The sequence below is a fragment of the Parapedobacter composti genome (genome assembly GCF_900112315.1).
Lineage (GTDB): Bacteria > Bacteroidota > Bacteroidia > Sphingobacteriales > Sphingobacteriaceae > Parapedobacter > Parapedobacter composti.
Window position 1 is genome coordinate 1 of sequence record NZ_FOLL01000017.1, and the last position, 57,671, is coordinate 57,671.

The following is a 57,671-nucleotide window of genomic DNA, read 5'->3' on the forward strand; positions in this document are numbered from 1 at the left end:
AAAAATAAGCTTTTTTTAGGACAAACAAAAAAATCCCCGAAACTTTATCTGTATCGGGGATTCCTTTTCTTAATTGAGGCTTTTTAGACAGCCTCTTATATACTTCAATACGCGCTATCATCGCCGGCGGAATATTGTTCAGATTGAATGAAGAGCCATAAGTTGAGATTTCTAATCCATCGATGAACACGCCGACCGATCCGCCTGTCATGCCATTCAGGTTATAGGTAACGCTTGAGCCCAGGCCACCGTTCTGCCGGACCCGCACACCTACCGCGCGATCCAGCAGTTCATTGGTGGTCAAGTTCCGTAATGAAGCTTCTTTCGTTTCTACTACAGCAACCGCAAATCCCTGTGTTTCCAGCTCCCGCTTTACCGACTTCTGTTCAACGGCCACTTCATCAAGCTGCGTATCTCCTTTGGGCTCGGCAATGACGGTTGCCGTTTCCGCTGTGCGACGAATCCTTACCGTCAAGCGGGTCTTGTTGAGTTGGAGTGAGGATACGACCAGGTGGTATGTACCATAAGGGATGCCATGAATGGCGTAACGCCCGTTTTTATCGGTAATTGCGCCGGTGTTCAGCTCCTCAATCGTCACGGATGCAGCTTCTACAGGGATGCCGTCGGTAGTCTTGACAACCCCGGAGAGGGTACCGGTCTGCGCTGCGCAAAGTGACCAGCTAAAAATGCACGCGATAAAAATAGTGGAGCAATATTTCATCTGTAAATACAAACATTTAATATATTTGCCGCTCGGTTATTAAGATTTAATCTAAATACTTTTGTGTTGTGCGCCAAAATTAGAAATAATCTAAATAATAAAAAGGGAAAAGAAAAAAAACTTGATTATGCAACCGTCCAGCAATCGCAAACGCCGCCGGGAAGCGTGGCCGAAAATCCGTAAAATTTTCAATGACATCCATCTGTGGGGTGGACTCATCAGTGGTATCGTGGTTATCGTGGTGTGTTTCAGCGGTACCATCTATACATATAATACCGAGCTCCGGGAGTTGGCAGCACCGCACCTGCATAAGGTGGAGGTGCCGCAGGGAGGTGTGCGGCTCCCGGCGGGCTCGCTGGCGAAGACGGTAGCTGAACTGGCCGGTGGCCGTGTCACGGCCGTAGCCATTCCGGCGGATTCGCGCCGTAGCTTTGAATATACCGTACGTACGGAGGATGATCACAGCCGCTTCGGAACAACCTATTACGTGGACCCATATACGGGGCGACTTCTTGGAACCTCTAAGGAGGAGACAGCTGTGGGCAAGTTCATGGGCTATATGTTCAGCTTGCACCGCTGGTTGCTGCTGGATAAGATAGAAAAGCCCATCTTCGGTGAACTGCCCAACCGTACCTTGGGCAGCTATATTACGGGGGCTGCAACCATCCTGTTTACGTTAGGGGTCATTACCGGACTGGTCATCTGGTTTCCCCGCAAGCTGCGCACCTGGCGCCAAGGGTTGAAAATAAAATGGACCGGCGGCTGGAAGCGGCTCAACCACGACTTGCATAACACATTGGCATTTTATTCGCTGATTTTTCTGTTCCTGATGGGCATTACGGGGCCGCAATGGTCATTTCCCTGGTATCGCGAGGGTTTGCAGAAGACACTGGGCACTTACCGGGAAGCGCCGGCCGGAAACCGTGGCGGGCCGGCAGGCGGCGGACAGCGCGGTGGGGGCCAGGGTGGTCCGCGTGAAGGGCGTGGGAGCGACGGCGGACGCGCGGAGGAAAGGGCTTCAGCATCTTTGCTGCCTATCGCCCGGTACCTGGAGGCGGCTGATGAGGTGTTGCCTTACCGGGGCGACTATCGCGTTATGTTTCCCGCCGGGGGCGATTCGGTACTGAGCATTATGAAAAACCGGGTGGGCTTCTTTGCTCCGGCTGCGGGCGACCAACTGAAGGTTAACGTAGCCACGGCCTCGGTCAGTGAGGTGAATATTTTCCGGGAGAAACCGCTTAATGAGCGTATCGCCGGGTCTATCAAAGCCCTGCATATCGGTAATGTGTATGGGCAGTTCACCAAATTGCTCTATTTCTTCGCCTGTTTGATAGCTACATCATTGCCGGTAACGGGGACACTGATTTGGCTGAATAAGATGAAGAAGAAGCCGGCTAAAGGTGTCCGGCGTAAGCGAAAGCAGGCGCAGCCTGTATAGAAATGTTGGGATTGTGGTGCTTAGTGTATTCAAAGCGTATAAACCGTATTATCTAAGTACGTTGGCCCTTGCCGGTCCGGTAATTGTCTCCCAGATGGGGCATATGCTGGTCCAGACGGCCGATAGCATCGTGGTTGGGCATTTTGCCGGAACGGTACCGCTTGCGGCCGTCTCGCTGGTGCACAGTGTATTCATGATTGTGCTGGTTATCGGCTTGGGTATCGCTTATGGGCTTACGCCATTGATTGCTCAGGAAAATGGCCGGAAGAATTATGCAGAATGCGGCGTCTTGCTGGCTAACAGTCTATGGATAAATGCGTTTTCCGGCGTTTTGCTGTTCTGCACGGTGTATTTCGGATCGATGGCTGCCATCGATCACCTGGGGCAGGACCCGGCGGTGGTGGCAGAGGCTAAGCCGTATCTGTTCATACTCAGCCTGTCTATCTTACCGCTGATGGTCTTTAACGCGTTCAAGCAGTTTGCAGAAGGGCTTGGGTTCACCCGGCAGGCGATGAACATCACCATCTGGGGTAATGTGCTCAATATTATTTTGTCGGTTATTTTGGTCAAGGGAATGTTCGGTATTGCCCCGATGGGGATAAGCGGGGTAGGATACGCGACGTTGGTTGACCGTTGCCTCATGGCTGTGATTATGGGAGTATACGTCTTCCGGTCGGTCCACTTCAAGCGCTACCTGAAACGGTTCAGCCTGCGTCATATGGATAGGGTGAGGTGTTCAGGCATCCTGAAAATCGGGGCACCGGTAGCCATGCAGTATGTGTTTGAAGTGGGGGCGTTTGCTGCCGCGGCAGTTATTGCCGGAACCATCGGCGCCAATGAGCAGGCGGCACACCAAGTGGCAATTACCCTTGCGGCGACGACTTATATGATGGCCAGCGGAATCGCATCCGCGGCAACCATAAAAACAGGAAACAGTTACGGACGGCAGCATATCGCCCGCCTCAGGCGCTTCGCTGCCTCAAGCTACCATATTGTATTGGTATTCATGGGTATCTGCGCACTGCTGTTTATGTTGTTGAACCGGTATTTGCCATGGATTTTTACAGGCGATGCCGTGGTTATCGGTATTGCAGCCCAGTTGTTGGTCATTGCTGGATTATTTCAGCTTTTTGACGGAACACAGGTGGTCGGACTGGGTATACTGCGGGGGGTGGGCGATGTAAACATCCCCACGTTCATTACGTTCTTTTCCTATTGGGTTATCGGGCTGCCGGGGGCTTACTTCCTGGGTATTACCTTAGGCTTGGGTGTTTCAGGTGTCTGGTACGGACTTACGCTCGGGTTGCTAACCTCATCACTGCTGCTTTACCTGCGTTATCGCCGGGTTGTCAAATCGCTCGGTTCACATCCCAGTTTTCCAGGTAATCCGCCACACGTTTAACGAAGCGCCCACCTAATGCACCGTCTACCACGCGGTGATCATACGAAAGCGAAAGGTACATCTTGTGCCGGATGCCAATCATGTCGCCGAATTCCGTTTCGATGACTGCCGGCTTCTTGGTGATGGTACCCACGGCCAGAATGGCTACTTGGGGCTGGTTGATGATAGGGGTGCCCATAATGTTTCCGAACGCGCCGATGTTGGTCAACGTAAAGGTGCCACCCTGAGTATCATCGGGTTTCAATTGATTGGCCCGTGCCCGGTTTGCCAAGTCATTTACCGCTTTGCTCAGGCCCACGAGGCTCAGTTGGTCTGCATTTTTAATAACCGGTACAATAAGGTTGCCCGAGGGCAGCGCCGTTGCCATGCCGACATTGATGTTGCGTTTTTTGATAATCTGGGTTCCGCTCACCGAGATGTTAACCATCGGGAAGTCCTTGAGCGCCTTGCTCACGGCTTCTATGAAGATCGGAGTGAACGTAATCTTTTCGCCTTCTCGTTTTTCATAAGCAGTCTTTACCTTATTCCGCCAGTTCACGAGGTTGGTTACGTCGGCTTCTACAAACGAACATACATGGGGCGAGGTCTGTACGCTTTTAACCATGTGGTCTGCAATCAGACGTCGCATGCGATCCATCTCTATAATTTCGTCGCCAGACGACAATACCGTGGGGCCGGCTTGCGGCGTTACAGCCGCAGCTTCGGGGCGGGTCTGTTCGTCGCTTACGGTTTTAGGAGGTTCAACGGCTTGTTTCTGCTCGCCTTTCTTTGTTACGTAATCCAGAATGTCTTGCTTGGTAACCCGGCCGTCGCTGCCGGTTCCGGTGATGGCATCCAGTTCTTCTGCAGAGATGCCTTCTTGTGCGGCTATATTTCTGACCAGCGGAGAGTAAAAGCGTGATGAGGAACCATGGGCCAGCTGCGGTTCGGATGGCGGTAACTGGTTTATGCCGGGTATGGCCGTGTCTTGGGCTCCGTCATCGGGTGCCGCCGTTTCAGCCGCGATTGGGGCAACGTCGGTTTGGTCGTTTGCCGCGGTTTCCGCCGTTTCGCTGGATACCTCAATAATGGCAATGATCTCGCCCACCCGGGCTACCGTATTTTCGGCAAAGAGCTGCTCTTTCAGAACACCCGCCACCGGCGAAGGAACATCAGAATCCACCTTATCTGTGGCAATTTCCAGTACCGCTTCATCTTCTTCCACGTGATCGCCGGGCTGCTTAAGCCATTTTACCACGGTTGCTTCCGATACGCTTTCACCCATCCGGGGCAGTTGTAAGTTATACGTTGCCATAATCCGTTTTATATATTTGCCGCCAAGCTGCAATGCCGGTGTATCGCATGGCTTGCTGCTTGGAACCGGCCTAAGTTACATAAATAATTGATTAAAAATAAAAGCACGGAATTTTATTTTGATAAACAGGTTGTTTTCGTAATTTAAGAAGTTCAAACGGGCGATTTGCAGTTTATCGAATCACCCCTCTGCGTTCAGCAGCTGCCACAGCATGAACAGCGCCGCCGCTGACGCACGCTCGATATTAATTGCGCGGTCTTGGCCAAACAGGTGCTTGCGGGCAACCACCTGTTGCTTGCCTGCTACGGCTATCCATACCAGTCCCACCGGTTTTTCCGGGGTGCCGCCGTCCGGTCCGGCGATGCCGCTGACGGCTATGGCATAATCCACATGAAAACGGGCCTGTGCGCCCAGCGCCATCTCCCGTACGGTGGCCTCACTCACGGCGCCATGGCGCTGGAGGGTTTCTTCCTTGACGCCAAGCAACGCTTTCTTCGTGGCGTTGGAATATGTCACCGCAGCCCCTTCGAATACGGCGCTGCTTCCGGGCAGTGCAGTGATAAGCCGGGCGATGTTACCGCCCGTACAACTTTCTGCGGTGGCCAGGTTTACCCCTTGTTGCTGCATACGGTCCCGTATTAACGCTTCAAGGGAAGTGTCTTCATCGGCAATGAAATATTCGCCCAGCCGCTGTTGTATGGCCGCCGCGATGGCATGTGTTTCCGCTTTCAAAGCCGCGGTGTCTTTCCCGGCCGCCGTAAGGCGCAGGCGCACGAAACCCGGCTTAGGTAAGTAAGCGAGACGGATATGCGGGGGAAGCGCCGCTTCGATGTCGGCAATTTTTTCGGCAAGGAAAGACTCGCCGATGCCGGCCGTCAATACCGTATGGTGCCACAGGGGCCGCCTGCCTTCAACATGTATAAGCCGCGGAAGTACGCGCTCTTGCATGATATGCTTCATCTCAAATGGCACGCCGGGCATGACCACGTAAGGCTTACCCTTATGTACCATCCACATGCCGGGGGCCGTACCTTGTTCATTGAAAAGCACCTCGCATCCGTCCAATACATCGGCCTGTTGACGGTTCAGGTCAAGCATGGGGCGTCCGCTCCGTGCAAAAATCGCTTCCACGTGGCTCAGTACGGCAGGGTCACGGCGGAGGCCGCAATTAAAATATGCAGCCAATGCCTGTTTGGTGATATCGTCTTTGGTGGGGCCCAGTCCACCCGTCACCAACACCAGATCGGCGCGGCCAGATGCCAGCGTCAGCGCCACGATGATATCCGTTGAATCATCAGCCACGGAACTGACCTGCTTTACGGTGATGCCTATTGTGTTGAGCTGCTGGGCTATCCAAGCCGAATTGGTGTCTATGATTTGGCCGATGAGTATTTCATCGCCTATGGTAATGATTTCAGCTTGCATGCTTAGAATCCCCCGAAGTTGTCATTGCGTTTGGTCAATTTCAAATCCTGTAAGATGGAAGCCTTGGCCCGGATGGTCACGTTGTAACTTTGGAACCGCCCGAACGGCACCCAGCCGAACGACATATCCCAGCAATGCAGGTCGCGGTAGATGCTGAACCGTGTCAGGGATATTTCCTTCTGCCGGAAGTCATAGCCCGAATTGAATTGGACCTTCCATTTAGGTGTAAGACTGAAGTCGCCATGTATGTTGAGCGTAGCTGTTATGTTTGATCGGACACCCAGGTTGGAATACTGGAAGCTGAACGATCCGGCCAGGTTCCAGGGGATATTGAAATCGACAAAAGCATTCGGATCCCTGCTGATACGCGCCAGTGCCTGCTGCTGTTCAGGCGTCATGCTTGCCCGCTGGTTGTCCAGCGAATCGAGGCCCTGCTGTCGGTTTTGGTTGGCCTGCGGATTAAAGCTGTAGTCGAACGACAGGCCAAAATTGGTCAGTCGCGCCAGCTGCCCGTCCTGAAGGGCAAACCGGTTAACCCGGCGACCCAACTGCGTATCGAAACTATACGGATCGAACGTTCCGTTGAAGTTAATGTTGATTTTTTGATTGAACAGGGCAGTACGGCCCGAAAAGTTGATGTTCGACAGCTTAAACGAGTCTGCCACAAAGTTGTAATTACCGCTGAAGGTAAGCCCCTGGAGGATAGGAATCTTTTTAATGCCGCCGTCAGTCGTATCTTTCTTGCTTATTACTTTGGCCTCGATATTATTATCCACGGAAAAGCCGATGCCCATGGAACGGCCGCTTCCGGGCGACCCGAAGATGCCGCCCTCGAAGATGGAGTATATCGATTCCCTGCCCTGGGCGTTGACAAACGAACGGTAGAACCCATACAGCGGATCAGAAAAGTCCGGCCGGTAGTTAAAGTTTACGGATGGCGTAATCACATGGCGCATGGCCTGTATCTTGCCCATTTTGGGGTACATCCCGTAAATTTTCGTCGATAGGCCGGTAGACATGGAGTAGTCATAAGCCCTGTTGAATCCCGGCACCGTATCCCTCACTTCTTCAAACCCACCGGGTGTATTGTCCAGTCTGCGGCGGTAGCTTTGCAGGTACCAGCGTTCGGTATACGATACGCTCGTGTTGAACTGAAAATACTTCATTACATTCAACGATAGGTTTATCGGAATTTGGTGCTGGAAGCCGTTTTGGAACTTTTCGAGTGTTTCGCGGCTGAACAAGCCCGCTTCCTGTGCGGTCACCGAATTACGCCCCTGCAAGGAATATCCCATAGTGATGCGTTGATACCATTTCTGCTCGCCCACGCGGTCTTTCGAGTCAAATGGGTTGAATGACGAGACGTTCAGTGAAAAGGTGGGCAGTTCCAAAAACACTTCATTGCGCGTCATGTCCTGCCGGTGGCTGAGACTGGAGGTGAAATTTACCTTGCCGTCGGCGAAGGTCTTGCCATAGCTGATGCTGGATGACATATTGTTGCGTGTCAACTGCTCGTAGTTATACGTAGCCCCGGCGGCAGTATTCTGGAAATACGAGCTGGTACCGAAATTAACATTCGCGCTGAACGTCGTGCCCGGATTGGCCTCCTGCCGTTGGCTGTGGTTCCACGTCACGTTGAAGTCTTTGGTTGATCGGTATTGGCTTGTACCTTCCACGCCGTTTTTGGTATTGGCATAACGGATATTGAACCCCCCGTCAAACTTATAGTTTACACGGTAATTCGACAGGATGGATGCCTCATAAGAACCCTTTGAATACATGGTGCCCCGGATTTCACTGTCCCAGTAATCGTTGAAAGCAAGGTACCAGCCGATATCGCGCATGAAGAATCCCCGGGAAAATTCTTCGCCGAAGGTCGGGAAAAGGAATCCGGAGGCCCGTTTATCCGGCTTTGGGAAAAAGCCGAAAGGAATGGCAACAAACTGGAGCGGCACGTTCTCCATGACCAGGTACGCGGGCCCCGCGATGATCTGGTTTTCGGTGACGATGCCTTTGCTGATATGGATGCCGAAGTGCGTGTGGGGCTGTGGCAGGTTGCATGTGCTGTACATCCCGTGGAACAGTGACATCTCGTTGTACACGTTTTTGCGGATTTTGCTTGCCTGGATAAACCCACCGTCAACCTCGGTAAAGATACCGAATGCATTGCCGTTTTTTGTTTCAAAGTCGTACCGCAGAGAATCCACCACCTTGGGCGATTCGTTGGGGAAGATAACCACCGGCCGGCCGATATATCTGCCGTTATTGTCATACCTGCCCCGGGCAAACACTTCATTCGTGTTTTGGTCTATTTCGATATAATCAGCAGCGAGTTCAAAATCTTCATACTTGATTTTGGCTTCGCCATACAGGTAAACCATGTTGGTTTTCAGGAGTGTGACTTGGGAATCGGCAGCCACAATGCTGACAACGGCATTCAGCCCGTCGTCGGCTCGGCGAACGGTATCCTTATCGGCCGCCAGCGAATCGGTCACCAGCGAATCAGCCGTCAGCGAATCAGCCGTCAGCGAATCCATCACCAGCGAATCAGTCAGTGTACTGCGGGTGGTGTCAGCTCGGGGAATTTCCTGCCCATATACCGAAAAGGCCGGAAATGCCGTTATAATTAATAAAATATACGAAAAAAAAGCAGCAACTGACTTCAAATTTGACAACGAATATTATTTTTGCAATAAATCGGAATTGTGCACAAAATTAATTAAAATAGTTAGGATTTTTGTGTTTTCAAATCTATTCATACATGGTGGTATCCCTAATAAAAACGGGAAGTATATCCAATGTGTGACACCATGGTTGACGATGACAGCAGACCCTATTGTAACGACATGACATACAGATATTTTGCACCATATATTTTTTGTGTTTTATTCCTGTCCATTACTCTTCCAACGTCCGGTTTCGCAAATAAGTATGTAGATTCTACCTATGCAGTACGAACCATTGTGCTGGATGCGGGGCATGGGGGGCATATCCCGGGGGCACGTGGTGCCATATCGCTTGAAAAAAATATCGCCCTGCAGGTTGCGTTGAAATTAGGCAAGGCCCTTGAGGCCGAAATACCCGGTGTTAAGGTTTACTATACACGCACAACGGATGTAAACGTGGAGCTTTACAAACGTATCGAGTTTGCTAATCAAAAACGGGCCGATTTGTTTATTTCCATCCATTGCAATGCAGCGCCATCACGGCGGACACAGGTAAGGGGCACGGAGACTTTTGTGTCAGGTTTTCATCGGTTAGGCGAACAGGATGCGGCAATCCGGGAGAATGCGGATATCCTGCTGGAAGAAAACTACAAAGAAAACTACAGCGGTTTTGATCCGAATGATCCAGAAAGCTATATCCTGTTTTCGCTGATGAAGAACCAGTTCCGCGAGCAGAGCATCCACTTGGCCTCGTTCATCCAAGACCAATATGCCAAATCCGGAAGGGTAGACCGCGGTGTGCAGGAACTGGGTTTGCAGGTATTGGCGGGAGCGGGCATGCCGGCCGTGCTAACCGAGATTGGCTTTATCAGCCATCCTGAAGAAGAGCGGTATATGAATTCCGAAAAGGGGCAGGCCGAAATCGTGAAGAACCTGGTTGACGCAATTAAGGCATACAAGCGGCATGTGGAACGGTAATTGCCTGTAATAAAATATAGCTGCCAACAATACGGATTTAAAAACAAACAGGAGGCATTTTGAAAATAGCAAACGAAACCAAGGTAGGTATATTGGCTGTCGTGGCCATCGCCATACTCATTTTAGGGTACCGCTTCCTAAAAGGCAATGATGTGTTCAGCAATGAACACACGTTCTATGCAACCTATGAGCGGGTAGACGGCCTCACGGAATCGAAGCCCATTCTGGTAAACGGCTACCAGATAGGCCGTGTGTCTGACATGAAGTTACAGGCGGACGGGCGTATACGTACCGAATTCAAAGTAAAGGGGAGTTACGCCATTCCCGCCAACACCGTGGCGCGCCTGGCCAGTACGGATCTGCTGGGCGGCAAAGCCATAGTTTTTGAACTTGGAAATAGCACGCAGTATGCCAAAGACGGGGATGAACTGAAGGCCGGTTTACAGCCGAATATCATGGAGCAGGTGGAGCCCATACAGAAAAAGGCGCAGGATATTGCCGTTACGTTGGATTCCGTGCTGAGCGCCATCAACAACACCATCAATGCCGATTTTCAGCGCGATTTTAACCGGAGCATTAACAGCATTGCCAATTCCCTTCAAAACTTAGAAGGCATTACCAGGCAACTGGACGGCATGGTAGTGTCTGAGCGCAACCGTATCAGCCATATTATGGCTAATGTAGAATCCATTACCGGCAACCTGAAAGACAACAACGAACGCATCGCCCAGGTATTGGCTAACCTTGATAGTATTACCGATCAGGTAGCGAAAGCCAATTTCGCACATACGATTAACAGCGCCAATAAAGCGATGGCGGATTTCCAGTCCATTGCCGATCGGATAAACCGGGGGCAGGGTTCCATTGGCATGCTGTTAAACGACGAACAGCTGTATCAGCACCTGAACCAGGCTTCCCAGAACCTGGAGGAACTCATTGCTGATATGAAGGCGCGTCCGGGCAGGTACGTGCATTTTTCGGTTTTTGGTCGTCGGACCGATTAAAAAAATAAAAAGGTATTGTCAATTTAAAGAATAAGCCTTACTTTTGCAGTCCAAATAAAAAATCCTATGCGGAAGTGGCGTAATTGGTAGCCGCACCAGACTTAGGATCTGGCGCCGAAAGGCGTGGGGGTTCGAGTCCCTTCTTCCGCACTTGAGTCCTCCCGAAACATCGGGGGGATTTTTTATATGAATGCGATAAACGCTTAAAATTGAGTATGAACATTTCACACGAGAACATCGACGAAATCAATGCCGTCATTACAGTAGACCTCGCTCCGGAGGATTACAATCCGCAAATCGACAAATCCATCAAAGAGCAGGCAAAGAAGGCCAGGTTGCCCGGATTCCGGCCGGGAATGGTGCCCACTGCCCATATCCGCCGGGTTTATGGTAAAGCGATACTGTTTGATGAAATCAATAAGCTGGTAAGTGATAAGATCAATGCGTATATCGCAGACAATAAGCTGGAAATCCTCGGTCAGCCCCTGCCCGCGGAAGATGATAAAAATGATTACAACTGGGACTTCCAGGATACGTTTTCTTTCCGGTATGAAATCGGCCTGGCACCTCAGTTTGATGTTCCGTTTACGGAAAAAAGCAAGTTTACCGAATACGTTATCAAGGCTGATGCCGAAACGTTGGAGTCGCGTATCAAAAACCTGCGCCGCAGCTACGGTAAAATGACTAACCCGGAAATTTCCGAAGATGGCGATGTGCTGTATGCGGAGCTGAAGCAGGTCGATGCCGAAGGCAACGATATAGCTGGAGGTATCGTCAATACCGCTTCTGTGCGTACCGATCTGGTGGACGACAAGAAAATCAGGAAATCTCTGATTGGCCTTAAAAAAGATGACGAAGTAGTTATCGACATAAAAAAGGCATTTAAGGAAGATGCCCAGATAGCCCGTGTTTTGGCGATTAAGGACGAGGAGGTCGCCGGTTTGGAGCCCGCTACGTTTAAGCTGACGGTGAAAAATGTAAACCGGCTGGAAGAAGCAGAGCTGGATCAGGCGTTTTACGACAAGCTGTTCGGTGAAGGTATCGTGAAGACCGAAGAGGAATTCCGAGCGAAAGTAAGGGAAGAGGTGGAAAGTATGTTGGTGCAGAACGCTACCCAGAAGTTGCAGAATGATATTTACCTAAAAGGGTTGGATTCGGTGAAGGTGGATTTTCCTGAGGCATTTCTAAAAAGGTGGTTGAAAGCTACCAACCCAGAAATCAAAGAAGACGAGCTGGAAGAAGGTTTTGCTGATTTTCTGAAGAACCTGAAGTGGACACTTATAGAAAACCGCATCATCACGCAGAACGGATTGGAGGTGAAATACGAGGAGGTGCTGTCGCTGGCTAAAGAGCGCATTGCCGCACAGATAAAAATGTATAATCCTGGCCAGGAAGCTACCGACCAGCAATTGGCTCAATATGCCGTGCAGCTGTTGAGCGACAAAGAGCAGGCAAACCGCCTGTTTGATGAAGTAAAGGCTTTGAAGGTGTTTGACTTTGTGAAAGGGCTGGTAAAGCTCGAAAAGAAGGAAATCGAATACAACAAGTTTCTGGAACTGAAGTAAGTAAAGTTTAACATAAAAAGAGGCGCATTTGCGCCTCCTTTTTTTTGCCCTTTATTTTTGTGTGGCTACAAATTATTTTTGTGTGGCTACAAACTTGGCCAAGGGTGCCATCCGTGCGCGGAACAGTTGCAGGGTATCACCCTGCAAGTGATAGCTGTCCGCTGTTTCAAGCGCGCGCTTCAGCCCATCTTCCACCTCCATTTTCTCGCAGGCCATCATGGTACCGATAAGCTGGGAGAATTTTATCCGGTTGGGTTCCTTCAATTCATAAGTTCCCCCCAAACCGTTGCATCCACCATTGGCTTCAAGGCGCTTTTCTTCTTCATTGAGTCTGATGTAGGGTTCTTTTTGGGTCATTTCCGATGTTACCGCCTTCCCGTTTACTTCCACGAGCTTCCAATATTGTCCGGTAACGGTTTGCGTAACCTTGTGCAACACGTACTGATCGGCGAGATCGCCTGTAATCCGGTTGCCTTCCATATCCAGGTGTATGAGCCTGTTTTCGCCCACTTGAAATTTCTCTCCACGATCGGCCAACGTGATGCTGCTTCCCCTTTCATCCCACTTGAATTGGCCAGACTCGGTGAACACCGAGTCGCTTTTGTCGATATATTGTGTGCTGAGCCGGTACGTTTCATCGTCATTGAGCGTGATGCTGTACCGGATGCCGGGACAATCGGCGCAGGGCAATGTGCCATTGTAAGTGCCCGCCCAATCCACCGAATTGCGGCTGTTATGGATGGTATCCGCAACGGTTGTTGCTTGGTTAGACGTTGTTTTCTGGCTTTGGCACGCCGAGGCGGCTAACGCTATGGCTGCTATGCAGCCAATGGTCCGTGTTAAAGATGCGGCTTTCATTATGATCCATTGTTTCGGATATTAGCAGCATAAAACGTACCAATTTTTATGCTTATCAGTTGCGCATTGCAGCCGATATTCGTATGTTGCTAAATCCAAAACACAAGACATGGATAATTACGATACGCTAACCATCACAGAGGCTACGGCAATACAAAAAGATTTGCGCCAGCGGGTAGATACGGCCGACCGGCCGTTGGCCATCCGGCTCATCGGGGGCGCCGATATTTCGTTAAATTTATACAGCACCACCATTTACGCGGGCATCATCGTGCTGTCTTTTCCGGAGTTGCGGCCCGTCGGGTGGTCGCTTGTCCAAGCAGAAACCCGTTTCCCTTATGTGCCGGGGTATCTGGCATTCCGGGAAGTGCCGGCCCTGGTGGCGGCATGGAAACAATTGCCCGAAAAGCCAGATGTGTTGGTCATAGACGGCCATGGCATTGCTCATCCCCGCAGAATGGGCATCGCCGCCCACTTCGGCGTTGAAACGGGGCAGGCGAGCATGGGATGCGCCAAGAAATTGCTTACAGGGAGTTACCAAGAGCCCGGACTCGCCGTCGGCTCCTATAGCCCTATTCTGGCCGGTACGGAGCAGATAGGTTATGCCTTCCGGAGCAAAACCAAGGTGGCGCCGGTTTTCGTGTCGCCCGGCCATCGGGTGGGGATGGATAATAGTCTGGCGGTTATCCGCCAATGTGTGGGCCGCTACCGCATACCCGAACCCACGCGTCTCGCGCATGAGCTGGTTAACCGGTTTCGGAGGAGCGAACTGGCTGAAGGTTGGTCGGCTTGCTAAGGTATGCTAATCCCGCCGGTCTTCGGGGGGCAGCTCCATAAAATTCCGGCTGCGCACAAGTGCCGGTTTGCGCCATTTGGCCCACCACAGGTAACCGTAATAGCCCAGCAGCGCTGCGGGGATGCCCGTTACTATTCCGCCGGCAACCAATGAAACGAACACCAGTTTGCCGGCATTCCAGATGATAAGTGCAAAGTCCCAGCTGATGGTCTGGGGGAAATCAAAATCCAGTTGCAGGTTAAGCAGGCGCTTGCCCAGCCAGTAATTAAAGTAAAAGATAGGAAGTCCCGTAACGGCGTTGGTGTTGAACACAGCCATGCATGCAGCGGTTTTGTTTACCTTCATCCAAGACGCCATGAAATAGGCAATAAATACCTGGAATCCCGGTAGGGGCATCATCCCGATGAAAGATCCGAGTGCAAATCCCCTTGCAATATAGGTAGGGGAGCCGCTGAGGGAAAACAGTTTTCTCCTCAATAGCCGTACGCGGCGTTTGAACGCAGAACTGCTTTTGGTTGCCATAATGGGATGAGCTGGGCTTGCATGCCACAAATATAAGCTCTGCTTTGCTTTTATGGAAACACAATTGTCAGCGTTTCTCACCGGCTGTTAAGCCGGCTTACTGCGGCAGCCTCACTTTGTATACGCGGTAAGGGTATTCTACGTTATCTTGGCCGTTGTTCCACGCCGGGTCGCGTTGCAGTTGTGCGCATGAAACGTAGAGGTAGCCGTCGGATCCGATGCCGAATGAATCCGGCCAGATCAGCCGGGAGTCCCGTACCAACGTATGCAGCCTGCCGTCAGGCGACAAATACTTGATGCTGTAGTCCATGGACGAGGTGAGGTAGATATTTCCCTTATTGTCGGCAATAAGCCCATGGGTAACAGTGGTTTTTCCCATATCCTCCACATGCTGCGCCAATTCAGCATCGGTCAGCGACGCATCAGCCAAATAACGCGTTTCGATGCGGTAAAGATTAAGCTTATTGATGGGTTTGAAATAAAAATACCGGTTGTCTTTGGTGAGCGCTATCCCATTTACATTCGAGCGGAACGGGTTGCCGTTGCCATCGCGCATTTCCTTGCCGTCATAGCTGAGCACCACATCCGGATCGGCCGTGGTGGAGGGTTGATTGCTTAATACTGTCCTGGAGGTTCCCGACGCCAAATCCAGCACCACGATGGCCGCCCGGCCCGGATCCGAAAGGTAGGCCAGTTTTTTTTCGGTATCGATGCGCATATCGTTGAGTCCCGCGGTTTTCCTGTCGATGTCCTCAAACGTATACACCCGCTCCACACGGTCGTTGGCCAGGTTGATTTTCAGGAGCTTGAATGCCCCTTCGGCAGCCTCGCTGCCCTGACCGCCGAATATTGATCCTTTCGGTGCCGGCTTTGAGTCCAGCACCCAAAGGTAATCTTCGGTATCGACATACAGATCCTGTACATTTACGAAGCGTGTGGCCGAGTCGCCTGCATAGGTATTCCAAGCGACGTCCGGATAGGGTTGAGGCTTTCCGTCAATAATTTCGGTAAGGCTATACCGGTGGTCCTTCCCTTGGTATGGAAAAGAAACGAAGAGCCTGTTGGTTGACGACACGCTAACACCGATGGGCCGGTGTTTTCCAAATTCGGCTACCGGGATGAGCGCGTCGCTAGTGTGCCGCTGCTGTGCCATGCAATGCTCCGCGATGGCAAGCAGGCCGATTGAAAGGATGCTTATGGTTATGGTGCTCATTTTAACTGCTGGCTTTATCCAATATTTCCAGATCCTCGTTGTCCAGTTTAAGTTCCGGGGCGGCAAAAAGTGTTTCCAGTTGCTCTTTGCTCGTTGCACTTACGATGGGCGCGCCCACATGGGGCTGCGCAAGCAGCCAAGCCAACGCCACCGTGGCAGGGGAGGAGGCCCGGTGCTTAGCGGCTACCTGATCCAGTGCACTGAGCACGCCAAGCCCCTGTTCATTGAGGTACTTCTTAACCCCGCCGCCACGCACGCTTTTCCCTAAATCGGCCTCGCTGCGGTATTTACCCGAGAGGAACCCCGCTGCCAGCGCCCAATACGGGAATACGGTCAACTGATGCCGTTCCGCCAGCGGTGCATATTCCGTTTCGTATGCCCTACGCTCCACAAGGTTATAATGCGGCTGCAGCGCCACATAGCGGGGCAATCCCGTTTTTTCGGCCAGTGCGAGCGACTCTTCCAGCCGTGCGGGTGATACATTGGATGCCCCGATGTACCGTACCTTGCCGGCCTTGATGACTTCATCGTAGGCCGCAAGCGTTTCCTCCACCGGCGTATTGTTATCGTCGTAGTGGGTATAGTACAGATCGATGTGGTCCGTCTGCAGGCGGCGGAGCGATTCATCCACCGATTTCAGGATATGCTTCCGGCTGATATCAAACGGATGTTCGCGGGTCTCCGAACCCACTTTGGTGGCGATAACCACCTTATTGCGGAGGCCACGGCTTTTGAGCCAGTTGCCGATGATGGTTTCAGATTGGCCACCCGTACCGTTTACCCACCATGCATACGTGTCGGCTGTGTCAATGAAATCAAAGCCACCTTCTATAAACGCATCCAGTATTGAAAACGATTGCTTTTCATCGAGCGTCCAGCCAAATACATTGCCCCCGAAATTGATGCGTGCCACTTCCAGATCCGATGTGCCTATTTTAACTTTTTCCATATCATTAAATACGTTGCGTGAAGCCTTTTGTTTGCCGTAAAGGACGCACAAACCCGTCAAACAAACGCCATTATACTGTCAAAATGCGATATGGAGCGTTGCATTCGGCGGTTATAAAGGAATTTACCTAAGTTTGCCGTAAAAAAGCAAGAGCAATGATCTTAGCGAATGAATGGCTGGAGGCCGAGATTAATCCCAAAGGAGCCGAACTGAAGCACCTTCGCAGTAAAACGCACAACCATGAATACCTATGGCATGCCGATTCCAGGTATTGGGCGAAAACGAGTCCGGTGCTGTTTCCCATAGTTGGTGCGCTGAAAGGCGGCACCTATCAATACGGCGGCAACACCTACCAGTTACCCCGTCATGGGTTTGCACGGGATGAGGTATTTGAAGTACAGCAGCTTTCCGGTGCTGAAGCCGTGTTTACCTTGCGCGACACGGATGAAACGCACAATCGTTACCCGTTTGCTTTCCGGTTGGCCCTTCGTTACCAGCTTGATGGCCGCGCGTTGCGCTGCACCTACGAGGTGCATAATCCTGACGATGTGCCGTTGCTTTTTTCCATCGGCGGGCACCCCGCATTTGCAACCCCCGCAGGCGCAGGCGGGCTTTCTTATACTGATTACTACCTGGAATTCCCCGAAGACGAAGCGTTGCATTGCCATGCACTGGAGGACAACCTGATTTCGCCCGAAATACGCACCATAACCCTGAAAAACCACCGGCTGCCACTTCGGTACGACCTGTTTTATGGCGATGCGCTCGTGCTTAAAACATTGAAGAGCAGCGAAATCAGTTTACGGAATCATGTCAATGACCGAGCGGTCCGTTTTCGGTTTGCAGGCTTCCCTTATTTCGGTATATGGGCGGCCAAAGGAGCTGATTTTGTGTGTTTGGAACCCTGGTGCGGCATAGCCGATGCGGTGGGGCATAACCAGCGGCTGGAAGATAAGGAGGGGATACAGCGTTTGGATGGGGGCATAACATGGACCCGGAGCTGGGAGGTGCACGTCGAATGACCAAAGCCATGGAAACCGCAAACTGGAAAACGCTACGCAGTAATACCGTCTATGAGAACCGATGGATACAGGTGCAGCACAGCGATGTCATTACTCCCGCAGGCACGCCGGGGATATATGGCGTGGTGAAGTTTAAAAACAAAGCCATCGGTATTGTTCCGTTAGATGACGAGGGCTATATCTATCTGGTAGGGCAATACCGCTATGCGCTGGATGAGTTTTCCTGGGAAATTCCCGAAGGGGGAGGGCCGTTGCATGAAGACCCACTCCTTACAGCCCAGCGGGAACTAAAGGAGGAAACCGGGCTGACGGCAGAAAAATGGCAGCACATCGGCCGGATCCATACATCCAACTCGGTAACCGATGAAGAGGGGTTTATCTACCTGGCACAAGGGCTGAGCCAGGGGGAAGCCGAGCCGGAAGACACCGAAGAGCTGCATGTGCGGCGCCTGCACCTCAAGGATGCGGTGGAGCTGGTTATGCGTTCGGAAATCACCGACTCCATATCCATCTGCGCCATCTTGAAGGTTGCCCGTATGCTGGGGATATAACCTGATACCCCGGCATATGGGCTTAACGGCATAACAACAAATGCCCTATTGGTGTGAGACGTCCAGGTAATGCATATTCACCACATCAATTACGTCATAGATGTCAAAAGGCTTGCGGATGTACGAATCAGCGCCGCATTGTTCCGCTATCTTGTCGATACCCTGCATAGCCGAGATAAGTACCACGGGGATAGCGGCCGTCTTTTCATCAGATTTTAACTGACGGCACAGGTCACTTCCCCAGCCCCAGTTCAGGTTCTCGTCAAGCAATATCAGGCCTACCTGGTGTTGCTGTAGCTTCTTCTGGATCGATTTGCCGTTGTCGGTTATCACTTCGTAATCCTCGAATTGCATGAACTCGGATACTACCTCAAGCATATCGCCGTCGTCTTCGGCGTACAAGATTTTCTTTTTCATGTTTTCGGAATTACCACGTGTTATGTTATAGACAGATAAATAGCAACCACAAATGTACTACAAGTTTCCTATTAAAAGTAACAGTATTGTAAGAATTTTGTTGGTTGTCCGGTTCTTCATTACGATAAACGTAAGAATACCGACCTTTGTATGATGTCAAAACCAAAAGTACAAGCGGTCTTCTTCGATATTGACGGCACGCTGCTCGGGCTGAAGAGCAAAGTCATCCCTGATTCTACTATCGAGGCGCTGGCTATTTTGAAAGCCAAAGGAATAAAAATCATTGTTTCCACGGGCAGGTCATACGAGCACGCCCGTTTTCTGGCGTCTTACGGCTTTGATGGTTTTATTACCTTTAACGGAAGTTATTGCGTAGACGAACAGGGGCAGGCATTTTTCCGCCATACTATAGCTGGCGATGACATCCAGATATTGCATGATCACTTAAACACTGCCGATAGGTTTCCCGTGGGGGTGATGACCACCGAAGGGTCATTTATCAGCGACATCACAGATGACGTGGCAGCCATTTTCCACTTATTGAAACTGGAAATACCCCGGGCACAGCCTTTTGCACAAGCACTGCATACCGAGGTGCTTCAGCTCAATCTGTTTGTTGATGAACATACAGAGCTGCACCTTATCAATAACGTACTGAAGAACTGCGAATCGAGCCGCTGGTGCCCGCAGTTTATCGACGTCAACGCGCGGGGCATCAGCAAAAAGGTGGGCATGGAGCAATTTTTCGCCAGATACAGCTTGTCGGCCGCACACACCATGGCGTTCGGCGATGGCGGAAACGATATCCAGATGCTCCGCGCCGCCGGTGTCGGCGTAGCCATGGCCAATGCCGGGGCCAACGTGAAGGCCGTGGCCGATTATGTGACCGACACAACCGAGGAACACGGCATCTGGAATGCACTCAAACGGTACGAGATCATATAACGACAATGCCGTCGGTTATCAAAAATATCGCGGTCTTCTGCGGTTCCAGCATGGGAAACGAACGCGTGTACGCCGAGCAGGCATACCTGCTCGGCAAAACATTGGCATTGTCGGGCATTGGGTTGATATATGGCGGGGCCCAGGTAGGGCTTATGGGCACCGTGGCCAACGGAGCGCTTGAGCATGGTGGCCGGGTCGTTGGCGTGTTACCCTATTTCTTGCAAACCAAAGAAGTGGCACACAACAGGCTTACCGAACTGGTACTGGTAGATACCATGCATGAGCGGAAAACCGTAATGCACGAGCGTTGCGATGGCATCATCGCCTTGCCCGGCGGTTTTGGCACGATGGAAGAATTTTTCGAAGTACTTACATGGGGGCAGTTGGGATTGCACCGTAAACCCATGGGGCTGTTGAACAGCAACGGCTTCTACGATCCCTTGATTACCCTTGTACAAGGCATGGTAGACAACGGGTTTTTAAAAGAACTGAACCAGCGGATGCTCCTGCACCATCATGATATCCATGAATTGCTGAAACAGCTGCAGGGCTATGAGCCTCCGGCGGTAACTAAATGGATAACAAAAACGGCCACCTGATATCGCGCCAGGCGCATGGCGGGTGTCTCGGTTCGCACGCTTATTCGTGGCACATCGCAGGTGCGGTGCTGGGGCAAGCCTCCTCGGCTGCAATGGCCGCTACCTCCGTCAGCCAGGCACTTCGCTGGCCTTCATCAGACTCGATGACAGGTCCGATAAAAGTTGTCTTCACGGGTGCTACTCCACAGGTCTCCAAGGTACCCTTCTGCAGTTGGGTGAAGCTGGTATTGTCGTAGTCACTTGCGTACGAGGCCTCCGTCATGTCAGAGGTACAGATAATCCGCCCAGAGCGGCCCTGGAGCATGCCTGATAGTTCATTGCGCTCATTGACAGTATATGTGATGCCGGGCAAAAATACCCGATCGATAAAGCCTTTCATCACGGCAGGATAGCTCCACCACCACAGCGGGTGTATCCACACCATGTGGTCAGACCATTTGATTTTTTCAATAGCTTGCAATAGATCAGGCTCCAGCAAGCTGCGTTTCCGGTACCCGTAGCGGAGGTTCGGATCGAAGTCGAGATCGCCTAAAGCCAGGTACTCCGTGGCGGCACCCCGACGGGAGGCGACTTCCATATACGTTCGGGCGATGGCCCTGTTGAAGCTTTCGGGATCGGGATGCCCGTTGATGATCAATATTTTTCGCATCTTTGGTCTTGTTAAGTGAAAACTCTATATAGGTCATTTGACCTAATGCAAAGGTAGGTCAGATGACCTATTATTGCAGGACAAAGTGAAAATCGTTGATATCAAGCGTAATGGCAAAGCGAAGCGACCGTACGGCGGAGATTATTAAGGCGACAGTGCAGCTGTTGAAAGAGGAGGGGAGCGAAGGGCTGACACTGCGTAAGGTGGCCGGCAGATGCGGTATTGCGTTGAGTAACCTGCAGTATTACTACCCCGGCAAAACAGCCTTGCTGCAGGCCACGGCAGATCACTTTTTCCGAACCTGTGAAGAGCAGATCCTAGCTGAACGCGCCGAGGCGCTGAACGATGACCCTGCATCTTCGCACGCCTTCCTGAAAAGGCTCCTCACGTTGTTGCTTATTTGTGAGCTCGACGAGTTTTATAGCACTGTCTTCCGTGAGTTGTGGGCATTGGCTATCCGGGACGCGGCATTGGCCGCTGCGATGCATACCTACTACCGCCGGTATGCTGCCTGGATGACGGATATGATTGCGGAGTTGTTCCCTCGGGCGGATGCCATCGTGAGTCTGTTGATTCCGTATGCCGAAGGCTACGCGCTGGTAGGTGACTCCATGCCGCTTGATCGCCAAGAGGTGGTATCCTTATGGTACCGGCTGATCACGGCCTTGCCGGATAAACCGTAATAGCTCTTCACCCTTTTCGTAAAACCGAATGGGGGATGCCCAGATTGGGTCCGCCATCATCACGGTCACAACAGCACTTTAAGCCTTGCGGATAAGCATTGCCCGGCAACCAATCACGGGGAAAGTATTTTTGTTCAAAAAAACATTATCTTTGTTCGCTAAGATATTTGTTGTATTAAGATAATGGAAATAGAACATGTGAAAGCAGTAAGAAAGCTCAGCCAGTTGTATACCTATACGTCACTCATCATGCATGAGGCTGTGGCCAAGAACGCAGGCTTGTCTGGTACAGACCAGAAATACCTCGCGTTGCTGCTAAAAAACGGAAAAATGACAGCCGGCGCGCTTGCAGACTTAACCGGTTTGACCACAGGCGCGGTAACGGGGTTAGTTGATCGCTTCGAAAGGAAGCAACTGGTGAAGCGGGAATTCGATCAGGGAGACCGGCGCAAAGTCGTGATCGCACCGGATACGGAGAGGATTAGGGCGCTATTGACACCGCTTTACGAAGCGTTCCAGTCCAGAACCGAAGCATTGATCGCTTCGTTTTCCAAGGAAGCGCGTGACAATCTGGAGACTTATTTCAGGAAAGCGATTATATTAATGAACGAAATAACGGATAATTTAAATGAAAAATAAGCACAACAGCAACGAACCCACAGCAAATGAAGCTGTCCCCAGCCCATTTGCCCAAACCTTTTTTCACGGAACGAAAGCCGACCTGAAAATCGGCGATTTTGTCGCTGCGGGCTTTCAGTCGAATTTTGCAGATCGGAAGCTGAAGCATGCCTATGTGTCCGCCACGCTTAATGCTGCCATTTGGGGCGCCGAGCTGGCCGCAGGCAATGGCCGCGAACGCATCTACCTAGTGGAAGCCACCGGAGAAATCGAAGACGACCCAAACGTTACAGACAAGAGGTTTCCGGGCAACCCGACCATGTCGTACCGCTCTGTCCATCCCTTTAAAGTCATCGGCGAAGTAACTGTCTGGCAGGGGCACTCCGCTGAACAGATTAACGCCATGAAGGCAGGGTTAGAAAAACTAAGCAAACAAGGCGAGAATGTAATTATTGATTGAGTTTACTTCTGCTATAACGCTCAATGTCGGTGCCGGTCATTAAAGAACCAGCCAGCTAAAATCAGCTCCTATCAAATTAACAATGCTGGAATTTTTCCGATAAATTCCTATCTTTCCTCCGTATAAAATAAAGTCGATCTAAAACTTTCCGTTACCCCATGCGTATCCTTCGAAAAATTAACGCTGCAGCTCAGGTTTTCGCCATGCTGTTGTTTTTATGCCCCTTGTTGTTATCCGCACAGCAGCGCGTATACCGGTCGCCACATCCGGGCTGGATTGCGGAGCCGGCGCTCCAGGGTGGCCGGCCCGAGGCCCGTAAGATCACGGAGGGCTATTACATCAAGCTTTACGATTATCAGGTACATGTCGAGCAGCAGGTCGCCTACACCCGCATCGTCCGCGAGATCGTTGCTGAATCTGGCGTGCAAAGTGCAGCAGAGATTCGCGTCAGTTACCTGCCGGCCTACCAGCGGCTCACGTTTCATGAGGTCGTTATTATCCGTGGCGGCCAGCGCATCGACAAGTTTGTTGTCGGTAAATTTCAGGTCGCTGCCGTAGAGGGCGATGCCGCCTCATACATCTACAACGGTAACCATGTGGCTTACCTGCTGCTGGATGATGTCCGTGTGGGCGACATTATTTCCTACAGCTACAGCATTTCCGGTCGTAACCCGGTGTTTGAAGGTAAATTTTTCGACGATATCTATCTGCAGGGGGCGGCGCCTATTGCGCAGCTGTATGCCGCGGTACTGGCGTCGCCTAGCCGGCCACTTTATGTCAAGACGTTTAACGGAGCCAAGCAACCCGTCACTTCAACAGCGAACAACCTCAAACGCCTGGTATGGGAAGGCAAGCAGATTGATGCCGTGCGTTATGACGATTATGCACCCCAATGGTACAATCCCTTCCAGCATGCGCAGCTGTCTGAGTTCGCCAGTTGGGCAGAGGTAGGTGCATGGGGTGTCCGCGTTAATCCGTTAGCCAACAGCGCTGGCGGAGAGGTTGCGGCTCGGGCGAATGCGTTGCTGCAGGCTGCCAAAGGCAATCTCATGGATTTTGCGCAGGCGGCTATCCGTTTTGTACAGGACGAAATCCGGTATACCGGCGTAGCGATCGGTGAACATTCGCATCGTGCTAATCCCCCTGAAAAGGTGCTCCTTCAACGCTATGGCGACTGTAAAGATAAATCCCTCCTGCTGGCCGCCATGTTGCGCCATGCCGGCATTCAAGCCCATTTGGTGTTGGTAAACACCCACCTTGGTGCCCGTATAAAGGACCAACTGCCGTCGCCCTATGCGTTCAACCATGCCGTCACCGCTTTTGAAATTGACAACCGGCCCTATTGGATAGATGCTACCTTTAGCCACCAAGGGGGTACTTTAGCTACACTTTACCGGCCCGAATACGGCGCGGGGCTGGTCTTGAAACCAACTGAAAGCGATTTCTTGCCGTTGCATGCAGAAGGCGAGGGGGGCGTCTTCTGCCGCGAAACCTATGACATTTCCGCTGAAGAAGTGGCGTTGGCTACGTTGCGGGTCGAAACTGTATATACCGGCCATGAGGCAGATGCCACCCGAATACAATTCACCTATGGCAGCATCTGGGATATTGAGAAAAATTACCTCGACTACTATTCCCGTTTTTATCCACAGATCGAACGTATTGACTCCGTTGAAGTGATTGACGATCGCGGTGCCAATCGTCTCACCGTTATCGAGCAGTACCGCATTCCCGCATTTCTCGTAAAAAATGAAGCTACCAGTCAGCATGAAGTCGGGTTCTACGCTAATATGATTGGAGAAAGACTCCCCTCGCTGTCAGGAAGGCGCACCACACCCGTGGCGGTTAACTATCCGAGTGACATCAACTACACCATCGAGGTCAAATCGCCCCACGGTTGGAATATACCCAGGGAGAACTTTTTCCTTGACCGCGATGGTTATGTCATCGGCTGCACCACGTCTACCCATGGCGATACCCTCAAACGCAATTATCAGTTCAGGTACCATAAGCGCGAAATACCAGCCGCCCAAAGCGGCGAATTTGCTTCAGACATCAAAACGATTACAGACAATCAGCTCTCTTTCGGTTTCGGTGTCAACCTCGCCACAAGCGCAAGAATGAGCAGTAAAGGCATCAGTTGGTATGCGTTGATCTATACGTTACTGGTATTGGCGGGCATGGCCTATTTCGGATGGCGGCTATATCGCCGGGACATCCCTCCAAAGATTGACATGGAAGAACATTTCATCTATGAGCGGATTGGCGGCTGGCTGATTCTTCCTTTTATCGGTTTCTGCCTCACGCCGATTGCAATTCTCATCTTCATCTGGAATGACCGTTATTATCATCCCGGCGTTTGGAATGTCTTCCAGGGAACGCCGTACAACGCCGTGTTCAAAAGCATATTAGCGTTTGAATTCACCGGCAACCTCGTTATTCTGAGTCTTGCAGTGTTGTGTGTTGTTTTCTGTTTGCGTCGCAAAGTCGTCTTGCCGGCCTTGGCTGTGGGATTTTATCTTTTTAGTTTCGGTATAGCGTTTATCGATTTTGTCTTGATGCAGACCGTTGCTCTTCCCTCGCAGTTCATGTTATCTGATCAATCCCAAGGCATGCGGGAATTAATCAGGGCATTTGTGGTAGCTGCAATCTGGATACCATATTTCCTGTTTTCATCTAGGGTTAAGACTACCTTTGTGAAGTAATCAACCGTTACCTAATGCTCAGTTGGCAAGAACTATTATTTTACAGAAAGGTTCCTCACAGGCTTGCACCGAATTCGATTACTTAAAGGTTTATGCTATGATTATAGATCTTCTTACCTTAAAACGGCTAGCTTATTTTGTCGCGTTATTGATCGTATGCTTTTCCACCATTTCATGCGGACATAAATCCAGTAGTGAGGGCATTTCCGGTGTATGGATTGCTGAAGATTTTTTATACGGTGTTCTTTACAAACATGTGCTGCAAATAGACACTATGGATACTGGGGGGTGGCAGTTTCAACTTCCGCAACCTATTTAATTGGAGGAGCTTCAATGCAGTTCGATACAGCTTCCTTTACTGGTGATTCGGTCTACTTTCGAAGTAGCAATCCCAAGATGAAAGACACCTTTAGGGGCAGGTTTGAGAGAGATGCTATCGTGGGTGAGCTTGCGCGAAATGGCCAAAAGCGGGCGATGACCTTCCGTAAATTCGACCTCGGTGCGCATCGGCCACAAACACCAATTCGCCCTTTTCCATATGTAGAGAAGAAGTTCGTTTTACGAACCCCGACAGCTCGGTTGTGTTTAGCAGTACTTTTACCTATCCAGAAAGGGAAGGTCAATATCCTGCTGTGCTAATAATTTCGGGGTCTGGTCCGCAGGATCGTGACGGAAATTTGTTTTTCCATGATCCGTATTTGATCATCGGCGATTACCTCACGCGGCACGGCATCGCCGTCCTTAGGCTGGATGACCGCAACGTGGGTGAGACGGTGGAGGCTCCCGGAGCCAAAGTCGATTACTTGGCCGACGCCGTGCGCGCCATCGAATTCCTGAAGGGCCATGAAAACGTAGATGGCAATAAAGTGGGAATCATCGGGCACAGCCAAGGAGGATTGGTCGCGATAGAAGCTGCTGCGGCTGTCCCCGATCTAGCAGCCGTTGTGAACGCTTGGATCGCCCATTGCTAGGTCAGAAATAGATTTCTTTGTGAACCTCTATGCGTCTTTTTTGACGGGTATGTCAGATTCAAGTAAAGAGAAAGTGGTTGGCTTCATGACTGAAGTTCTCCTTACCATGAAGGAAACTCCGTCCAAAAGAATGGCGTCGCAGCAAATCATGGAAAAAGCAAAGGATTGGTTTCGCCGCAACCGGAATGATAAAGCGGCTGTTACTGCTTTTCTACATCATCCTAAGGATGTCGATAATGACAAAGCCATCGTGAAAATGCTTCAGAAACGGTTCGGGTTCTATTTTTCCAGGGATTGCTACTATATATTGTCATATGATCCTGATGCAGTGTTTCCAAAAATCAGGTGCCCCATTTTGGCGGTTTTATGGAGTACACGACAACCGTATGAGCTTTCCAGAGGAGAAAGAGCGAATGGATCTTCTCGTCGCCCAAAACGGCATTGAGATAGAGGCTAAGTGTTTCGCTCGCATGAACCATTTCTTGCAAACTTCAAGCAGTAAGAATGATACCGAAGTGTTCGAATTGAAAGAGACGGTATCGCCCCCAGGTATTAACACTGTTGAAGCAATGGCTGACCGAGCGACTAGCGCATTAACGTAGCGTCTAGGTACTCTTCCCCCCCGAACAAAGACGTCCCTTAACACATATGGAGGCAGCTTCAAACTATTCACATTGGAAGGACAATGGTGGAGATTGCTACGGCTTGTTCATACAACGGTATTTTGCATTGCTTTTAAATATGTATTCCCCGTTGTACATAGGACTTTTGCTTGAGCCGTATCTTAGAAAGTCAAGGGTTTTAAACAATATATTTAATCCAGGTATGCTGGCTATTCGCTTTATCAAGGGCAATCGTTTGTTTTAGAGAAACGTCAAAGCGTTGGAGATGGACTTATCCGTTACATTACAACGGTCCGTATCGGTTGAGATCGACTGCCGTGCAATAGTTGGTGGTTCTTAGAAGTAGTCTTGTATAAAGTACTCTTCCGTGTTGCAGTAAAGGAAGGAATAGATCACCAAATGGGGGCGATTGGTTTGCATGCTGCGTTTCATGTGGAGCAGGGGTTTGCCTGGCTTCACGTCCAGCAGTTTCGAGAGGTTTTTGTCAGCCGAAACCGCCCATATTTTTTGCTCGCCCTCTTTGATTTCAACGTTATGGTATTTGTTTAATGTCTCGAACAGCGAATTCTTCTCCAAGTTATGCACGGTGAAGCGCGGTAGATCGATATCGGTGATATAGGTCTCTTCATATAGGGTCGGGAGTCCGTTGACATGGCGAAGACGGGTAAGATACAGGCATCCCGCCGTCAATTGAACTTCGGTAAGCTCGTAAGGGAAGTCGGCTGGCCAAGCCGTTTTCTGCGCTTTTGCTAAAATCTCGGTACGGAGGTTCTTCCTTCCTACGCCTGCCGTGGATCCTTTCAGTGACAGAATACCCAACCCGTTTTTTGGTTCGGACACGATGCTGCCTTTGCCGTGGCGGCGTATGATGTACCCCATGCGCGCTAGCTCTCCCAGTGCCTGACGTACCGTAGGACGGGTGGTACTATAACGTTTGCACAACTCATTTTCGGAGGGAAGCAAATCCCCTTTCCTGTAGTGCCCATCATCAATCTGTTTCTTTAAATCACCGATGAGGGTCTTATAAAGAGGAGTGTTTGGTTCTTTAGTCATAAAGATTGTTTCAACAGAAGCAAAAATAGCTAAAATTTCTGTGTGTTGTGTATACAAGTTTGCTTTGTGGGTGCTTTTAAGATGTTGTTATTGGATGAATATAGATTATTTAGATTACTTGTATATACAAATTAATTTTTAATTTTATTTTTATTTAATAAATATTTTGTATGTATATAGCTGATGTTAAGCCAATTGAATGTGTCTTTTTTGAAAGTTGTTATCAAGTGACATAAATATTTTTAAATTTTCTTGTATATACAAGTTTTGTGGTTTACATTTGCCTGCAGAGGACCTATATTATGAACAATATTCTATTTCGACTGGCTGTGTCTCGAGAGCCAATTTGCGTGTCGCTTTTCAGGGGTTTGGCCTAACGGAAGAAAATATAATGAAAAAACATGAGAGAAAGCAGGATAATCGTCGTGGGTAGCTTGAATATGGATATGGTAGTTCAGGCTGATCGAATTCCAAATCCGGGAGAAACGGTTTTGGGCGGGACATTTTTTATGAGCACCGGGGGTAAAGGGGCAAATCAGGCGGTAGCGGCTGCTCGCTTGGGCGGAAACGCAGCCATGATTGGTAAAATCGGGCGTGATATTTTTGGAAGCCGGTATTTGCAAGCTATCCAAGAGGAGGGGATTGATATTCAAGGAATCGAGCAAGATTCGGAAGAGCCATCGGGGATTGCACTCGTTATTGTAGAACGATCGGGTGAAAATGCTATCGTAGTGGCTCCCGGCGCGAATGCCGGCTTGCGGCCGGAAGACGTTGAGCAACAGTTCCATCGATACCCCGAGGGAAAAATACTTCTTCTCCAATTGGAAATCCCAATGGAAACTGTCGTATTCGCTGCACAGCAAGCCAAAAAACGCGGGATGCTAGTATTGCTGAACCCGGCCCCGGCCAATGACGCAGTTACTAGCCTTTTTCCTTTGATTGACATTATTACGCCGAACCTGCACGAGGCAGAACAGATGACGGGGGTTAAAATTACAGACATCGCTAGCGCGAAATGCGCTGCCCAATACCTTTCTGCTAAAGGTGTCAGGCATGTGGTGATTACCTTGGGCGAGCTTGGCGCCGTACTGTTGGATGATGGTGAATTTCATCATGTCCCCGTACCAAGGGTTACAGCTCTCGATACGACAGCCGCTGGCGATGTCTTTAACGGAGCACTCGCTGCGGCTATCATTCAAGAGAAGTCCTTGGTTGATGCAACGGCTTTTGCGTGCAAGGCAGCAGCAATAGCGGTGACTCGGTTGGGTGCTCAATCGTCTATTCCGTATCTGCATGAAGTTATGCAGTATCAAGAAACATAGTCGGCTGATACATATTGATACCGCCAATCCTACTTTATCGCCCTATCAAATTGTAATATCTTAATTATCATGTTTATAGTTGATCACTACACGCTCGCTGTACTATTTTGTTTCGTAACAATGATATGTTGGGGGTCTTGGGCCAACATGCAAAAGTTGGTACAAGGCCGCTGGCGTTTTGAGTTGTTTTATTGGGATTATGTACTAGGAATTTTCTTCTTTTCGCTCATTGCCGCATTCACGTGGGGTAGCTGGGGTGACAGCGGACGACCGTTTCTGATTGATATTGAACAGGCAACCGGAACGAATATTCGTAATGCGTTTATCGGTGGCGTTGTTTTTAATCTGGCTAACATTTTGCTGACAGCAGCTATCTCCGGCGCAGGCATGGCAGTGGCCTTTCCCGTAGGAATCGGACTGGCGCTGGTTATCGGTGTCGTGCTCAACTATGGCTTGGCAGCAAAGGGTAATCCTTGGCTTTTATTTATCGGAGTAGCATTAATTACGTTAGCGATTTTGATCAATGCGATTGCTTATCACCGACATGGCGGGATGAGGGTTGGTTCTGCAACAGGCAAATGGATTGGCGTTTCAATTATCGCGGGAATACTAATGTCCACATTTTATCCGTTTGTCGCCGCCGGGATGGACTTGGAAAATTTTGTATCACCTGCCGTAGGTAAGATGACCCCTTATACGTCATTTGTTGTTTTCGCTTTAGGTATCGTTATTAGCAATTTGGTATTCAATACTATTCTGATGCGTAAACCTTTGGATGGGCCGCCTATAGCGTATCTCACATATTTTCGAGGACGCTTAGGTATCCATTTAATTGGTATCCTGGGAGGTGGTATCTGGGGCTTAGGTAATCTTTTTAATTTACTAGCTGCCGGTAAGGCCGGGCCTGCAATTTCTTATGGTTTGGGGCAAGGAGCAACATTGGTTGCCGCCGCATGGGGGGTGTTTGTGTGGAAGGAATTTCGGGGCAGTTCATTTACTACACGAGTACTCATCGGCGCGATGTTTTTGCTTTTTTTAAGCGGATTAGCCATCGTCATTATGGCCGGTGGCGACAAATAATTAAACCATTAATAGCTGTAATCTATAAATCATGAATTATGAACAATTGTTTTTGCTACTTATTACGAACGCTGTGCATCGTCATAGCGGGCGGATTTGCGAGCGGTTTGTGTAATGCAAAACCAGTCTCGGCACAGGCAGCGTCGGGACGGGTAATCGAGGTGAGAGGAAAAGTCACTGATACCGCTGGCAACATACTCACGGGGGTGTCGGTAATGGTTAAGGGAACGAACCGTGGTACGGCAACCGACTCAAACGGCCGGTATATTATTGATGTGCCGGATGATGCCATCTTAGTTTTTAGCATCGTCGGTTATGTCCCCAAGGAAATACCTGTTGAAGGAAGGGAAGTTATTGACGTCGCATTGCAACCGGAGGGGCAGTTGGACGAGGTCGTTGTGGTTGGCTTTGGTACCCAAAAAAAGATTTCTGTTACGGGAGCGGTGTCTACAATCAGCATGCGGGAAGTTGAGCGAACGTCCACGCCGTCGTTATCCAATGCTATTGCCGGGAAAATACCAGGATTGATTTCCCGCCAGGGTTCGGGAGAGCCGGGGTATGATGGTGCCGGGCTGATTATCAGGGGCATTGGTTCATGGGTAAGTCGTAATCCGCTGATTTTGGTAGATGGGGTGCAACGTGATTTGAATACGATAAGCCCCCAAGAAATTGAGAGCTTTTCCATCTTGAAGGATGCTTCGGCCACAGCAGTTTATGGAATAAGAGGGGCAAACGGTGTTATACTGATTAATACCAAGCGCGGTAAAGTGGGTAAGCCGTCGGTGACACTACGCAGTGAAGTGGCTTCGTTGACTAATTTGCGGATGCGGGATTATATCAACGGTGTAGAATATGCGCTGCTCATGAATGAAGCATTGGTCAATGTCGGCAAGAGTCCGCAATGGAATGAAGCTGAGCTCGAAAAATTCAGGTCGGGATCGGATCCATATCTATATCCCAATGTGGATTGGATTGATACGGTATTCAAGCGTACGACCATGCAGACGATCAACAACCTAAGTATTACAGGCGGTAACGAGTTCGTTAAATACTTTACCAACGTAGGTTACATCCTTCAGGACGGCATTTACAAAGCAGATAACCTGAATGCCTATAATACTAACGCAAATCTCAATCGATATACGTTCCGTTCCAATGTAGATATTAATCTAAATAGTGAATTGCAGCTCAACCTAGGATTGGGCGGAATTATGGATGACCGCAATTATCCGGGGGGCGGGGCTGCTGGAATTTTTGCCGGAGCAACCAATACGTCTCCTATTGCTTTCCCGGTACGTAACCCTGACGGAACACCTGGTGGCTCAGGTATCTATCTGGGTTCCAACCCATGGGCTCAAAGTACCCAAACAGGTTATTCCGTAGAAGCCCACAGCACGCTACAGGCGACCTTTGGCGGTCGGTGGGATTTGTCCCGATTACTGCTCCAAGGGCTTTCGCTAAACGGACGGTTCGGATACGATTATTATAATCATAATAAAACGTTGAGGTATAAGCAATTTCCCGTGCGGCAATATATCGGGGCGGATCCTGAAACAGGTGAAGATCGGTACGTGGTTCACCGCGAAGAACAGCCCCTTGGTTATCAAATCATCCAAAACGCTAATAGAGCAATTTACTTAGAGGGGGTCGTTAATTACGAACGTTCGTTTAACGAGCATGAGGTGTCAGCCATGCTTCTTTATAACCAACGGGATTACATCAATCAGACGGCAGGTACGTCGCTTGCCAACATACCGTCAAGAAACCAAGGCGTGGCTGGTAGGGTCACTTATAATTTTAAGAATACCTATCTGTTGGAGGTAAACGCCGGATATAACGGTTCAGAAAACTTCCCTAAAGGAAGCAGGTTTGGGTTTTTTCCCTCGATATCAGCGGGCTACGTAGTGTCCAATGAGTCCTTTTGGAAATTATCGGCAATAAATAGCTTAAAGATAAGGATGTCTCATGGGCAGGTAGGGAGTGATGCTATTGGTGGAAGACGCTTTTTATTTCTTACAGATATCAACAAAAACGGCGAATCCTATTTATTCGGCCGAGGGCAGCAATACTGGCAAGGAATAATGGAAAACCAAATCGGAGTGCCTGACGTAAGCTGGGAAATATCCACAAAAACAAATGCGGGGTTCGACATTGCTTTGTTTGATAATTGGATAACGGCACAAGTTGATTTTTTCAATGAAAAACGAGATAAGATTTTGTTGAGGAGGGATCAGGTGCCGAGTATTGTCGGTTTTCAACCGGTAAGTATCCCTTACGGCAATCTGGGTAAAGCTTCAAACAAAGGCGTAGACGCCATGCTGGAAATAAAACGGACAACAAGGGGCGGTTTATATTATTCGTTCAGAGGTAATATTACATACGCAAAAAACGAGGTAATTGAAAACGATGAACCGCCTCAGTTATATCCCTACCTTTCGGGCATAGGCGAACGTATTGATCAGCCCTGGGGTTTTGTTGCGGAGGGATTTTTTGAATCCGATGAAGAGATAGACAACTGGTACGATCAACAGGCGCTTGGTGGCAGGCCGCGAATCGGAGATATCAAGTATCTGGATCTCAATGGAGACAATGTTATCAATACATATGATCAACGTGCCATTGGTTTTGCGCGAACACCCGAGCTGATGTATGGGTTCGGGGGTACATGGGCTTATAAAGGATTTGACCTTAGTGTATTTTTCATGGGAGCCGCCCGGACAAGCGTGTTTTTAGAAGGACGTAATTTTTACCCCTTCAATGAAGGGTTAGGCGTATTCAATATTTTCCGTGAGTATTACGATAATAGGTGGACTCCTGACAATCCCAATCCGCTGTATCCCGCGGTAAGTGATGGCAACAATGCAAATAACTTTAGAAGATCAACGATTTGGCAAAAGGATGCAAGCTATCTGCGTCTGCGCAATGTGGAAATCGGTTATACGCTTTCGGAAGCAGCTTTGCGAACGCTTAAAGTAGCTTCGTTTCGTGTTTTTGCCAACGGAACCAATCTGTATACCTGGGATACGTTAAAGGTTATCGATCCCGAATCTGATAACGGTTATCCGATCCAAATGGGATTAAATGTCGGCGTTCAGATTAATTTTTAAATTGAAAGCAATGAAAAGAATATGTTTATTGAGCAGCTTCGTGATTTCGCTGCTGGTGTATGCGTCATGTAATAAAGAATTTCTCGAAAAGCGGCCCGATGAAGATCTAAGTATTGACGATGTATTTGCTGAAGTTTCATATGCAGAGTCGTTTTTGACATCGGTCTATAGTAATTTGCCTGAGGAAATGAACTTTAACAATAACTGGGGAAACAATCCCTTTATCGGCGCATCCGATGAAATGGAGATGCCATACACCGATGTCTTTAGCCGATTTATGAACAATGGCTCTTGGTCTGCGGATAATACCATGCGTGAAATATGGGAGCGGTCTGCTCGTGGAATACGTAAAGCCAACATTTTTCTGGAGAACATTGATCGTACACCTATGACATCAAGGGTTGGAGGCGAACAACTCAAAGCACGATGGAAAGGGGAGGCATTGTTTCTCCGCGGCTTTTTCCATTTCTTGCTTGCCCGGGTTTATGGTCCGATCCCAATCATGGACAGGTCATACCAGACCGACGAAGATTTTACTAAAATCAGACGGGCACCGTTGGAGCAAGTTGTTGACTTTATTGTGGCGCAATGCGATACCGCCGCGGGGCTTCTCACAATGACGGTGGGTGAAAACGACTTGGGACGGGCAACGACTGCAGCTGCGCTGGCGCTTAAAGCAAGAGTTTTATTGTATATGGCGAGTCCGCTTTGGAATGGCAATCCAGATTATGTCGGCTTTACAGACAAGGAAGGTACATTGCTATTTCCGCAAACATATGATGCAACACGTTGGGAAACGGCAATGCGAGCGGCAAAAGATTGTATTGACCAATTGGAAATGGCAGGATATGGTTTATATTATGCTCCTTCGGGTGATCCGGTTGACAACTATCAAAGACTATTTATCGAAAACCACAATAAGGAAATCATTTTTGTCAGGAATATGGGCAATTTCGGCCAAATTGAGCAGGTGTCTGCCCCCAACGGTATGGGAGGATGGTCTGGGAACGCTCCTACACAGGAGCTCGTTGACGCTTACCAGATGAGCAATGGCGAAAGTCCGATTCTGGGATATCGGGACGACCTTACTCCGATTACGAATCCCTTATCAGGTTATCAGGAGTCCGGATACACTGATGTTGGACATCCTAAAGGGTACCACCCGAGTAACATCCACATGAGATATGTGGGGCGCGAACCTCGGTTTTACGCGAGTATCAATTACAATGAAGCGGTTTGGCGCGGTCGGCGGATAGAGTTTATGAGATTGGGAAGAGACGGCATCAAGGGTGGACCCGACTATACGCCCACCGGATATCTGATGAAGAAACACCTGGATCCGCAAGTGGACGTCCCTCAAGGTAGATATTCGCTGAAGACTTGGATTTTCTTCCGCTTGGGCGAACAGTATTTGAATTATGCCGAGGCACTAAATGAAGCGGTTGGGCCGGTTGATGACGTCTACACGTATGTAAATGCCATACGAGCCCGTGCGGGGCTACCCGGATTGAAAGAGGGCTTAACGCGAGACGAAATGCGTGAACGTATCCGGCATGAACGGCGGATCGAATTGGCCTTTGAAACGCATCGATATTTCGATTGCCACCGGTGGAAAATTGCACACATTACAGATGCAGGAAAGATAACCGGAATGGACATCAATCAAGGTGAGTTTAACCGGGATGACCGATTCTACCGCCGCACACTGATCGAAACCCGAGTATTCGAATCGCCTAAGCATTATCTGTGGCCGATTCCACTCTATGATATACTGCGAAACCAGAACTTGGTGCAAAATCCAGGGTGGGAGTAGCTATCTGCGGATTCCAACATTGCCAACTAACGAAAAAAAAGTTAAGTATACTACATAATATGAGTTGTTTTCAGAGATTAGCGTTTGTTTTTCTTTTTTGTTTTGCCATAGATTACGCATTTTCGCAAACTAGGCAATTAGCCGTAGATTACGTCAATTCATACATCGGTACGGCTTGGGATCGTGGCGGAGGGACCATTCCAACGGTCGGGCCTCCTTATGCCATGACTAGTTTCACCGCCCAAACGCGCGAGAATATTATAAGCGCTATGCCTTACATCTACGAGGATAGCACCATCATGGGGTTCATAGGCACACACCAGCCCATGTTATGGATGGGAGATTATGGCTACGTCTCGGTTATGCCGGTGGCCGGAGATCTGAAAGTTTATCCAAACGAACGCAGTCTGGCTTTTAAGCATGAAGACGAGGTCGTGTCGCCGTATTATTATTCAGTGAAAATGCGGGATCGAGAGGAAGGTATGATTGCCGCCGAAATGGCGTCAACTTCCCGCTGTGCGATTCTTAAATTCGAGTTTCCAAAAGGAGCTCCGGCTCATATTGTCATCCAGGGACTTAATATAAGCGACTCTCCGGATCCGGAATGGCTACATTGGATTAGTGACCTCAATAGCAGGAAGAATAGGGAAGAACAGATGGAAGGATATATAAGCGTCGATTTATCGAGAAATGAGATTACGGGATATAACCCAGACCATATGTCGTATAACATTAGCCCGCAGCTAAAGAACTTCAAGGGGTATTTTGTAATCCAGTTTGACCAGCCGATACAGACGTGTGGAACATGGCAGCATGATCGAATTAATCCAATGACCCTGGAGCTTAAAGCTAAAAAGCAAATGGGAGCCTATGCCTCTTTTGATATGGACAAAACAGCGTCTTTATCTGTCAAGGTGGCCACTTCGTTTATTAGTGTTGAGCAGGCCCGTGAAAATTTGAAACGGGAGATACCAGGTTGGCGGCTTCAAGACATCGCCGAGCAAACCAAGAATATCTGGGAAGAAAATCTAGAGACGTTTGAAATTAAAGGCGTTTCAGAAGAGCAAAAGCGGATTTTTTACACCGCGTTATATCACACCATGTTGTTCCCCAGGGAGATGTCGGAGTATGGCAAGTATTATAGCGCTTTTGATGATAAGGTGCATTTCGGCTCACACTCATATACCGATTTTTCTTTATGGGACACGTTTAGAGCTTTACATCCACTGATGGTTTTCCTTCAGCCCGAGCGCACCAACCATATGATTACGTCTATGCTTCAGAGCTATAAGGAGGGCGGACGGTTACCGATGTGGCCCAATCCGGCCGAGACCAACATCATGATAGGCACGCATGCCGATAACGTAATTGCTGATGCATATGTAAAAGGATTGCGCGACTATGACGTAGAACTGGCATACGAAGCGATGAGGAAGAACGCGCTCGTACCTCCTGACTTTGACGTGTTAACCCGATACAGCGATCGTGAAAATTGGGCAACAACACACTACGAAGCAAGGGCAGGGTTGAGTTATTATCATTCACTTGGCTACGTTCCGCAAGATAAAACGGATGAGTCGGTTTCAAGAACATTGGAGTATGCACTTAACGACTATTGTGTCGCACAGATGGCGAAAGCGCTAGGGCATACCGCAGACTATGAGCGCATGATGGAGTGGTCAAAAAATTACAAGAACCTCTACAATAGCGAAACCGGATTTATGGCGCCCAGGCGATACGATGGTCGTTGGCACGACCGTCCTTGGGAAGGATTTACCGAAGGCGGCCCGTGGACTTACCTGTTTTGTGTTATGCAGGATGTACCAGGATTAATACAGCTGATGGGCGGCGATCAGGCATTTGCGAATCGATTGGATAGCAATTTTATAAACAATCACTATGTGCATGAAAATGAACCGGGTCACCATTACATCTATCTATATAACTATTGCGGCCAATCATGGAAGACACAGGAATTGGTAAGGAAGTATACAAGGAGTAACTATTTGAATGCACCCAACGGAATTTTTGGCAATGACGATTGCGGACAGATGTCAGCATGGTACATTTTCAGTACAATGGGATTCTATCCGGTTACTCCAGCCTCAGGGAAGTATGCCATCGGAGCCCCACAATTTCCTGAAATGACCATGCGGTACCGTGTAAATGGAGAAAACAGAAGTCTCCGGATTATAGCTGAAAATCTTTCGGATGCAAACCTGTATGTACAAGAAGTCAAGCTCGACGGCAAGTTGATAGAAACCCCATTCCTTGACCATCAGGAACTTATACAGGCCAAGGAACTAAAATTCACCATGGGAAACAAACCAAAACATAATTGGAACTAATATGAAAGCGAGAAAACTACATGGCCTGGCGGTGATTGCCTTTTTATGCAGCCTGAAGATCGGTTCGCCGGCGGCAAAAGACACCGTAAATGATAAATTGACGATAAGCAGGAAAGCACTATTTGACAAAATAAAAGGGGGGTGGGCAGGCCAGACCATCGGCGTATCGTTTGGAAGCTATACCGAATTCAAATACAACGGTACGTTCATCCAAGACTATCAAACGATACCGTGGAGTGACGGCCAAATGAAGAAGCTGATGGATGATTGGCCCGATTTGTTTGACGATATTTATATGGATCTGACATTCGTTGACGTAATAGAACGATTGGGTGTCAATGCGCCAGTCGACTCCTTTGCCAGTGCGTTTGCGCATGCCGGCTACGGTTTATGGCATGCCAATCAGGCCGCTAGATACAACATTTTAAACGGTATCGCTGCACCAGCATCCGGACATTGGCTTAATAATCCGCATGCCGATGATATCGACTATCAGATTGAAGCAGATTTCGCTGGCCTCATGAACCCCGGTATGCCGAATTCGGCGTCGGCTATCAGTGACAAGGTGGGGCACATCATGACATATGGAGACGGGTGGTATGGTGGGGTGTTTATCGGGGCCATGTATTCATTGGCGTTTATACATGACGATATCGAAAAGGTGATTAACGAGGCATTACGTACGGTTCCTGAGCAAAGTACGTTTCACCAATGTATCGCGGATGTCATCCGTTGGCATAAAAAATATCCCCGCGATTGGAAACGAACATGGTTTGAGATTCAACAGAAATGGACGGAAGAGGTGGGATGCCCTGAAGGTGTTTTTTCGCCGCTTAACATAGACGCGAAGGTAAACGCAGCGTATGTAGTAGCAGGACTGCTGTATGGGCGCGGTGACTTTGCGTTAACAATGGAGATTGCTACCCGTATGGGGCAGGATTCCGATTGCAACCCATCTTCCGCTGCAGGTATTTTAGGAACCATCGTAGGTTATGATGGCATTCCGGATTACTGGAAGAAAGGCCTGGAGAATATCGAAGACGTTGTCTTCAAGTATACACAGATGTCGCTAAACACGGTTTATCAAACGAGTTATCAGCATGCATTGAAAATGATTGCACAAGAGGGGGGCTCAGTGGGAGAAGATGTGGTCGTGATCAAAAAGCAGGTGCCGCAGGCCGTAAGGTATGAAAAGAGCTTTGAGGGGGTATTCCCGATATCAAAAACGGAGGTGCATCAAAACATCAACAACGAACTGTCATTTGAGTTCGAGGGCACTGGCTTCGTCTTAAGAGGGTCGGCCAATAAAAACAGTGGCCAGCGTGAAGAACATGTCTTTGTAGCAGAATGTTACATCAATGGAGCAAAAGTAGAGGAAGCGAAATTGCCGACAGAATTCCGCACAAGAAGGTATGAACTTTTTTGGAAATACCAGTTACCTAAAGGCAAACATCGGGTAAAAATTGTCGTTAGAAATCCTAGCCCCGGTCATCATGTAAGGGCGTGGGATTATATTGTGTATAGCGACGAACCTGCTAACGGAATACATGAACATTTGCAATGAGCAACGAGCTACGGCCGCCGCTGGCTTGCAGCCGATCTGAAATAGCTGGCGTTCTTGTATATACAAGTTGATTGAAATGTTTATATTTGTTGCATGAAAGCGTATAGATTAAACCGATTATTCAACAGTCGCTCAGGTAACTGCTTCGATGTAGCCATTGATCACGGATTCTTTAATGAATATCCGTTTTTACAGGGAATAGAAGATATAAAAAAGGCGGTTGGTGTGTTGGTAGAGGCCGCTCCAGACGCGATACAACTTACGGTGGGCCAGGCGCATTATCTCCAATCGATTCGCGGTCGGCAAAAACCATCGCTCGTGCTTCGCACGGATGTGGCCAATGTATACGGCAAGCAGTTGCCACGTACATTGTTCAGCCGGATGATCGAAAATCCGTTGGAGCAGGCCATTCGCCTGGACGCGGTCTGTGTAGTGGTCAACCTGTTCAGCATTCCTGACGAACCGGAGGTAACCGACCAGTGCATTCAAAACATTCTGAAGATAAAGCCAGAAACTGAACGATACGGTATCCCATTGATGGTGGAACCACTGGTGTTCCGGCCGAATAGTCAAGCAGGGGGATATATGGTGAATGGCGACCCCGAAAAAATCATCCCGTTGGTACGTCAGGGTGTGGAACTGGGCGCTGATATCATCAAGGCAGACCCTACGGACAACGTAGAGGACTATGGTCGAGTGGTAGAGACGGCAGGAGACGTCCCGGTATTGGTACGTGGTGGTGGCAAGGCAACCGACGAAGAGATTCTACAACGTACCTATGGCTTGATGCAACAGGGAGTAAGAGGCATCGTCTATGGACGGAATGTTATACAGCATTCGAATCCGAGCGGAATGACGCGGGCGTTGATGGCTATTGTACATGAAGCGGCAAAGCCAGAAGAAGTTATAGAATTATTGAAGTAAAGCAACAATGAAAACAGTGAGGATAGGCATCATCGGCGGCGGGCTGATGGGGCGTGAGGCGGCCAGTGCGTTCGGGCGGTGGTTCGTATTGAAAGATTTCCCCGTGCGCGTACAACTGACGGCGGTGTGCGACTTGAATGAGCAGGTGTTGGAATGGTATAAGCAGATTGACAGTGTCAATTTGCTGACGACGGACTACCGCCAACTGATCAGCAGTGAACAAGTAGATGTGGTGTATATAGCTGTGCCACATAACCTGCACCGTGAGTTGTATATAGACATCCTTCGTGCCGGAAAGGATCTGCTTGGAGAAAAGCCGTTCGGCATTGATTTGGAGGCGTCCGAAATGATCGCTGCGGAAGCTGCAAGACTAGGTAGGTTCGTGCGATGTAGTTCCGAGATGCCCTTTCTGCCTGGGCCTCAGCGGGCCATCGCTGAGGTGTTGTCCGGAAAACTGGGTCGGATATTTGAGATTCGCGCGGGCTTCTTGCACGCGAGCGACATGAACGCTCAAAAGCCAATCAATTGGAAACGGCAGTCTAAGTATTGCGGTGAAATCGGCGTAATGGGTGATCTGGGTATGCATGCACTACACGTGCCACTGCGGTTGGGTTGGAAACCAACTAAAGTGTTTGCCCAGTTGCAGAAAATCATCACCGAGCGGCCCGATGGCAGGGGCGGTATCGCTACTTGCGACACCTGGAATAATGCCATATTGAGTACCCAGGTGGATATCGACGGCGAGCAGGTGCCCATGTTGCTGGAAATGAAACGGCTAGCACCTGGAGAGACCAATACTTGGTATATCGAGATTTATGGCACGGAAGGCGGTGTGAAGTATAGCACCAAAGATACAAAGACTTTTTGGCAGTTTACCAATGAGGCCGAGCAATGGTGGAAACGCACCGATCTCGGATTTCAAATGCCATTCGAAACCATCACCGGAGGAATCTTTGAGGCCGGTTTTCCGGATTGTTTTATGCAGATGTTTGCAGCGTACGTAGCCGAACGGGAAGGAATGCTGCAGGGAAAATTTGGATGTGCAACGCCCGAAGAGGCGGTTACCAGCCACCGCGTATTCCAGGCCGCGCTGCTTTCGCAGCAAACAGGTAAATTTGTGGATGTTTATTTTCCTGCAGCAGTAGCCGTATGAAGCGATCTGAAATAAACTATGCTATACGCTCGGCACTTACTTTTTTTGAAAGGAACGGCTGGACGTTGCCACCCCATCCGGCTTGGGATGTTACGGATTTCGGACTAGGCATTTTTCACAGACAGGGATTGGTGCTGGTAAACCTTGCCGTTGAACCGGAATATTGCGAGAAGCTGATGTACGCATGGCGGGATCAGACCACCCCTGCACACTACCATAAACTGAAAAAAGAAGATATTATTTGTAGAGCGGGTGAACTCGCGGTTACCCTATGGGGCGAAGATCCTGGCGCCATCCAGCAAGAGTACATCAGCGTCAAGATCAATGGTAAGCATCAACCGGTTAAAAACGGGGAACCGGTTGTGCTAAAAGCCGGCGAACGGATTACTATCAGTCCGCTTTTGTGGCATGCATTCCATCCCATATCACCCGAATGCATCATCGGAGAGGTTTCCACAGCCAATGATGACATGAATGACAATTTTTTCTGGAATAGCGAAATCGGACGATTTCCGGAAATCGAGGAAGACGAACCACCGTTGGTAAAGCTGCTGAGTGAGTGAGTATATGTCAACTAAGTTAGAAAGGCGAGCGGGTCTGCTTGTAGCAGGTAATTGGATATTGGATCAGGTGAAGCTGATCGACAAGTTTCCCAGTGAGCAGTCGCTCGCAAATATTCTCCATGAATATACAAGTAACGGTGGCTCTGCATATAATATTCTGATGGATCTTGTGCAATTGAAAGCACCGTTCTCTTTGGAGGCAATCGGATTGGTAGGTGACGACCTCAACGGGATGCGGATTATCGACCATTGCCGCGAGGCAGGTATCAATGTACGCCAGTTGCAGATGACGCCCCGTGCGGCCACTTCCTATACCATTGTAACTTCAGTAAAGGAGACAGGTAAACGCACTTTCTTCCACCAACGCGGCGCAAACTCCCTGCTGGATATGGAACATTTCGATTTCAATGTTTCAAAAGCCAAGATTTTCCATTTAGGATACCTGCTATTGCTGGACCGGCTGGATGAAGTTCAAAGTAATGGCAAGACAGGGGCGTCAATAGTATTGGAGCGTGCGAAAAACGAAGGTTTTATGACATCGGTGGATCTAGTCAGTGAGGATTCTGACCGTTTCCGGAGCATTATTCCCTATTCATTGCCTTACGTAGACTTGCTTTTTCTGAACGAATACGAAGCGAGCCGATTATCAGGTGTCGATCTGATGGATTTGGCCAATCAAGAGGAGATGCATAAGCGATGCGATGTCGCTTTTAATTCGATTTTCAGCCTTGGAGTCAACGAGTGGATCGTCATTCATTATCCCGGTGGAGTATGGGCCGCGCACCGTGACGGCAGCAGGTTGTTTCAGCCCAGTCTATTACTTCCCCAAGAGAGGGTCGTCGGAGCCAACGGCGCCGGCGATGCGCTGGCTGCTGGTGTGCTTTTGGGCGTGCATGAAGGGTGGAGTATGAAAAAGTGCCTTAATCTTGGAGTATGTGCCGCAGCATCAAGCCTTTCACATGTTACCTGTTCAGATGGCGTACTGCCCCATCCAGATTGTTGGGCATTAGCGGATAAGTTCGGTTATCAGACCGTTAGCCATAGTTTGACTTCCCTATGGGATGGGTAGTAAGCCTTATCCCGTTGCGGCGGATTCTTGTATCTTTCAATTCAGTAATCCCTCTATATCCGTTAGTTCTCTGGGAATTCCTTCACGGTTTTGATCGGCCATTTCCATGGCTCTTTTCTACAAGCTCTTTTCTGATACGGCTTAACGATTGTGGTGTAATCTTCAGATACGAAGCAATGTAATGTTGCGGTACTTGTTGTGCCAATGTGGGATAACGTTTTACAAATTCAAGATACTTTGTTTTAGCGTCCCCGAAATTTAAAAAGTCGTTGTCTTTGATTTTGTTCAGCAAGGCAGCTTCGGTAACGCTTTTGATGAAAATGTATAAGTTGGGGATTTCATCGCTTAGTTTTTCAATAGCTGATTTATGAATGGTATAAAGTACCGAATTGACTATTGCCTGAAAAGAGTCTGTTGCAGGTTTGGCTGTATAATAACTTTCCAAATCCACAAAAAACTGATTTTTCCTGATAAAATATTTGGTTACGTCATTTCCATTGTCGTCTACTGCGTACACTCTTAAAATCCCACTTTCCACAAATGCAATTTCATTAGCTATTTTATGAAATTCCTGAAAGTGTTCGCCTGCCTTTAAGCTTCTGTTTTTGTAATGCGAAGCAACATAGTCAATATCCTGTTTGGAAAGGATACCGCCAAATTCCAATGCTGATTTTAATTTTTCCATTTACTTCACGATTCCGTTTTCAAAGACACTTTTTGCACATGCGATTACCGCTTCCTGCGGCGAAATAGGTTGCCAAAACAAGTCCCTTCGCGCTTTGGTATTTTCGGTTAGCCTTTTCACGCCCAATTCAAGCAAGATGGGTTTCAATGACGGTTCAAAGATAGAAAATAATCGAGTGGCAAAATTGGGCAACTCTTTGGTTGGTATTTTTCTGTGAGGATATTCTTGTTTCAATATTTGGGCGATTTCTTTAAAAGTCATGTATCCTGCGGAAGCAATGTATCGGTTGCCTGCGGCCTGAGGCAGTTCCATTGCTTTAATCAGTAAGTCGGCAACGGAACGAACGTCCACGATGTCAAATCCGATCTTTGGCAATGCGGGTGAACTGCCGTCTAAAATTTTAATAACCGTATTAGCAGATGTACCAAAATCTTTTTCTAAAACAGTTCCTAAAATAGCGCCGGGTAATACTGTTGTCAACTGCAAATTGGAATTGTCTCGCTTCATAAATTCCCACGCAGCTTTTTCGGCAATAACCTTGCTTCTAAAATACGGAGTAGTATCGTTCTTATTAGTTTCGTCTGTCCAGTCGTTTTCATTAAAAACATTGTTTAGTTCGGTTTTAGTTTTTCCGTAAACAGCAGCTGCAATGGAAGATACCATAACTACACGCTTTACATTATTGGCACTTGCCGCTCTCAGTATGTTTAACGTTCCCTGTTTCGCAGGGATAATCAAATCGTTTTCGTCTTTGGGCAATTCTCTCGGAAATGGCGATGCAATGTGTTGTATATAATCAATGGTTTTGGTCAATTCAAACCAAACATTGCTATTGTTCAGATCCGCTTCCGCAAAAGTCAGGTTATCGATGTTTTCGGTGTATTTTGCAATAATTTCCCGAATGGAGATTATTCTGTCTTTGCTCCGCACGGTTCCAACAACGTCATAGCCTTTATTCAACAGTTGAATAGCGGTATGCGAACCCAAAAAGCCTGTTACGCCTGTCAATAGAACTTTCTTTCTCATATTGTCTGTAATTTTGTTATAGGGGAAATTTAATTGTTGTAAAAATCAATGACATTGCGGCTGTCAACAGTGCAATCAACCCCCAAAAATTCCACGAAGTATATGCCCTTTTGTAATCGCTTGAAAGGGTTGCTGAATTGTCAGCAACAAGTTGGGCAATTTTTTTCTGTAGTGGTGCAACTCTAAGTGTATAAACAATGCCCGAAATGATGTATGCAGTTAATGCAAAGAGAAGCCAACGGTTTTCCAGTATAGGAAATTGATTGTAAACAAAACTTCCTGTTGCGGTAATGACGAACACGCACGGAAGCGTAAAAACCTTGTCGCCTTTTATGATTTCGGTAATGGCAAAGCGAATGGTTTCTTTGTTGCCTGTTTTCGAGGCTTTATGCAGCCAGCGGATCTCAGTAATAATGTTGCCTAAGAAAACAATCACGGCAAATAGGTGTAATAGAATAAGAATTTTGTCCATTGTTTAATGCTTTTTTGCAAAGGACAAAAACATCGAGCGTATCGCAATTAACAATTGGTAAAAAATGAATTTTCTCTGTCCGTTGGCTATAAGTCTGAACAGTTGTCTGAAATAGTTTACTTTTACGCGGGGAAGTGACAAGCCTTGCCTCGCTGGTCCCGTTGAAAGCAAATTCATATACTGAAAAACCTGTAACTGTTTGCAATAAAAGCGCATCAGCTAAACCTCTTAAGGCTTCTCTTGCATTTTAAAATTCTAGCGATATCAGTAAATTTCGGCACTAAGAAAACGGATACTTGAATCGGTGCCAGATGGCATCCAATAGCCGTATTTCGTAGTATTTGCATAGGCCGTTTAAACAATAGGTATAGACGTGAAAAAAAATAACTTTTACGTAATCACCGGGGGTCCGGGTGTTGGAAAGACAACGCTATTAAATAAGCTTGCACAAACAGGCTATCTAACGATTGAGGAAGAAGCCAGAAGAATTATAAAAGAGCAGATGGCTATCGGCGGTAACGGATTGCCGTGGAAAAACAAGATTGCTTATGCTCAATTGATGTTGGATGCTTCCGTAAAGACCTTTGAAAAAATTAGCAGTAACGGTTTTCTACCGCCTGTGTTTTTTGACCGTGGGATTTTGGATGCTGTATGTTACATGCGCATGGAAAATATTTCCTTATCAAAAGATGTGATTGAAATCGTCGGCAAATGCAGATACAACAAAAAGGTCTTTATGCTACCCCCTTGGGCGGAAATATACGAGACGGATACCGAACGCAGGCAATCGTGGAAAGAGGCCGTATTTACCTTTGAGAAGATGAAAGAAACCTATCTGCTGTATGATTACCAAGTGATAGAAGTACCTAAGGGTTCAGTGTCAATACGGCAACAGTTTATCGTTGACACAATCAATCAACGTCGTTAAAAATCAATACAGGAAGAAGATAAGCCGGTATAGCGAGTGCCTTTAACGTTTGTTAGCGGTATTCCATTACCGGTTTGCAATATCGTTCCATCCGCTACGGTCCGCGTTGCGAAGAATTTTGTAGTCAATGTAAAATGTCCCAAACGGAATGAAGCACGCAACAAGAACCTTCCAAGTTGTTTCTTTAAATTTCCATTGTTGTTCTATGCCTACATGCAAAGCGTTGAAGACAAACAAGAGGAACAACGCACCGTGAATCGGTCCAAGAGATTTGGACATTGAAGGATTGTCAAAGTAATATTTCAGCGGAACGGCTACGAAAACCAAAGCAAGTAGTGAAATGCCCTCTAAAAATGCAAGAAGTCGTAAACGCCCGATTGTTGTTGTGAAATACTTTTTCATAGTTAAAATGTTCTGAAATTTGGTCGGCTTGATAAAGGCGAAAATGTCCAGGGAATTGCAATGAAAATGATGATTAGTGCGATGGAAAACCAAACTAACATTGTCTTGAATTTCTCTTTGTCTGTGGGTTTTCGTTTCGCCAATGCGGATCCGATTGTCAATATCACAATGGCTGTCAGCATTAAGAAAATGTGTATTACACCATAGAAAGTTAAGTCCAGATTTTGTAAGCCGATTTCGGTTTCTTTCCAAAAGTACTTTACAATCGGACTTTGCGTATAAACTATTATTCCAATCATTAGCTGGATGTGCGTAATGGTTGCAGTCCAGTGTCGGAACGCGTTGTCTGTTTTGGAGAAAGTTTTGTTGTTGATATAACCAACAAATGCTCTATAAATGGAATACAACAGAAAAGCTAAAACAAGCCAACGAATTAAAGAGTGGGAGACTAATAACGTTGAATACATAATTTCCGTTGAGTTTCGTGTTATGTTTTTGTGTCTTGCGACAAAGGTAAGATAAAACATACTAATTGGTATGTTTTTGAATAAAAAAATTATTTCAACGTGTTCAGGTAGTTTTTAAGTTGTTTCAACCAGGGGAGATAGGCCTTTCTGCTGTTTTCTAATTTCCCAAAATTTCGTATGCCCCAATAGCCCGACATTACAAATGTCGTTACTTGTTTTGCGTTTACGTCTTGCCGGACAAATCCGTTTTTCTTTCCCCTTTCAATACTTGCAGTCATTACCTTTGTCCATTGTTTAGTCAATTCGTTCAAGGCGTTGTTAAAGTCAGCGTTCCAAGGTGTCATTTCTTGCGTAAAGTTTGAGGCAGGGCAACCATACTCAACTTTCAAAAACTCATTTTTCATCAGTAGGTCATACATTAAATTGTAAATGCCATCTAACGGATTTTGTTCGCTTTGCAATGGTTCAATAAAACTGCTTGTAAGTATCGGTTTCAGAATTTCGTTGATGATGGCGAGCCCCATTTCGTCTTTTGTCTTGAAATGGTAATAAAACGCACCTTTTGTTACTTGTGTCGTGGCAATAATGTCGTCAATGCTTGTCGTTTGATAACCGTTAACGTAAATCAGTTCAAACGCTTTTTGCAGAATTGTCAGTCGCGTTGCCTCAGCCTTTTTCATAAAGATACTGCTCGGTATTTTGCAAAAGAACAAAAAAAATGGCGGACTGTTACTTGCCTTCATTTTATCGAGGCATGATAAAGCGCTTCGGAAAAATAACAGCTGCCGTTATTCTTGTTTACGGAAATGGTTAATGTTTTCAGCAACCCACTCGTCAAATGACTTTGGTTGTCGTTCATGCGGATGTCATTATAAATTTCTTTTGTTGCTTTCGATCGCAATGAACTCGGGCAAATAATCGGGAGTACATCCCTTTGACACCATTTCACCTTTATACAGCCCCGTTTTCTCGCCAACTTCAATACAGCGTGCTCGATACTTTTTATCAAAAACTCCAATCCAGCCTGCGGTGAAATTCATAGCCCATTGTACTTCAGGTTTTTCGTTTTCTATTTGTTTTTCAATGGCCGATAGCAATTCTTCAGTATTTGGAGGAGGGGTTTGCCCCAGCCAACGCAAACGGGCCTGGTAATACCAAAAAATTCGTCGCTGAAGTGAAGAAGGACTGTTCTTCCACGATTCCATCAGCGCTATCGTTTTCTTGTCTTTCGATAGTTGGTTTGCCATCAACCAGTCCATTAGTTGATTTCGCTCATCAAATGGATGATCCTGCATGTCCTTGCTGAGCTTATTAATCAAATCTTGTGAAAGAAGCTTATTGTCCATAATTAAGACGGCCAATAGCCTGGGCAAGAGTTCCCCGGATGACCAGAGTTCCATAGCCAGTTCGTGATCCTTTTTGACATCCTTAGCAATTTTCCGTAAGTCACCCAGCTTAGTTTTAGGGTTGATTTGTCCCAGGATGGTTTCTGCTTTTGAAGAGCGTTTCATATCAATCTTTCGGTTTATTTATTCAAGACAAACAAGACACGTTTTACTTTACCATACAAACCCGTTTGCAGATACGCAGATACCGGGGCGTCCGCGGAGCGTTTTTCCGGCAGCTACGGGGATATCTTGTTACCGGGCAGCTCAACGATTTTCTCTATAAAGAATCGCGTACTATTGTTGATTTCGTCGAAGTAATTCATCAGTTTACTAATCCGTCCCAATTTTCAATTTGCCACTATCCTCAGCCCAAATCTCAAAAAATATCTTTGTCTTGCGCTTAAAGCACAAGGCCGTTGATTCCGTTTAAAATTAGTGATTTAATCCCTGAATTTCTAATCCTGATGCTGCCGTCTTCAGGGGGCAGGTCGGAGAGATAAGGCACCAAATGACCAATAGTTTTCCGTATTGAAGTATCGTCTGGTTGAATTTCTTAATGACGATTTCAAGACGAAAGCACATTGCCGAGCTGGAATATGCGCCCAATGAATACGCGGCGAAAAGGCAACAAATCAAACGGCTGCCGCTGACCAGAGGGTTTACCTTATCGGCATTCTAAAGTTTAGCATGGATGTTGATAAGCAACATAGGTACTCTCATGATATTGCACTGATGGAAAGGACTTCAGGCAAATTATTTTAGTATAAATAGGAGTTTAAATTTTGGAATTACCTAATTTGTGAAAACGAGTGAGGATATGCAGAACGAGAAGGACAAGTGGATGTACCTGTTGAAGCACATGAGCACCCTTGACAAGATTCCGGTCTTCTTGGACAAACGGGTTTTTCAACTCATCTTCAAGACACCGGAAGTGGTAAAACTAAGAAAAGAGGAACGTATGGCATACGAAGCGAATTTAAAAACCGCATCTCCCGCGTCTGTTCCGGTTGATTTTGTTTTGAAGATTATGACCTCCCCCCTGAAATACCTGCTTACGGGTGTCTTTTCAGCCGTGCTGGTCATGGGGTATGCGCAGGAAGAGGAGCAACAGCAGGAAGAGAAGCGACAACCCAGTGAGCAACGGGACGAAAGGCAACCGACGCTTTTGGAGTCCGTCGATGTCGTACGTGATTACCGGCCGATGCTGGCCGATGCCGTAAAGATCCGCCGGAGCCCCGATATGCGTATCGACCGGGAAGGGCTTGAGATTGAGCTGCGCCAGATCGCCGCCGCCACTTATTTTTCAAAGAACACATTCAAACAAGCCTATTACGGTAGGTTGCTGGAGCGGCATCCGGACGCTTCACGCAGCAATATCGATAACTACCGGATTGGTTTCCTGGCCTACCAGGCAGGCGAATACGAAAGAGCCACCGCTATTCTGGAGAAGCTGGCGGCTTCGGATGCTTTTTATCAGAGCTCGATAATCGCTTTAGGCCATATTGCCTTGGAAACCGGCGATAAGCAGCGCGCACGGAATGCGTTTGTTAAAGCGTCCAGACTAGATTTCGATCAGGCATTGAAAGCGGATGGACTGTTTAATTATGCGAAAATCTTATATGAATTGGATTCCGCCCAGATGGCCCTGAAAGTCGCCCAGGAATATATCGCTCAGAAATATAGGGATAATAATCCGGATGCCAGCGACACAGAGAATCCGGAAACACTGTTGGCTGAAATCTTGTTGGGCACGAGCAATTTTCACGCAGCGGTAAATATGCTGGAATCGTTCAGCAACAAGGGGCGGGAAGCCGATATGGCCTATCAAAAGGTTACGTATTATCGCGGATTGGAGTTTTATAACGAGCGTGCTTTCGAAAACAGCATATCCATGTTCATGCGATCGGAAAAATTCCCGATCGATGCGGAAATGGCGGCGTTGGCCACTTATTGGAAAGCGGAGGCGATGTATGAAGTGCGCAAGTACAAAGAGGCGGTGGAAAACTTTTCCCGGTTCCTCCAGTTGCCTGCCGCGCGAAACACCGATGTATACAGTTATGCGAACTATGCCCTGGCTTATGCGGCCTTCCGCAACAACAGCTTTAGCGTGGCGGCCGATTATTTTGAACGCTTTTTGGCTAGCGAGGGAAGTTTGATAGCGGAAAATGTACGTCATGACGTCATCGCACGTTTAGGTGATTCGTATTTGTCCATGCGCGATTACGGCCGAGCCAACCAATACTATGACCAGCTGATCAACAGCGGGGCCGCCAACCAAGACTATGCCTTGTTTCAGCGCGGTATTATCCAGGGATTGCAGGGCGACAAGGAAGCCAAGCTCAGCACCCTGCGGTCCGTTGTTGAGCAATTCCCTGGTTCAAACTATGCGGATGACGTGGCCTTTGAGGTCCCGTACACATATTTCACTATGGGAGATTACGATACCGCCATTGAGGGGCTGCAGCAGATGATCGAACAGTACCCCCGCAGCAGTTATGTTCCCCGGGCATTAATGACCATTGGGCTTGTCCAGTACAATAAAGATGATACCGAAGCGGCAAAAGCCACCTTCCAGAAGGTGGTGGAGGAACATGCCACAACCGATGAGGCACGGCAAGCGATGCGTTCCATTGAAAACATTTACCTGGATCAGGGGGATGCTTCGAGTTATATTAATTACGCGACCAGCACCAATCTCGGTGAGCTGAGTACTGCAGAGCAGGATAACCTGGCTTTCCAGGCGGCCTATTCCTTGTTTGCCAGGGGAGAATATGGACCCGCTGTGGAAGCGGTCAATGCGTATTTTGATAAATTCCCGAAACCCATACAGGAAAAGCATGCCCGTTATATCCGTGGGGTGAGTTTGTACCGAGCCGGGCACCCAAAGGAAGCGCTGCACGACCTGAACATTATCCTGAACGACTGGACGAGCCAGTATACGGAGAACACCTTGCTGACGGTGGCGGCGCTATACCTGAGCTTGGAGGAATACAACGAGGCCATCGTACACCTCAAAAAACTGGAACTCACTTCAGAATACAAAGACAACTATGCCTACGCGGTAACTAACCTGATGATTTGTTATTTCGAAATCGGCGACTTGGATCAGGTGGCCAAATATGCGAAGTTGATCAAGAATTACGAGCGGTCATCCGAGGAGGACATTGCCAAGGCACACTTGTACAGTGCGCGGGCCATGCTGCGAGAAGGGAAAGTGGAGCCCGCCATGAAGGAGCTGAATCTGGCGGCGCTGAAAAGCCAAACGGTAGTCGGCGCAGAGGCACGGTACCGCCTGGGGCAACTGCAGTATGAAGACAAGGAATATGATAAAGCCCAGGAAACGGCCTTTGATGTGATCAACAACATGGGGTCACATGACTATTGGGTGGCCAAGAGCTTCATCCTGCTTGCGGATGCCTATGCGGGCAAAGGCGAGAAGCTCCAAGCGAAGAGCACACTGGAAAGCGTGATTGAAAATTATGAAGAAGATGATGATGTCATTCCTTCGGCGAAAGAGCGTTTACAGAAATTGAACAAAAAGTAGGGGGAATTTTTTCGGCTGTGATTTGTTGTCGCGTCAATAGTCGCTTTGGTTTCATTACTTAAATGAGCCATACAGGCAAACAGATCGAGCCTTACAGGCAAATTAGCCGATTGTTTTTTGCCACATCTTTGTATCATGAAAACAATCGTTATGACAGGCGCAACATCCGGTATTGGCAAGGAGGCCGTTCAGCGGCTTGCGCAACAGCCCGGTACAAGAATTATCGTCGGCGCGCGCGGACGCGGACGCATTGTACCGGAAGGGACAGAAGTTTTTCCGTTGGACCTCACCTCGCTGGAAAGCGTCCGATCCTTTGCGGATAGCGTGAAAAAGCGGCTCGGAGACACTACGATTGACGTGCTGGTGCTCAACGCAGCGGTACAAGCAAAAGACAACCAACAGCAGAGCGCAGACGGTTTTGAATTGATGTTTGCCGTCAACCACCTGTCACATTACCTGCTTGCAAGGTTGCTCTGGCCCCACATGACCGCTAACGGCGTCATCGTCTTCACCACCAGCGACACGCATGACCCCGCGCTCATCCCGTTCGCGCCCAAGACGCTAGACCCACACGGGCTCGCCAACCCTCAAAAAAAGGAATGGGGCATGCGCGCGTATGCCGCATCCAAGCTGTGCAACCTGTTGACGGCCCGTTCTTTTGCTGCAATCAGCACGATGGAGGGGAGAGGTATCAGCGTTATCGCCTACAACCCCGGTCTAACCGGTGGCACATCGCTGACCGGCAAGCCTTCCCGCTTCATGCGAATATTGCTGCCCTTGGTGCTCCGCCCGCTGTCGCGCGTGGTGAGCCTGTTCAAACCTCCGTTTTTCGTCGGTACGCCCGAACGTGCCGGCGGTGTATTAGCAAACCTGGCGTCTGGAGAAATCCGGTTGCCCGAGGGGCGGGTGTATGCTTCATTGGTTAGAGGAAAGGTTACATTTCCCGACCCTTCGCAGCTCGCCCAGCGCGACGAGACAAGGGATTGGCTATGGCGGGCGAGTGCCAAGATGGTCGGCTTGTCCGAACAATAATATCCCGTATCTTTATCCTGATGAAGTATTCTACCGAGATAGTACCCGGCCGCATGGTCTATTCGCTCAATACAGAAAAAGAGCGAATACGGGACGGTCTCATCCCCGAAAGCCTGCTGGTACTGCAGATTTCCGGACAGTTGATGTTTGAAACGTCCGGCGAGAAACTCCTGACCCAGGCCGGAGACATGCTGCTCATCCGGAAAAACCAGTTGGCCAAAGCCACCAAAATACCAGGTGAAGACGGAGCGTACCAAACGATACTGATCTTGCTGAACGGCGATACGCTGAGAAAATACGCGCTGGAGCATCAGGTGGAAATCACGCAGAAATACAAAGGACCCCCCAATATATTTATACCCCAGAATGAGTTCCTGAAGGGCTTCTTCAAATCGATCATACCCTATGCCAATAACCCGAAGGCAGCCGCAGCACGCCGGTTGGGTAGACTGAAAATCCGGGAAGCCGTGGAGCTTTTGCTGGATACGCTCCCAGATCTGAAGTACTTTCTGTTTGACTTCTCCGAGCCGTATAAAATTGATCTGGAGAGTTTCATGTTCCAGCATTTTCACTTTAATGTTCCACTGGAGAAATTCGCCCGGTTGACAGGCCGGAGCATTTCCAGCTTTAAACGCGACTTCCACAAAGCATTCGGCGTGCCTCCAAGGCAGTGGCTGCAGGAAAGACGTCTGGAGGAAGCACGCCGTCAGCTTGAACAACAGGGAAAGAAGCCTTCGGAAATCTACGTGAACCTGGGCTTTGAAAGCCTGCATCACTTTTCGAATGCGTTTAAACGTCGGTTCGGGGCGTCGCCAACGAGGTATAACAGGGTATGACGTTCTTCACCGCAGATTTGCTTTCCCTAACGGGGCACAGCTCCGGCCGGTGTAGCCGGAGGGCGTTAAGATAGTGGTGAATTAGGCCTTTTTTGGAGGCAAATCGAAAGCTATGGCCTCATGTTCGAAGTGACCGTTATGTGAACCATCGCAAAAAGGCTTGTTTTTTGAAAGCCCGCAACGGCAAATAGAAAGTACCGTTCTCCCTTGTAAGCCATAGGCTTTACCATTTCTGTCCACGATTTCAAAATCGCCTTCAATTCTCACCGATCCGTTGTTGTTAATAGTTAGTTTAGTCTTAGCCATTTCATTTTTTTGCTGTCAAAAATAGCGTATACAAATGATCAATAGACATCTACTTATAGTTTAGAAACATTATACTGTATAGCCCCCCATTTCCCCGTTCCGGGGCCTTGTTTTTAGTAACTGTCTTTATCCGCTTATCCAATGCAGCACGGAGCGTTGCAGCTGCAATCTTATCCAGTGTTATCCATCCCCTTCGTATTCGTCCACGGTCTTTTTTCTACGTATATTTCTTTAGCTTTGTACTTCACAACAACTTGCCAGCCAATTATTGCTATTGAAAATGAAGAGACTGTTGTTCATCATAATTTATGTACTGGGTTCCAGTACGTTGTCCTTTCCGAAGAGCCGCGGCGCTGAAATAGATTCGCTGTTGCGGGTATTGGATAAAACCATCGCGAAACGCACGGTTTACATGTCGGAAAAGGAACAGAAAATTGACGAAATAAAACGGCTGCTTAAACATGAGCATTCGCCTGAGAAGCGCTTTCAGTTGAATACCAGACTGATATCGGAATATCAATCCTTTATATGTGATTCTGCATTGGGTTACATAGACCGCAATATCCAATTGGCGAAAACCTTGAACAACCGGGAATTTATGGATGAGAGCCGATTGAGGTTAGCTTTTGTGCTATCGATATCGGGCTTGTTTACCCAAGCCTCCGAGGTGTTTGGTGGCATTGAATACAACGCATTGCCGCATCACCTGAAGGTTTTTTATTGTTGGGGCTACATCCGATATAATGAAAATCTGATAAAATATACCGATCATCCGAAGTACGAAGCGGTACACATACGGGAAATTGCGAGATACAGGGATACATTGATGAACTTGCTTGGAAAGGAATCGGATACCTACCTGAAGGAAAAGTCGTTCAAGCTGAAGGCGGAAGGCGCCTTTGAAGCCTCTGCCGAGATCCAGACAGAATTGTTTAAGAGGGAGCAGGTGGATTCCCACGGGTATGCGATGGCTGCAATGGGATTGTCTATGATTCACAAAGAACTCGGAAATCAATCGTTGCAGGAAAAGTACCTGCTGCTTGCAGCCATAACGGATGTGAGGCTAGCCGTGAAAGAAAACGAATCCTTATTAACGTTGGCTATCTATTTATACGAGCAGGGAGAAGTAGACCGGGCCTACAATTATATCCAAGCGGCCCTTGACGACGCAAATTTTTATAATTCTCGTTTCAGGAATGCGGTGATCGCACGTACGCAACCCAAAATTGAGGCCATGTACTTGGCAAAGATCGAACAGCAACGAAAAAATTTGAGATCTTATGCATTGGCGATAAGTGTTTTCCTCATTGTCTTGGTCGTTACCTTATACTTTCTTTACAAACAAATAAAAACCGTATCGCGAGCCAAACGGAACTTGAATACCATTAACGAACAGTTAGTCTCCGTCAACCAGCGGCTGGATGAGGCTAACCTGATACGCGAGCGTTATATCGGTTATTACATTAACCAATGCGCCGTATACCTCGATAAGTTGGACGAGTTCCGGAAAACCGTGAACAGGAAAATTAAAGCCGGACAGCTGGACGAATTGCAAAAGCTGAGCGTATCGATGGCTACGCTTGAAAAAGACGCGCAAGAATTGTATACAGACTTCGACAGCACGTTCCTGGAGGTATATCCGGATTTCGTGGAAGAGTTCAATGCGTTGCTCCGGGAGGATGAGCGGTATGTGCTTAAAAAAGATCACCTGAACACCGAACTTCGCATATTTGCCTTGATCCGGCTAGGCATAACAGATGTCAATCAAATTGCTACGTTTCTGAGGTATTCCATACAAACGATTTATAACTATAAGAGTAAAGTGAAGGGAAAAGCCGCTGTCGACATCGATCACTTTGAAGAAAAAGTTAAAAAAATCGGTACGTTTCCTGTCCGATAGATTCTCGTGTGTTTACCAATTGCTCGCTGCCTGTTGCTGTTAACTTGCTTGTTTAAAGAATTTTACGTTTTTTAAAAATAAAAATATCTTACCAAGAGGCCTACTTGCGCATGCAGGTGGGCCTCTTGGTGTATAAATTTGCCGGTACGTGGAAATCAGGTGAAATCTGCATTCCGGCTAACGCGTAACCTTAAATTATAAACGTTAAAATTGATAAGTACCGATATGAACAATCGTCTTTCCGTGATCGCTTGGCTATGCAACCTTGTTTTGTTTGTCTTCTTGGCGGGAGCAACGGTCCGGGCCCAAGAAATCACTCCGTTCAGAAACGATGACCGGGTTGTTTTTTTAGGAAATAGCATCACCGATGGAGGGCATTATCATGCGTATATATGGCTCTATTATATGACACGATTTCCGGAAATGAAGGTATCCATACAGAACGCAGGGATCGGTGGGGATCGGGTCATCGAAATGGTCAAACGCTTGGATGGAGATGTTTTTAGTAGGCATCCCACCGTGCTTGTAACGACGTTTGGCATGAACGATTCAGGGTATCTTGAATATAATGGCTCCGAGCCGGATAAGTTTGCCGATGAGAAAGTAAAGGAATCTGCGATGGCGTTTCAGGAAATGGAAAAGCGGTATAAGGAACTTCACGATACCCGGATTGTCTTAATGGGGAGTTCGCCTTATGACGAAGGAGCTGTGCTTGAGGGAAATCTACCTTTTAAGGGAAAAAACGCGGCGATGCTCCGCATCGTGGATTTTCAAAGGGCATCCGCTCAATCAAACCATTGGGAGTTTCTCGACCTTAATCGGCCGATGACGCGTATCAATGAACGCATCCAGCAGCAAGAACCGGCATTCACGCTTTGCGGAAGCGATCGTATTCATCCCGACAACGACGGACATATGGTAATGGCGTACCTGTTTCTAAAGGCGCAGGGGTTTGCTGGCAACAAGGTTGCCGAAATAGTCATTGACGCAGGTACTCAAAAAATTGTTTCGGCTGTCAATTGCCGCTTGTCAAACGTCAAGAAGACGCCCACGGGTGTTACTTTTGAATACAAAGCGAATTCGCTGCCCTATCCGTTGGACACCGTTCCAAGGGGGTGGGGCAGTAAAAAAAGTCAATACGATGCGCTCCGGGCCATTCCCTTCATGGAGGAAATGAATCAGGAGCGCTTGATCGTGAAAGGACTGAAAGGGCGCCATAAGCTGTTCATCGATGAAGAAGAAATCGGCATATGGTCTGCGGAAGATTTCGCCCAAGGCATAAACCTGGCGGCATTAACCCATACACCCCAATACCAGCAAGCATTGGGCGTCATGTATTTAAATGAAGAGCGATGGGAGATTGAACGGAGGTTCAGGGATTATGCGTGGGTACAGTACAATTTTTTCCAGCCCAAGGGATTGCTGAATGCCAATAATCGCCAGGCAATCCAGGTAATGGATCAGCATATTGCAACCGACGGTTGGCTACGGGCAAAAAGAGACCTGTATGCGAAGGCCATGTTGCCGGAGGTCAGGAAGGCCTGGCAGGATCAACAGGACCAGTTGGTAAGGGATATCCAGCATGCTGCGATGCCGAAGACACGGAAATTCAGGC

General features: G+C 48.3%; 51 protein-coding genes and 1 tRNA gene (1 of these 52 running past the window's edge). 34 read left to right on the forward strand and 18 right to left on the reverse strand.

The window, feature by feature from the left end; genetic code table 11:
* Window positions 1–721, reverse strand: a 721-nt coding sequence (locus tag BM030_RS15650; protein WP_170845771.1) for a carboxypeptidase-like regulatory domain-containing protein, incomplete at its 3' end; no start/stop codon positions are given.
* A gap of 127 nt (window positions 722–848) precedes the next feature.
* Between BM030_RS15650 and BM030_RS15655 the strand changes: the two genes are divergently transcribed.
* Together BM030_RS15655 and BM030_RS15660 are read left to right on the forward strand one after the other, a co-directional pair.
* Entirely contained in the window at window positions 849–2,159 is a 1,311-nt protein-coding gene (locus BM030_RS15655) for a PepSY-associated TM helix domain-containing protein (protein WP_090974554.1), read from the forward strand.
* A complete protein-coding gene (locus BM030_RS15660; RefSeq protein WP_397236087.1) occupies window positions 2,122–3,561 on the forward strand; it encodes an MATE family efflux transporter in 1,440 nt (479 codons plus the stop codon). The genes BM030_RS15655 and BM030_RS15660 overlap by 38 nt, the downstream gene beginning before the upstream one ends.
* Here the strand turns inward: BM030_RS15660 and BM030_RS15665 are convergent.
* The 3 genes from BM030_RS15665 to BM030_RS15675 all read right to left on the reverse strand — a co-directional run bounded on the left by BM030_RS15665 (window position 3,509) and on the right by BM030_RS15675 (window position 8,946).
* Entirely contained in the window at window positions 3,509–4,855 is a 1,347-nt protein-coding gene (locus BM030_RS15665; RefSeq protein ID WP_090974555.1) for a dihydrolipoamide acetyltransferase family protein, read from the reverse strand. The genes BM030_RS15660 and BM030_RS15665 overlap by 53 nt on opposite strands.
* 180 nt (window positions 4,856–5,035) lie before the next feature.
* Entirely contained in the window at window positions 5,036–6,280 is a 1,245-nt protein-coding gene (locus BM030_RS15670; RefSeq protein WP_090974556.1) for a competence/damage-inducible protein A, read from the reverse strand.
* Window positions 6,281–6,282: 2 nt separating this feature from the next.
* On the reverse strand, window positions 6,283–8,946 hold the full coding sequence (locus tag BM030_RS15675; RefSeq protein ID WP_090974627.1) for a putative LPS assembly protein LptD: 2,664 nt from the start codon (window positions 8,944–8,946) through the stop codon (window positions 6,283–6,285).
* Between the two features lie 180 nt (window positions 8,947–9,126).
* Here BM030_RS15675 and BM030_RS15680 point away from each other — a divergent pair, with 180 nt between their 5' ends.
* From BM030_RS15680 to tig, 4 genes are all read left to right on the forward strand, one after another.
* Window positions 9,127–9,924, forward strand: a complete 798-nt coding sequence (locus BM030_RS15680) for an N-acetylmuramoyl-L-alanine amidase family protein (protein WP_090974557.1) — start codon at window positions 9,127–9,129, stop codon at window positions 9,922–9,924.
* 59 nt (window positions 9,925–9,983) lie between these two features.
* Complete coding sequence (locus BM030_RS15685; protein ID WP_090974558.1) at window positions 9,984–10,928, forward strand: MlaD family protein; 945 nt, start codon at window positions 9,984–9,986, stop codon at window positions 10,926–10,928.
* 68 nt (window positions 10,929–10,996) lie between these two features.
* Window positions 10,997–11,078: transfer RNA gene (locus BM030_RS15690), tRNA-Leu, on the forward strand.
* 65 nt (window positions 11,079–11,143) lie between these two features.
* Window positions 11,144–12,493 carry a trigger factor gene (tig, locus tag BM030_RS15695; RefSeq protein ID WP_090974559.1) on the forward strand — a complete coding sequence of 450 codons (1,350 nt, stop codon included), beginning with the start codon at window positions 11,144–11,146 and terminating at the stop codon, window positions 12,491–12,493.
* A gap of 72 nt (window positions 12,494–12,565) precedes the next feature.
* On the opposite strand, the gene BM030_RS15700 is transcribed toward tig, so the two are convergent.
* Window positions 12,566–13,351 carry a copper resistance protein NlpE N-terminal domain-containing protein gene (locus BM030_RS15700; RefSeq protein WP_090974560.1) on the reverse strand — a complete coding sequence of 262 codons (786 nt, stop codon included), beginning with the start codon at window positions 13,349–13,351 and terminating at the stop codon, window positions 12,566–12,568.
* A 109-nt stretch (window positions 13,352–13,460) separates the two neighbouring features.
* Here BM030_RS15700 and nfi point away from each other — a divergent pair, with 109 nt between their 5' ends.
* Complete coding sequence (gene nfi, locus BM030_RS15705) at window positions 13,461–14,147, forward strand: deoxyribonuclease V (protein ID WP_090974561.1); 687 nt, start codon at window positions 13,461–13,463, stop codon at window positions 14,145–14,147.
* 6 nt (window positions 14,148–14,153) lie between these two features.
* Here nfi and BM030_RS15710 read toward each other — a convergent pair whose 3' ends face one another.
* From BM030_RS15710 to BM030_RS15720, 3 genes are all read right to left on the reverse strand, one after another.
* Window positions 14,154–14,669, reverse strand: a complete 516-nt coding sequence (locus tag BM030_RS15710; RefSeq protein WP_090974562.1) for a DUF2062 domain-containing protein — start codon at window positions 14,667–14,669, stop codon at window positions 14,154–14,156.
* A gap of 97 nt (window positions 14,670–14,766) precedes the next feature.
* Window positions 14,767–15,882 carry an L-dopachrome tautomerase-related protein gene (locus BM030_RS15715; protein ID WP_090974563.1) on the reverse strand — a complete coding sequence of 372 codons (1,116 nt, stop codon included), beginning with the start codon at window positions 15,880–15,882 and terminating at the stop codon, window positions 14,767–14,769.
* A gap of 1 nt (window position 15,883) precedes the next feature.
* Complete coding sequence (locus BM030_RS15720; RefSeq protein WP_090974628.1) at window positions 15,884–16,831, reverse strand: aldo/keto reductase; 948 nt, start codon at window positions 16,829–16,831, stop codon at window positions 15,884–15,886.
* A gap of 155 nt (window positions 16,832–16,986) precedes the next feature.
* Between BM030_RS15720 and BM030_RS15725 the strand changes: the two genes are divergently transcribed.
* The gene (locus tag BM030_RS15725) at window positions 16,987–17,853 is read left to right on the forward strand and encodes an aldose 1-epimerase family protein (protein ID WP_090974564.1); all 867 of its coding nucleotides are present in this window, start codon (window positions 16,987–16,989) and stop codon (window positions 17,851–17,853) included.
* 8 nt (window positions 17,854–17,861) lie between these two features.
* Complete coding sequence (locus BM030_RS15730) at window positions 17,862–18,404, forward strand: NUDIX domain-containing protein (RefSeq protein WP_090974629.1); 543 nt, start codon at window positions 17,862–17,864, stop codon at window positions 18,402–18,404.
* Between the two features lie 45 nt (window positions 18,405–18,449).
* On the opposite strand, the gene BM030_RS15735 is transcribed toward BM030_RS15730, so the two are convergent.
* The gene (locus tag BM030_RS15735; protein WP_090974565.1) at window positions 18,450–18,821 is read right to left on the reverse strand and encodes a response regulator; all 372 of its coding nucleotides are present in this window, start codon (window positions 18,819–18,821) and stop codon (window positions 18,450–18,452) included.
* Window positions 18,822–18,971: 150 nt separating this feature from the next.
* Between BM030_RS15735 and BM030_RS15740 the strand changes: the two genes are divergently transcribed.
* Window positions 18,972–19,766, forward strand: coding sequence for a Cof-type HAD-IIB family hydrolase (locus BM030_RS15740; RefSeq protein ID WP_090974566.1), 795 nt, complete (start codon window positions 18,972–18,974; stop codon window positions 19,764–19,766).
* Window positions 19,767–19,771: 5 nt separating this feature from the next.
* The gene (locus BM030_RS15745; RefSeq protein ID WP_090974567.1) at window positions 19,772–20,365 is read left to right on the forward strand and encodes an LOG family protein; all 594 of its coding nucleotides are present in this window, start codon (window positions 19,772–19,774) and stop codon (window positions 20,363–20,365) included.
* A gap of 40 nt (window positions 20,366–20,405) precedes the next feature.
* Here the strand turns inward: BM030_RS15745 and BM030_RS15750 are convergent, their stop codons facing one another.
* A complete protein-coding gene (locus BM030_RS15750) occupies window positions 20,406–21,014 on the reverse strand; it encodes an NAD(P)H-dependent oxidoreductase (protein ID WP_090974568.1) in 609 nt (202 codons plus the stop codon).
* A 110-nt stretch (window positions 21,015–21,124) separates the two neighbouring features.
* Between BM030_RS15750 and BM030_RS15755 the strand changes: the two genes are divergently transcribed.
* The 6 genes from BM030_RS15755 to BM030_RS19690 all read left to right on the forward strand — a co-directional run bounded on the left by BM030_RS15755 (window position 21,125) and on the right by BM030_RS19690 (window position 26,896).
* Window positions 21,125–21,697, forward strand: coding sequence for a TetR/AcrR family transcriptional regulator (locus BM030_RS15755; RefSeq protein ID WP_090974569.1), 573 nt, complete (start codon window positions 21,125–21,127; stop codon window positions 21,695–21,697).
* Between the two features lie 183 nt (window positions 21,698–21,880).
* Window positions 21,881–22,336 (forward strand): MarR family winged helix-turn-helix transcriptional regulator, encoded by a 456-nt coding sequence (locus BM030_RS15760; protein WP_090974570.1) that lies wholly within the window; start codon window positions 21,881–21,883, stop codon window positions 22,334–22,336.
* Window positions 22,326–22,775 carry an NAD(+)--rifampin ADP-ribosyltransferase gene (gene arr, locus BM030_RS15765; RefSeq protein ID WP_090974571.1) on the forward strand — a complete coding sequence of 150 codons (450 nt, stop codon included), beginning with the start codon at window positions 22,326–22,328 and terminating at the stop codon, window positions 22,773–22,775. Before BM030_RS15760 ends, arr begins: the two co-directional genes overlap by 11 nt.
* Window positions 22,776–22,933: 158 nt before the next feature.
* Window positions 22,934–25,480: a DUF3857 domain-containing protein gene (locus BM030_RS15770; protein ID WP_090974572.1), complete on the forward strand. Its 2,547-nt coding sequence runs from the start codon at window positions 22,934–22,936 to the stop codon at window positions 25,478–25,480.
* A 632-nt stretch (window positions 25,481–26,112) separates the two neighbouring features.
* Window positions 26,113–26,451, forward strand: coding sequence for an alpha/beta hydrolase family protein (locus BM030_RS15780; RefSeq protein ID WP_170845772.1), 339 nt, complete (start codon window positions 26,113–26,115; stop codon window positions 26,449–26,451).
* 19 nt (window positions 26,452–26,470) lie between these two features.
* Window positions 26,471–26,896 (forward strand): hypothetical protein, encoded by a 426-nt coding sequence (locus BM030_RS19690; RefSeq protein WP_139215920.1) that lies wholly within the window; start codon window positions 26,471–26,473, stop codon window positions 26,894–26,896.
* A 514-nt stretch (window positions 26,897–27,410) separates the two neighbouring features.
* Here the strand turns inward: BM030_RS19690 and BM030_RS15790 are convergent.
* Window positions 27,411–28,127 (reverse strand): GntR family transcriptional regulator, encoded by a 717-nt coding sequence (locus BM030_RS15790; protein WP_090974576.1) that lies wholly within the window; start codon window positions 28,125–28,127, stop codon window positions 27,411–27,413.
* A gap of 401 nt (window positions 28,128–28,528) precedes the next feature.
* Here BM030_RS15790 and rbsK point away from each other — a divergent pair, with 401 nt between their 5' ends.
* The 10 genes from rbsK (at window position 28,529) to BM030_RS15840 (ending at window position 43,070) form a co-directional block, all read left to right on the forward strand.
* Window positions 28,529–29,449 (forward strand): ribokinase, encoded by a 921-nt coding sequence (rbsK, locus tag BM030_RS15795; RefSeq protein WP_090974577.1) that lies wholly within the window; start codon window positions 28,529–28,531, stop codon window positions 29,447–29,449.
* Between the two features lie 147 nt (window positions 29,450–29,596).
* Window positions 29,597–30,529 (forward strand): GRP family sugar transporter, encoded by a 933-nt coding sequence (locus tag BM030_RS15800; protein WP_244518993.1) that lies wholly within the window; start codon window positions 29,597–29,599, stop codon window positions 30,527–30,529.
* Window positions 30,530–30,567: 38 nt separating this feature from the next.
* Window positions 30,568–33,636 (forward strand): SusC/RagA family TonB-linked outer membrane protein, encoded by a 3,069-nt coding sequence (locus BM030_RS15805; protein ID WP_090974579.1) that lies wholly within the window; start codon window positions 30,568–30,570, stop codon window positions 33,634–33,636.
* A 10-nt stretch (window positions 33,637–33,646) separates the two neighbouring features.
* Complete coding sequence (locus BM030_RS15810) at window positions 33,647–35,449, forward strand: RagB/SusD family nutrient uptake outer membrane protein (protein WP_090974630.1); 1,803 nt, start codon at window positions 33,647–33,649, stop codon at window positions 35,447–35,449.
* Window positions 35,440–37,797, forward strand: a complete 2,358-nt coding sequence (locus tag BM030_RS15815; RefSeq protein ID WP_262987347.1) for a GH92 family glycosyl hydrolase — start codon at window positions 35,440–35,442, stop codon at window positions 37,795–37,797. Before BM030_RS15810 ends, BM030_RS15815 begins: the two co-directional genes overlap by 10 nt.
* 1 nt (window position 37,798) lies before the next feature.
* On the forward strand, window positions 37,799–39,361 hold the full coding sequence (locus BM030_RS15820; RefSeq protein ID WP_090974581.1) for an ADP-ribosylglycohydrolase family protein: 1,563 nt from the start codon (window positions 37,799–37,801) through the stop codon (window positions 39,359–39,361).
* A gap of 93 nt (window positions 39,362–39,454) precedes the next feature.
* Window positions 39,455–40,285, forward strand: coding sequence for a class I fructose-bisphosphate aldolase (locus BM030_RS15825; protein WP_090974582.1), 831 nt, complete (start codon window positions 39,455–39,457; stop codon window positions 40,283–40,285).
* Window positions 40,286–40,292: 7 nt separating this feature from the next.
* Window positions 40,293–41,438, forward strand: a complete 1,146-nt coding sequence (locus tag BM030_RS15830) for a Gfo/Idh/MocA family protein (protein WP_090974583.1) — start codon at window positions 40,293–40,295, stop codon at window positions 41,436–41,438.
* On the forward strand, window positions 41,435–42,001 hold the full coding sequence (locus BM030_RS15835) for a D-lyxose/D-mannose family sugar isomerase (protein WP_090974584.1): 567 nt from the start codon (window positions 41,435–41,437) through the stop codon (window positions 41,999–42,001). The genes BM030_RS15830 and BM030_RS15835 overlap by 4 nt, the downstream gene beginning before the upstream one ends.
* A gap of 4 nt (window positions 42,002–42,005) precedes the next feature.
* Window positions 42,006–43,070, forward strand: coding sequence for a carbohydrate kinase family protein (locus BM030_RS15840; protein ID WP_090974585.1), 1,065 nt, complete (start codon window positions 42,006–42,008; stop codon window positions 43,068–43,070).
* 82 nt (window positions 43,071–43,152) lie between these two features.
* Here the strand turns inward: BM030_RS15840 and BM030_RS15845 are convergent, their stop codons facing one another.
* From BM030_RS15845 to BM030_RS15855, 3 genes are read right to left on the reverse strand one after another with little or no spacing between them, the layout of a single operon-like run.
* Window positions 43,153–43,755: a Crp/Fnr family transcriptional regulator gene (locus BM030_RS15845; protein WP_090974586.1), complete on the reverse strand. Its 603-nt coding sequence runs from the start codon at window positions 43,753–43,755 to the stop codon at window positions 43,153–43,155.
* Window positions 43,756–44,781 (reverse strand): SDR family oxidoreductase, encoded by a 1,026-nt coding sequence (locus BM030_RS15850; protein WP_090974587.1) that lies wholly within the window; start codon window positions 44,779–44,781, stop codon window positions 43,756–43,758.
* Between the two features lie 16 nt (window positions 44,782–44,797).
* Complete coding sequence (locus tag BM030_RS15855; protein ID WP_090974588.1) at window positions 44,798–45,253, reverse strand: DUF2269 family protein; 456 nt, start codon at window positions 45,251–45,253, stop codon at window positions 44,798–44,800.
* A 373-nt stretch (window positions 45,254–45,626) separates the two neighbouring features.
* Between BM030_RS15855 and BM030_RS15860 the strand changes: the two genes are divergently transcribed.
* Window positions 45,627–46,181: an AAA family ATPase gene (locus tag BM030_RS15860; protein ID WP_090974589.1), complete on the forward strand. Its 555-nt coding sequence runs from the start codon at window positions 45,627–45,629 to the stop codon at window positions 46,179–46,181.
* 66 nt (window positions 46,182–46,247) lie between these two features.
* Here the strand turns inward: BM030_RS15860 and BM030_RS15865 are convergent, their stop codons facing one another.
* The 3 genes from BM030_RS15865 to BM030_RS15880 form a co-directional block, all read right to left on the reverse strand.
* Window positions 46,248–46,583 carry a DUF3817 domain-containing protein gene (locus tag BM030_RS15865; protein WP_090974590.1) on the reverse strand — a complete coding sequence of 112 codons (336 nt, stop codon included), beginning with the start codon at window positions 46,581–46,583 and terminating at the stop codon, window positions 46,248–46,250.
* Between the two features lie 556 nt (window positions 46,584–47,139).
* Entirely contained in the window at window positions 47,140–47,730 is a 591-nt protein-coding gene (locus tag BM030_RS15875) for a TetR/AcrR family transcriptional regulator (protein ID WP_090974632.1), read from the reverse strand.
* 189 nt (window positions 47,731–47,919) lie between these two features.
* The gene (locus BM030_RS15880) at window positions 47,920–48,561 is read right to left on the reverse strand and encodes a DNA alkylation repair protein (protein WP_090974591.1); all 642 of its coding nucleotides are present in this window, start codon (window positions 48,559–48,561) and stop codon (window positions 47,920–47,922) included.
* 433 nt (window positions 48,562–48,994) lie between these two features.
* On the opposite strand from BM030_RS15880, the gene BM030_RS20355 reads away from it, so the two are divergent.
* The 4 genes from BM030_RS20355 to BM030_RS15895 all read left to right on the forward strand — a co-directional run bounded on the left by BM030_RS20355 (window position 48,995) and on the right by BM030_RS15895 (window position 53,850).
* Entirely contained in the window at window positions 48,995–49,117 is a 123-nt protein-coding gene (locus BM030_RS20355; protein WP_262987348.1) for a hypothetical protein, read from the forward strand.
* Between the two features lie 120 nt (window positions 49,118–49,237).
* A complete protein-coding gene (locus BM030_RS15885) occupies window positions 49,238–51,982 on the forward strand; it encodes a tetratricopeptide repeat protein (RefSeq protein ID WP_317615119.1) in 2,745 nt (914 codons plus the stop codon).
* 135 nt (window positions 51,983–52,117) lie between these two features.
* Window positions 52,118–53,014: an SDR family NAD(P)-dependent oxidoreductase gene (locus BM030_RS15890; protein ID WP_211657630.1), complete on the forward strand. Its 897-nt coding sequence runs from the start codon at window positions 52,118–52,120 to the stop codon at window positions 53,012–53,014.
* A gap of 20 nt (window positions 53,015–53,034) precedes the next feature.
* Window positions 53,035–53,850: a helix-turn-helix domain-containing protein gene (locus tag BM030_RS15895; RefSeq protein WP_090974592.1), complete on the forward strand. Its 816-nt coding sequence runs from the start codon at window positions 53,035–53,037 to the stop codon at window positions 53,848–53,850.
* 81 nt (window positions 53,851–53,931) lie between these two features.
* Here BM030_RS15895 and BM030_RS15900 read toward each other — a convergent pair whose 3' ends face one another.
* Entirely contained in the window at window positions 53,932–54,156 is a 225-nt protein-coding gene (locus BM030_RS15900) for a CDGSH iron-sulfur domain-containing protein (protein ID WP_079716080.1), read from the reverse strand.
* A 280-nt stretch (window positions 54,157–54,436) separates the two neighbouring features.
* Here BM030_RS15900 and BM030_RS15905 point away from each other — a divergent pair, with 280 nt between their 5' ends.
* Together BM030_RS15905 and BM030_RS15910 are read left to right on the forward strand one after the other, a co-directional pair.
* A complete protein-coding gene (locus tag BM030_RS15905; protein WP_090974593.1) occupies window positions 54,437–56,056 on the forward strand; it encodes a DUF6377 domain-containing protein in 1,620 nt (539 codons plus the stop codon).
* Between the two features lie 225 nt (window positions 56,057–56,281).
* Window positions 56,282–57,671, forward strand: the 5' portion of a protein-coding gene (locus tag BM030_RS15910) for an SGNH/GDSL hydrolase family protein (RefSeq protein ID WP_090974594.1). Its footprint extends 17 nt past the window's final position; 1,390 of the gene's 1,407 nt are visible here — the first part of the coding sequence; the start codon lies at window positions 56,282–56,284; its stop codon lies off the right edge, out of view.

Bases quoted from the DNA above. Each gene is read 5' to 3' on its own strand.
- BM030_RS15655 (WP_090974554.1), top strand. From the start codon at position 849: ATGCAACCGTCCAGCAATCGCAAACGCCGCCGGGAAGCGTGGCCGAAA.
- BM030_RS15665 (WP_090974555.1), bottom strand. From the start codon at position 4,855: ATGGCAACGTATAACTTACAACTGCCCCGGATGGGTGAAAGCGTATCG.
- BM030_RS15670 (WP_090974556.1), bottom strand. From the start codon at position 6,280: ATGCAAGCTGAAATCATTACCATAGGCGATGAAATACTCATCGGCCAA.
- BM030_RS15680 (WP_090974557.1), top strand. From the start codon at position 9,127: ATGACATACAGATATTTTGCACCATATATTTTTTGTGTTTTATTCCTG.
- tig (WP_090974559.1), top strand. From the start codon at position 11,144: ATGAACATTTCACACGAGAACATCGACGAAATCAATGCCGTCATTACA.
- BM030_RS15700 (WP_090974560.1), bottom strand. From the start codon at position 13,351: ATGAAAGCCGCATCTTTAACACGGACCATTGGCTGCATAGCAGCCATA.
- nfi (WP_090974561.1), top strand. From the start codon at position 13,461: ATGGATAATTACGATACGCTAACCATCACAGAGGCTACGGCAATACAA.
- BM030_RS15710 (WP_090974562.1), bottom strand. From the start codon at position 14,669: ATGGCAACCAAAAGCAGTTCTGCGTTCAAACGCCGCGTACGGCTATTG.
- BM030_RS15715 (WP_090974563.1), bottom strand. From the start codon at position 15,882: ATGAGCACCATAACCATAAGCATCCTTTCAATCGGCCTGCTTGCCATC.
- BM030_RS15720 (WP_090974628.1), bottom strand. From the start codon at position 16,831: ATGGAAAAAGTTAAAATAGGCACATCGGATCTGGAAGTGGCACGCATC.
- BM030_RS15725 (WP_090974564.1), top strand. From the start codon at position 16,987: ATGATCTTAGCGAATGAATGGCTGGAGGCCGAGATTAATCCCAAAGGA.
- BM030_RS15730 (WP_090974629.1), top strand. From the start codon at position 17,862: ATGGAAACCGCAAACTGGAAAACGCTACGCAGTAATACCGTCTATGAG.
- BM030_RS15735 (WP_090974565.1), bottom strand. From the start codon at position 18,821: ATGAAAAAGAAAATCTTGTACGCCGAAGACGACGGCGATATGCTTGAG.
- BM030_RS15740 (WP_090974566.1), top strand. From the start codon at position 18,972: ATGATGTCAAAACCAAAAGTACAAGCGGTCTTCTTCGATATTGACGGC.
- BM030_RS15745 (WP_090974567.1), top strand. From the start codon at position 19,772: ATGCCGTCGGTTATCAAAAATATCGCGGTCTTCTGCGGTTCCAGCATG.
- BM030_RS15750 (WP_090974568.1), bottom strand. From the start codon at position 21,014: ATGCGAAAAATATTGATCATCAACGGGCATCCCGATCCCGAAAGCTTC.
- BM030_RS15755 (WP_090974569.1), top strand. From the start codon at position 21,125: ATGGCAAAGCGAAGCGACCGTACGGCGGAGATTATTAAGGCGACAGTG.
- BM030_RS15760 (WP_090974570.1), top strand. From the start codon at position 21,881: ATGGAAATAGAACATGTGAAAGCAGTAAGAAAGCTCAGCCAGTTGTAT.
- arr (WP_090974571.1), top strand. From the start codon at position 22,326: ATGAAAAATAAGCACAACAGCAACGAACCCACAGCAAATGAAGCTGTC.
- BM030_RS15770 (WP_090974572.1), top strand. From the start codon at position 22,934: ATGCGTATCCTTCGAAAAATTAACGCTGCAGCTCAGGTTTTCGCCATG.
- BM030_RS15790 (WP_090974576.1), bottom strand. From the start codon at position 28,127: ATGACTAAAGAACCAAACACTCCTCTTTATAAGACCCTCATCGGTGAT.
- rbsK (WP_090974577.1), top strand. From the start codon at position 28,529: ATGAGAGAAAGCAGGATAATCGTCGTGGGTAGCTTGAATATGGATATG.
- BM030_RS15800 (WP_244518993.1), top strand. From the start codon at position 29,597: ATGCAAAAGTTGGTACAAGGCCGCTGGCGTTTTGAGTTGTTTTATTGG.
- BM030_RS15805 (WP_090974579.1), top strand. From the start codon at position 30,568: ATGAACAATTGTTTTTGCTACTTATTACGAACGCTGTGCATCGTCATA.
- BM030_RS15810 (WP_090974630.1), top strand. From the start codon at position 33,647: ATGAAAAGAATATGTTTATTGAGCAGCTTCGTGATTTCGCTGCTGGTG.
- BM030_RS15820 (WP_090974581.1), top strand. From the start codon at position 37,799: ATGAAAGCGAGAAAACTACATGGCCTGGCGGTGATTGCCTTTTTATGC.
- BM030_RS15825 (WP_090974582.1), top strand. From the start codon at position 39,455: ATGAAAGCGTATAGATTAAACCGATTATTCAACAGTCGCTCAGGTAAC.
- BM030_RS15830 (WP_090974583.1), top strand. From the start codon at position 40,293: ATGAAAACAGTGAGGATAGGCATCATCGGCGGCGGGCTGATGGGGCGT.
- BM030_RS15835 (WP_090974584.1), top strand. From the start codon at position 41,435: ATGAAGCGATCTGAAATAAACTATGCTATACGCTCGGCACTTACTTTT.
- BM030_RS15840 (WP_090974585.1), top strand. From the start codon at position 42,006: ATGTCAACTAAGTTAGAAAGGCGAGCGGGTCTGCTTGTAGCAGGTAAT.
- BM030_RS15845 (WP_090974586.1), bottom strand. From the start codon at position 43,755: ATGGAAAAATTAAAATCAGCATTGGAATTTGGCGGTATCCTTTCCAAA.
- BM030_RS15850 (WP_090974587.1), bottom strand. From the start codon at position 44,781: ATGAGAAAGAAAGTTCTATTGACAGGCGTAACAGGCTTTTTGGGTTCG.
- BM030_RS15855 (WP_090974588.1), bottom strand. From the start codon at position 45,253: ATGGACAAAATTCTTATTCTATTACACCTATTTGCCGTGATTGTTTTC.
- BM030_RS15865 (WP_090974590.1), bottom strand. From the start codon at position 46,583: ATGAAAAAGTATTTCACAACAACAATCGGGCGTTTACGACTTCTTGCA.
- BM030_RS15875 (WP_090974632.1), bottom strand. From the start codon at position 47,730: ATGAAAAAGGCTGAGGCAACGCGACTGACAATTCTGCAAAAAGCGTTT.
- BM030_RS15880 (WP_090974591.1), bottom strand. From the start codon at position 48,561: ATGAAACGCTCTTCAAAAGCAGAAACCATCCTGGGACAAATCAACCCT.
- BM030_RS20355 (WP_262987348.1), top strand. From the start codon at position 48,995: ATGACGATTTCAAGACGAAAGCACATTGCCGAGCTGGAATATGCGCCC.
- BM030_RS15890 (WP_211657630.1), top strand. From the start codon at position 52,118: ATGAAAACAATCGTTATGACAGGCGCAACATCCGGTATTGGCAAGGAG.
- BM030_RS15895 (WP_090974592.1), top strand. From the start codon at position 53,035: ATGAAGTATTCTACCGAGATAGTACCCGGCCGCATGGTCTATTCGCTC.
- BM030_RS15900 (WP_079716080.1), bottom strand. From the start codon at position 54,156: ATGGCTAAGACTAAACTAACTATTAACAACAACGGATCGGTGAGAATT.
- BM030_RS15905 (WP_090974593.1), top strand. From the start codon at position 54,437: ATGAAGAGACTGTTGTTCATCATAATTTATGTACTGGGTTCCAGTACG.